At 68.4% G+C, this 54861-nt stretch carries 57 protein-coding genes and 2 tRNA genes (1 of these 59 only partly in view); 31 read left to right on the top strand and 28 right to left on the bottom strand.

Going from position 1 to position 54861, the window contains the following annotated elements; all coding sequences use genetic code 11:
* Positions 1–869: the 3' portion of a DUF5927 domain-containing protein gene (locus BYZ73_RS17430; protein WP_112316950.1), read on the top strand. The gene continues 832 nt to the left of window position 1, outside the view; the window shows 869 of its 1701 coding nt (coding positions 833–1701); its start codon lies off the left edge, out of view; its stop codon occupies positions 867–869.
* Positions 870–2300, top strand: coding sequence for a nodulation protein NodH (locus tag BYZ73_RS17425; RefSeq protein ID WP_112316949.1), 1431 nt, complete (start codon positions 870–872; stop codon positions 2298–2300).
* Between the two features lies 1 nt (position 2301).
* Here the strand turns inward: BYZ73_RS17425 and BYZ73_RS17420 are convergent, their stop codons facing one another.
* The 8 genes from BYZ73_RS17420 to BYZ73_RS17385 form a co-directional block, all read right to left on the bottom strand.
* On the bottom strand, positions 2302–2766 hold the full coding sequence (locus tag BYZ73_RS17420) for a PTS sugar transporter subunit IIA (protein ID WP_108028694.1): 465 nt from the start codon (positions 2764–2766) through the stop codon (positions 2302–2304).
* A gap of 60 nt (positions 2767–2826) precedes the next feature.
* Positions 2827–3384: a ribosome hibernation-promoting factor, HPF/YfiA family gene (gene hpf / locus BYZ73_RS17415; protein ID WP_108028693.1), complete on the bottom strand. Its 558-nt coding sequence runs from the start codon at positions 3382–3384 to the stop codon at positions 2827–2829.
* 350 nt (positions 3385–3734) lie between these two features.
* Positions 3735–4499, bottom strand: a complete 765-nt coding sequence (gene lptB, locus BYZ73_RS17410; protein ID WP_112316947.1) for an LPS export ABC transporter ATP-binding protein — start codon at positions 4497–4499, stop codon at positions 3735–3737.
* Positions 4499–5038, bottom strand: a complete 540-nt coding sequence (locus tag BYZ73_RS17405) for an LptA/OstA family protein (RefSeq protein WP_112316945.1) — start codon at positions 5036–5038, stop codon at positions 4499–4501. The genes lptB and BYZ73_RS17405 overlap by 1 nt, the downstream gene beginning before the upstream one ends.
* Complete coding sequence (gene lptC, locus BYZ73_RS17400) at positions 5022–5639, bottom strand: LPS export ABC transporter periplasmic protein LptC (protein WP_112316943.1); 618 nt, start codon at positions 5637–5639, stop codon at positions 5022–5024. The genes BYZ73_RS17405 and lptC overlap by 17 nt, the downstream gene beginning before the upstream one ends.
* Before the next feature lie 3 nt (positions 5640–5642).
* The gene (locus BYZ73_RS17395; protein ID WP_108028690.1) at positions 5643–6599 is read right to left on the bottom strand and encodes a KpsF/GutQ family sugar-phosphate isomerase; all 957 of its coding nucleotides are present in this window, start codon (positions 6597–6599) and stop codon (positions 5643–5645) included.
* 4 nt (positions 6600–6603) lie between these two features.
* The gene (locus tag BYZ73_RS17390) at positions 6604–7215 is read right to left on the bottom strand and encodes a ribonuclease D (protein WP_112316941.1); all 612 of its coding nucleotides are present in this window, start codon (positions 7213–7215) and stop codon (positions 6604–6606) included.
* A 43-nt stretch (positions 7216–7258) separates the two neighbouring features.
* Positions 7259–7345, bottom strand: a tRNA-Leu gene (locus BYZ73_RS17385).
* A 140-nt stretch (positions 7346–7485) separates the two neighbouring features.
* Here BYZ73_RS17385 and BYZ73_RS17380 point away from each other — a divergent pair.
* Positions 7486–8472, top strand: coding sequence for a complex I NDUFA9 subunit family protein (locus tag BYZ73_RS17380; RefSeq protein ID WP_112316939.1), 987 nt, complete (start codon positions 7486–7488; stop codon positions 8470–8472).
* Here the strand turns inward: BYZ73_RS17380 and BYZ73_RS17375 are convergent, their stop codons facing one another.
* A complete protein-coding gene (locus BYZ73_RS17375; RefSeq protein WP_112316937.1) occupies positions 8473–9276 on the bottom strand; it encodes an undecaprenyl-diphosphate phosphatase in 804 nt (267 codons plus the stop codon).
* Positions 9277–9504: 228 nt separating this feature from the next.
* On the opposite strand from BYZ73_RS17375, the gene BYZ73_RS17370 reads away from it, so the two are divergent.
* From BYZ73_RS17370 to BYZ73_RS17335, 8 genes are all read left to right on the top strand, one after another.
* The gene (locus tag BYZ73_RS17370; RefSeq protein WP_112316935.1) at positions 9505–10938 is read left to right on the top strand and encodes an NAD(P)-dependent oxidoreductase; all 1434 of its coding nucleotides are present in this window, start codon (positions 9505–9507) and stop codon (positions 10936–10938) included.
* An 11-nt stretch (positions 10939–10949) separates the two neighbouring features.
* Positions 10950–11414, top strand: coding sequence for a GFA family protein (locus tag BYZ73_RS17365; RefSeq protein WP_181498095.1), 465 nt, complete (start codon positions 10950–10952; stop codon positions 11412–11414).
* Complete coding sequence (gene gltB, locus BYZ73_RS17360; protein ID WP_108028684.1) at positions 11411–15949, top strand: glutamate synthase large subunit; 4539 nt, start codon at positions 11411–11413, stop codon at positions 15947–15949. The genes BYZ73_RS17365 and gltB overlap by 4 nt, the downstream gene beginning before the upstream one ends.
* A gap of 141 nt (positions 15950–16090) precedes the next feature.
* Complete coding sequence (locus BYZ73_RS17355) at positions 16091–16597, top strand: DUF1269 domain-containing protein (protein WP_108028683.1); 507 nt, start codon at positions 16091–16093, stop codon at positions 16595–16597.
* A gap of 88 nt (positions 16598–16685) precedes the next feature.
* Positions 16686–17429: a monofunctional biosynthetic peptidoglycan transglycosylase gene (gene mtgA / locus BYZ73_RS17350; RefSeq protein ID WP_112316961.1), complete on the top strand. Its 744-nt coding sequence runs from the start codon at positions 16686–16688 to the stop codon at positions 17427–17429.
* 55 nt (positions 17430–17484) lie between these two features.
* On the top strand, positions 17485–18150 hold the full coding sequence (gene fzlA / locus BYZ73_RS17345) for an FtsZ-binding protein FzlA (protein ID WP_112316933.1): 666 nt from the start codon (positions 17485–17487) through the stop codon (positions 18148–18150).
* The gene (gene queG, locus BYZ73_RS17340; RefSeq protein ID WP_281269496.1) at positions 18147–19187 is read left to right on the top strand and encodes a tRNA epoxyqueuosine(34) reductase QueG; all 1041 of its coding nucleotides are present in this window, start codon (positions 18147–18149) and stop codon (positions 19185–19187) included. Before fzlA ends, queG begins: the two co-directional genes overlap by 4 nt.
* Before the next feature lie 111 nt (positions 19188–19298).
* Positions 19299–20225 carry a DMT family transporter gene (locus BYZ73_RS17335; protein ID WP_108028681.1) on the top strand — a complete coding sequence of 309 codons (927 nt, stop codon included), beginning with the start codon at positions 19299–19301 and terminating at the stop codon, positions 20223–20225.
* A gap of 22 nt (positions 20226–20247) precedes the next feature.
* Here BYZ73_RS17335 and BYZ73_RS17330 read toward each other — a convergent pair whose 3' ends face one another.
* Positions 20248–21114 carry a branched-chain amino acid aminotransferase gene (locus BYZ73_RS17330; RefSeq protein WP_108028680.1) on the bottom strand — a complete coding sequence of 289 codons (867 nt, stop codon included), beginning with the start codon at positions 21112–21114 and terminating at the stop codon, positions 20248–20250.
* Between the two features lie 182 nt (positions 21115–21296).
* Here BYZ73_RS17330 and BYZ73_RS17325 point away from each other — a divergent pair, with 182 nt between their 5' ends.
* The 6 genes from BYZ73_RS17325 to dxs are packed head-to-tail and all read left to right on the top strand — an operon-like array spanning position 21297 to position 26580.
* Positions 21297–21812 carry a MarR family winged helix-turn-helix transcriptional regulator gene (locus tag BYZ73_RS17325; protein ID WP_108028679.1) on the top strand — a complete coding sequence of 172 codons (516 nt, stop codon included), beginning with the start codon at positions 21297–21299 and terminating at the stop codon, positions 21810–21812.
* Complete coding sequence (locus tag BYZ73_RS17320) at positions 21812–22513, top strand: response regulator (protein WP_108028703.1); 702 nt, start codon at positions 21812–21814, stop codon at positions 22511–22513. Before BYZ73_RS17325 ends, BYZ73_RS17320 begins: the two co-directional genes overlap by 1 nt.
* A 54-nt stretch (positions 22514–22567) precedes the next feature.
* A complete protein-coding gene (locus BYZ73_RS17315; protein ID WP_112316931.1) occupies positions 22568–23503 on the top strand; it encodes a histone deacetylase family protein in 936 nt (311 codons plus the stop codon).
* Entirely contained in the window at positions 23500–23742 is a 243-nt protein-coding gene (locus BYZ73_RS17310) for an exodeoxyribonuclease VII small subunit (RefSeq protein ID WP_108028677.1), read from the top strand. The genes BYZ73_RS17315 and BYZ73_RS17310 overlap by 4 nt, the downstream gene beginning before the upstream one ends.
* A 4-nt stretch (positions 23743–23746) precedes the next feature.
* Positions 23747–24616: a polyprenyl synthetase family protein gene (locus BYZ73_RS17305; protein ID WP_112316930.1), complete on the top strand. Its 870-nt coding sequence runs from the start codon at positions 23747–23749 to the stop codon at positions 24614–24616.
* Between the two features lie 32 nt (positions 24617–24648).
* A complete protein-coding gene (gene dxs, locus BYZ73_RS17300) occupies positions 24649–26580 on the top strand; it encodes a 1-deoxy-D-xylulose-5-phosphate synthase (RefSeq protein WP_112316928.1) in 1932 nt (643 codons plus the stop codon).
* Positions 26581–26597: 17 nt separating this feature from the next.
* Here dxs and BYZ73_RS17295 read toward each other — a convergent pair whose 3' ends face one another.
* On the bottom strand, positions 26598–27458 hold the full coding sequence (locus tag BYZ73_RS17295) for an SDR family oxidoreductase (protein ID WP_112316926.1): 861 nt from the start codon (positions 27456–27458) through the stop codon (positions 26598–26600).
* 171 nt (positions 27459–27629) lie between these two features.
* On the opposite strand from BYZ73_RS17295, the gene BYZ73_RS17290 reads away from it, so the two are divergent.
* The 3 genes from BYZ73_RS17290 (at position 27630) to BYZ73_RS17280 (ending at position 30773) form a co-directional block, all read left to right on the top strand.
* The gene (locus BYZ73_RS17290; RefSeq protein WP_112316924.1) at positions 27630–29108 is read left to right on the top strand and encodes an AMP nucleosidase; all 1479 of its coding nucleotides are present in this window, start codon (positions 27630–27632) and stop codon (positions 29106–29108) included.
* Positions 29109–29477: 369 nt separating this feature from the next.
* Positions 29478–29765, top strand: a complete 288-nt coding sequence (locus BYZ73_RS17285; protein WP_075783917.1) for an HU family DNA-binding protein — start codon at positions 29478–29480, stop codon at positions 29763–29765.
* An 87-nt stretch (positions 29766–29852) separates the two neighbouring features.
* Positions 29853–30773, top strand: coding sequence for a DMT family transporter (locus tag BYZ73_RS17280; protein WP_112316922.1), 921 nt, complete (start codon positions 29853–29855; stop codon positions 30771–30773).
* Positions 30774–30782: 9 nt separating this feature from the next.
* Here the strand turns inward: BYZ73_RS17280 and BYZ73_RS17275 are convergent, their stop codons facing one another.
* Together BYZ73_RS17275 and BYZ73_RS17270 are read right to left on the bottom strand one after the other, a co-directional pair.
* Complete coding sequence (locus BYZ73_RS17275; RefSeq protein WP_112316920.1) at positions 30783–31409, bottom strand: enoyl-CoA hydratase/isomerase family protein; 627 nt, start codon at positions 31407–31409, stop codon at positions 30783–30785.
* A complete protein-coding gene (locus tag BYZ73_RS17270) occupies positions 31406–32170 on the bottom strand; it encodes an SDR family oxidoreductase (protein WP_112316918.1) in 765 nt (254 codons plus the stop codon). The genes BYZ73_RS17275 and BYZ73_RS17270 overlap by 4 nt, the downstream gene beginning before the upstream one ends.
* Positions 32171–32303: 133 nt before the next feature.
* Between BYZ73_RS17270 and BYZ73_RS17265 the strand changes: the two genes are divergently transcribed.
* The 6 genes from BYZ73_RS17265 to lpxK all read left to right on the top strand — a co-directional run bounded on the left by BYZ73_RS17265 (position 32304) and on the right by lpxK (position 38671).
* The gene (locus tag BYZ73_RS17265; protein ID WP_181498094.1) at positions 32304–33806 is read left to right on the top strand and encodes a DUF2125 domain-containing protein; all 1503 of its coding nucleotides are present in this window, start codon (positions 32304–32306) and stop codon (positions 33804–33806) included.
* Positions 33807–33912: 106 nt separating this feature from the next.
* Complete coding sequence (locus BYZ73_RS17260; RefSeq protein WP_112316915.1) at positions 33913–35259, top strand: TldD/PmbA family protein; 1347 nt, start codon at positions 33913–33915, stop codon at positions 35257–35259.
* The gene (locus BYZ73_RS17255; protein WP_108028667.1) at positions 35246–36019 is read left to right on the top strand and encodes an inositol monophosphatase family protein; all 774 of its coding nucleotides are present in this window, start codon (positions 35246–35248) and stop codon (positions 36017–36019) included. The genes BYZ73_RS17260 and BYZ73_RS17255 overlap by 14 nt, the downstream gene beginning before the upstream one ends.
* A 106-nt stretch (positions 36020–36125) precedes the next feature.
* The gene (locus BYZ73_RS17250) at positions 36126–36371 is read left to right on the top strand and encodes a DUF4170 domain-containing protein (RefSeq protein ID WP_108028666.1); all 246 of its coding nucleotides are present in this window, start codon (positions 36126–36128) and stop codon (positions 36369–36371) included.
* Between the two features lie 15 nt (positions 36372–36386).
* Complete coding sequence (locus BYZ73_RS17245) at positions 36387–37673, top strand: 3-deoxy-D-manno-octulosonic acid transferase (RefSeq protein ID WP_112316913.1); 1287 nt, start codon at positions 36387–36389, stop codon at positions 37671–37673.
* Positions 37673–38671 carry a tetraacyldisaccharide 4'-kinase gene (lpxK, locus tag BYZ73_RS17240; protein ID WP_112316911.1) on the top strand — a complete coding sequence of 333 codons (999 nt, stop codon included), beginning with the start codon at positions 37673–37675 and terminating at the stop codon, positions 38669–38671. Before BYZ73_RS17245 ends, lpxK begins: the two co-directional genes overlap by 1 nt.
* Here lpxK and BYZ73_RS17235 read toward each other — a convergent pair.
* The 3 genes from BYZ73_RS17235 to BYZ73_RS17225 are packed head-to-tail and all read right to left on the bottom strand — an operon-like array spanning position 38631 to position 40981.
* Positions 38631–39803 carry a CaiB/BaiF CoA transferase family protein gene (locus BYZ73_RS17235; protein ID WP_112316910.1) on the bottom strand — a complete coding sequence of 391 codons (1173 nt, stop codon included), beginning with the start codon at positions 39801–39803 and terminating at the stop codon, positions 38631–38633. The two genes, lpxK and BYZ73_RS17235, sit on opposite strands and share 41 nt — an antisense overlap.
* Before the next feature lie 4 nt (positions 39804–39807).
* Positions 39808–40449, bottom strand: a complete 642-nt coding sequence (locus tag BYZ73_RS17230; protein WP_112316908.1) for a DsbA family protein — start codon at positions 40447–40449, stop codon at positions 39808–39810.
* A 13-nt stretch (positions 40450–40462) separates the two neighbouring features.
* A complete protein-coding gene (locus BYZ73_RS17225) occupies positions 40463–40981 on the bottom strand; it encodes a DUF721 domain-containing protein (RefSeq protein ID WP_108028661.1) in 519 nt (172 codons plus the stop codon).
* Positions 40982–41066: 85 nt separating this feature from the next.
* Between BYZ73_RS17225 and BYZ73_RS17220 the strand changes: the two genes are divergently transcribed.
* A complete protein-coding gene (locus tag BYZ73_RS17220) occupies positions 41067–42143 on the top strand; it encodes an A/G-specific adenine glycosylase (protein WP_112316906.1) in 1077 nt (358 codons plus the stop codon).
* A 3-nt stretch (positions 42144–42146) separates the two neighbouring features.
* On the opposite strand, the gene BYZ73_RS17215 is transcribed toward BYZ73_RS17220, so the two are convergent.
* From BYZ73_RS17215 to BYZ73_RS17200, 4 genes are all read right to left on the bottom strand, one after another.
* Positions 42147–42785, bottom strand: a complete 639-nt coding sequence (locus BYZ73_RS17215; protein WP_112316904.1) for an NAD(P)-dependent oxidoreductase — start codon at positions 42783–42785, stop codon at positions 42147–42149.
* Between the two features lie 188 nt (positions 42786–42973).
* On the bottom strand, positions 42974–44068 hold the full coding sequence (locus BYZ73_RS17210) for a site-specific DNA-methyltransferase (RefSeq protein ID WP_108028702.1): 1095 nt from the start codon (positions 44066–44068) through the stop codon (positions 42974–42976).
* 96 nt (positions 44069–44164) lie between these two features.
* Entirely contained in the window at positions 44165–44803 is a 639-nt protein-coding gene (locus BYZ73_RS17205; RefSeq protein ID WP_112316957.1) for a ribonuclease HII, read from the bottom strand.
* Between the two features lie 185 nt (positions 44804–44988).
* Positions 44989–45438, bottom strand: coding sequence for a hypothetical protein (locus BYZ73_RS17200; RefSeq protein ID WP_112316902.1), 450 nt, complete (start codon positions 45436–45438; stop codon positions 44989–44991).
* 181 nt (positions 45439–45619) lie between these two features.
* Here BYZ73_RS17200 and BYZ73_RS17195 point away from each other — a divergent pair, with 181 nt between their 5' ends.
* The 3 genes from BYZ73_RS17195 (at position 45620) to BYZ73_RS17185 (ending at position 48304) form a co-directional block, all read left to right on the top strand.
* Positions 45620–45910 carry a hypothetical protein gene (locus BYZ73_RS17195; protein ID WP_108028700.1) on the top strand — a complete coding sequence of 97 codons (291 nt, stop codon included), beginning with the start codon at positions 45620–45622 and terminating at the stop codon, positions 45908–45910.
* A gap of 31 nt (positions 45911–45941) precedes the next feature.
* The gene (locus BYZ73_RS17190; RefSeq protein WP_112316900.1) at positions 45942–46637 is read left to right on the top strand and encodes a winged helix-turn-helix domain-containing protein; all 696 of its coding nucleotides are present in this window, start codon (positions 45942–45944) and stop codon (positions 46635–46637) included.
* A gap of 122 nt (positions 46638–46759) precedes the next feature.
* The gene (locus BYZ73_RS17185) at positions 46760–48304 is read left to right on the top strand and encodes a hypothetical protein (RefSeq protein ID WP_112316898.1); all 1545 of its coding nucleotides are present in this window, start codon (positions 46760–46762) and stop codon (positions 48302–48304) included.
* A gap of 7 nt (positions 48305–48311) precedes the next feature.
* On the opposite strand, the gene BYZ73_RS17180 is transcribed toward BYZ73_RS17185, so the two are convergent.
* The 4 genes from BYZ73_RS17180 to BYZ73_RS17165 are packed head-to-tail and all read right to left on the bottom strand — an operon-like array spanning position 48312 to position 51885.
* Positions 48312–49763, bottom strand: a complete 1452-nt coding sequence (locus tag BYZ73_RS17180; RefSeq protein WP_112316897.1) for an ArnT family glycosyltransferase — start codon at positions 49761–49763, stop codon at positions 48312–48314.
* The gene (locus BYZ73_RS17175) at positions 49738–50049 is read right to left on the bottom strand and encodes a lipid-A-disaccharide synthase N-terminal domain-containing protein (protein WP_112316895.1); all 312 of its coding nucleotides are present in this window, start codon (positions 50047–50049) and stop codon (positions 49738–49740) included. The genes BYZ73_RS17180 and BYZ73_RS17175 overlap by 26 nt, the downstream gene beginning before the upstream one ends.
* Positions 50039–50773 carry a glycosyltransferase family 2 protein gene (locus BYZ73_RS17170; protein ID WP_112316893.1) on the bottom strand — a complete coding sequence of 245 codons (735 nt, stop codon included), beginning with the start codon at positions 50771–50773 and terminating at the stop codon, positions 50039–50041. Before BYZ73_RS17170 ends, BYZ73_RS17175 begins: the two co-directional genes overlap by 11 nt.
* A gap of 38 nt (positions 50774–50811) precedes the next feature.
* Entirely contained in the window at positions 50812–51885 is a 1074-nt protein-coding gene (locus tag BYZ73_RS17165) for a LacI family DNA-binding transcriptional regulator (protein WP_245943208.1), read from the bottom strand.
* 114 nt (positions 51886–51999) lie between these two features.
* On the opposite strand from BYZ73_RS17165, the gene BYZ73_RS17160 reads away from it, so the two are divergent.
* A tRNA-Arg gene (locus BYZ73_RS17160) sits at positions 52000–52076 on the top strand.
* Positions 52077–52103: 27 nt separating this feature from the next.
* Here the strand turns inward: BYZ73_RS17160 and BYZ73_RS17155 are convergent.
* The 4 genes from BYZ73_RS17155 to BYZ73_RS17135 all read right to left on the bottom strand — a co-directional run.
* Positions 52104–53213: a tyrosine-type recombinase/integrase gene (locus tag BYZ73_RS17155; RefSeq protein WP_112316891.1), complete on the bottom strand. Its 1110-nt coding sequence runs from the start codon at positions 53211–53213 to the stop codon at positions 52104–52106.
* Positions 53214–53518: 305 nt separating this feature from the next.
* Positions 53519–53917, bottom strand: coding sequence for a hypothetical protein (locus tag BYZ73_RS17145; RefSeq protein ID WP_112316890.1), 399 nt, complete (start codon positions 53915–53917; stop codon positions 53519–53521).
* The gene (locus tag BYZ73_RS17140) at positions 53910–54344 is read right to left on the bottom strand and encodes a hypothetical protein (RefSeq protein WP_112316888.1); all 435 of its coding nucleotides are present in this window, start codon (positions 54342–54344) and stop codon (positions 53910–53912) included. Before BYZ73_RS17140 ends, BYZ73_RS17145 begins: the two co-directional genes overlap by 8 nt.
* On the bottom strand, positions 54344–54861 hold a 518-nt coding region (locus BYZ73_RS17135; protein WP_112316886.1), incomplete at its 5' end, for a hypothetical protein. The genes BYZ73_RS17135 and BYZ73_RS17140, both read right to left, overlap by 1 nt.

Raw genomic sequence — 54861 nt, 5'->3', positions numbered from 1 at the left:
CCTTCCTCGATCCGGGTCTGCCATCGCGCGGGGCGGCCGAGCCCGATCCGGCGCGGCTCGACCGGCTGCTGACGGCGGCGGACGACCGGCGCGTGCGGGGGCGGCCCGGGCTGGTCATGCAAAGCCGCCTGCCCAGTCCCGACTGGGCCCATGCCACGACCTGCGCGCCGTTTTCCGTCCTGCAAGGCTTTGACGCGCTTTTCGAGGATTTCGCACCCTGGTTCGAACGGCATGTCGGGGCCCGTGTGCATGGGCACCTGTTCGCGCCGGACCGGGCCGAATTCGCTGGCGGCGGGGCGTCTTTTTCGGGCGGGATTTCGGACGCGGCGGCGCTGCGCGACTACGATCCGGGCGGCTTTCTGCGCAACCTGATCTGGGCCGGGCGCGGCGAACGCCAGTGCTTCATGTTCGGACCGGCCGACCGGCAAGAGATCTCCTGGCCGCTGGCCATCGACCGCAATGCCCATATCGCGGTGGCGACCGGGGCCTGGGCGGTGCCGCTTTTTCGGTCGGGGCAGGATTTTGCCGTGCTGCGCAAGCGAGCAGCCGAGCTGCAGAGGATCGAGGCCGCCTTTCTCGATATCCTCCGCGCGCCCCAGGTGCGGGCGCGGGTGCGAATCTGGTCGATGGCGGATGCGGTGCGCACCCCGATGGAGGTGCTGCTGGGCCTGGTCGAGGACATCGCGCCCGAAGCCCGTTCGCGGCTGCCGTTGGCGGCGGCCCCCCGGCTGGTGCCGCTGCCCGGCTTTGGCGCCTTCCTGCAACGGTTGAAAAACGAGGGCATGCTGCCCCATCTGGTGGGCGACTTCCCGGTCGACGAAAGCCGCCTTCGGCCGCCGCCTTTGCGCCGCCCCTATCTGGTGATGTAGATGGACCGCCCCTTCGACAGCTTCGTGCTGTTCGCCGAGATGCGGACCGGGTCCAACTACCTCGAAGACGCGCTGAACGGCGTGCCGGGGCTCTGCTGTCATGGCGAGGCGTTTAACCCGCATTTCATCGGCCACAAGGACCGGACCGAACATCTGGGCGTGACGCTGGCCGAGCGCGAGCGCGATCCGGGGCGGCTTCTGGCGGCAATGCGTGCCGCGGCCCAAGGCGGGCTTTGGGGGTTTCGCTTCTTTCACGATCACGATGCCCGGGTGCTGGCGCCGGTTCTGGCCGACCGGCGCTGCGCCAAGATCCTGTTGGTCCGCAATCCGGTCGAAAGCCATGTGTCGCGACTGATCGCGGACCGGACCGGCCAGTGGCGGCTGACCGATCTGCTCAAGGCGCGCCGGGCGCAGGTGCGGTTCGACCCTGCGGACTTCGCCGACCGGTTGGACCGGCTGGGCGCCTTCCGGGCGCAGCTGACGCGCAGGCTTCAGGTTGCGGGCCAGACCCCGTTCCGGATCGGCTATGACCAGATCGCCGATGTCGAGGTGCTGAACGGCCTGCTGGCCTTCCTTGGCACGGATGCCCGGCTGGACGCCGCGCCGACCCGGCTGAAAAAGCAGAACCCCGGGCCGCTTTCGGCGCGGGTACAGAATTTCGACGAGATGACGCGCGCGCTGGCCGATCTCGACCCTTGCGCGCTGTTCAATGAAAATCTCTTCGAGCCGCGGCGCGGACCTGCCCTGCGGCGCCATGTGGCTGCGCCCCGAAGCCCGCTTCTGTTCCTTCCGGTCCCCGGCGGCCCGGTGGCGGAGGTCGAGGCCTGGCTGGCCGCGCTGGACGGGCTTGGCCCCGAGGCGCTGCGGCGGGGCTTTACCCGCAAGACGCTGGACGACTGGCTGCGGCGCCATCCGGGCCATCGCAGCTTTACCGTCATCAGCCATCCGCTGGAGCGGGCGCATCGCGCCTTCTGTCGCCATGTCCTGCCGGTCGGTCCGGACAGCTTTCCCCGGCTGCGCCGGGCGCTGCGCGAGCTTTACGGGGTGCCGCTGCCCGAGGACGGACCCGGGCCGGGCTATGATGCGGCCGCGCACCGGGCGGCGTTTCTGGGGTTTCTGACCTTCCTCAAGGGCCAGCTGGGCGGCCAGAGCGCGCTGCGCGTCGATCCGTCCTGGGCGTCGCAATCGGTCCTGCTGGAGGGCATGGCGCAATCGCTGCTGCCCGACCGGATCGTCCGCGCCGAGACGCTGGGCCGCGATCTGGCCGAGCTTGCCGCAAGTCTCGGGCGTGCGGCCCCGGCACTGCCCGATCCGGCGCCGGTCGGGCCGGTTCCGCTGGCCGCGATCCATGACGCGGACCTGGACGCGGCGGCGGCCGAAGCCTACCGCCGCGATTTCCTGAGGTTCGGCTACGGGGGCTGGCGCGGCTAGGTCAGGCCGCCTGCGACGCCGCCGCCTCGGTCAGCACCGCATGCAGCGTGGCCGGGTCGGTATTGGCGCGCAGCTTGGCGCAGACGGTGCCGTCGCGCAGGGTGCGCGAAACCAGCGCCAGCGCCTTCAGGTGATCGACGCCGGAATCGAGCGGTGCGAACAGGGCGAAGATCAGATCGACCGGCTGGCGGTCGACCGCCCCGAAATCGATCGCCTTTTCCAGCCGGATGAAGGCGCCCCGGACCCGGTCGATGCCGGACAGCCGGGCATGGGGCAGGGCCACGCCCTGTCCCACCCCGGTCGGTCCGAGGCTTTCGCGTTCCTGCAGGGCGTCGACGGCGTTGCCCGAGGGCAGCGCATAGGCGGCGTGGGCGACCTCGCCAAGCTCCTGGAACAGGCGTTTCTTGCTGGACATGGTGCCGAAGACGCGAACGGCTTCCGGCGTGATGAGCGTGGATAGCTGCATAGGCCTCTCGCTTCGGACGCGCCGCGCCCGGTGAACGGACGCGGCAGTGTCAGCTGCGGGTCAGGGTTCGATCCAGCCCACGTTCCCGTCTTCGCGGGCGTACACGACGTTGATGTTGCCGGTCTTCTCGTTCCGGAACACCAGGAGGGCCGCGCCCTTCAGCTCCATCTGCATCACCGCCTCGCCGACCGAGATCGACGGAATCTGGGTTTCCATCTCGGCGATGATCATCGGCTGCAGGTCGTCGGACTCGTCATTCTCGTCCGTCGCTGCGAGGATATACGCCGAACCGCCGGAAAGTTCCACAGGTTCCGAACGATCGCGGTGATGGTCCTTCAGCCGGCGCTTGTGGCGGCGCAGCTGTTTTTCCATCTTGTCGCAGCAGCTGTCGAAGGCGGCGTAGATCTCGGTGGCATGGGCGCTCGCCTGAGCGGTCAGGCCGGTCGACAGGTGCACCGTCGCCTCGCAGACATATTGATGCGCGTTCCGCGAGAACACCACGTTGGCATCGGTCGGCCGGTCGGCATACTTCGAGACGGCAGCGCTCAGCTCGTCCTTGACATGGGTCTGCAGAGCCTCGCCGATGTCGATCTGTTTGCCGCTGATCTGGTACAGCATTGTTCCTCCTGAGATTGCCTGCAGGCGCAGGGTTGCACTCCGTTAAGGCCGGGGCGCGGCGGGGTCAACGGCAACAAGGAAGCGTATCCCTGTCTGCGGCCCTTTTGGCGCGGGCGTCGGATGGATGGCGGACGGGGCAGGCATCGCGCGTATTTGGCGACAGGTCCCCCCGCCATGTCAACGCCCTCGCCGTGCTGCGCCGCAGCGCCACCGATCCGCGCGACCGGCCCGAATTCCGGCGCGACGGGCGGCCGTGGCAGCGATTCGGTTGCGGTCTTGCCGGTCGGTTCGGCAAAACCCGGCCAAGGTCGCGGAAAAGACGGGAAGAAGACGGCCTGCATGCCCGGGCCTCAGGTGATCCGGAAGCTCTGGCCAAGGTAGACCCGGCGCACGTTCTCGTCGCGGATCACCTCCTGGGTCGTGCCGCTCATCAGCACCTTGCCGTCATGCAGGATATAGGCGCGATCAACGATCTCGAGCGTTTCGCGGACATTGTGATCGGTGATGAGCACCCCGATTCCCCGGGTCTTGAGGTCGGCGACAAGGCTCCGAATCTCGCCCACGGCAATGGGATCGACGCCGGCGAAGGGTTCGTCGAGCAAGAGATACCGGGGATTGGCCGCGAGGCAGCGCGCGATCTCGACCCGGCGCCGTTCGCCGCCCGACAGCGACAGGGCAGGCGCGCGGCGCAGATGTTCGATGGAGAATTCCGACAGCAGTTCTTCGAGCCGCTCGCGGCGCTTGTGGCGGTCGGGCTCGACGATTTCGAGCACTGCCTTGATGTTGTCCTCGACATCGAGCCCGCGGAAGATCGAGACTTCCTGCGGCAGATAGCCGATGCCCAGCCGCGCGCGGCGATACATCGGCAGCGTGGTCACGTCGCGGCCGTCGAGCAGAACCTTGCCGCCCTCGGGGGTCAGCAGACCGGCGACGGCATAAAAGCAGGTGGTCTTGCCCGACCCGTTCGGGCCGAGCAGCGCGACCACCTCACCCCGGTCGAGGCTGAGGCTGACATCGCGGATCACCGGGCGGCGGCGATAGCTCTTGCGCAGGTCGACGACCCGCAGCCCGCCGCCGGGCTCTGCGAAACCAAAGGCTGCGGCACCGTCCGCCATCACGGCTTGTCCGAGGCCGGGGTCAGCACGGTCCGCACGCGACCCTCCATCGCGCCGGTGCCGCGGTTCAGATCGACCGTCAGCCGCTGTCCCTCGACGGCATTGTCGCCCTGGGTCAGCAGCACGTCGCCGGTCATGACGATGGTGGCGGTGTCGATGCTGTAGACGGCCCCCTGCGCCTGGGCCGCGTCCTCGCCCAGCACCAGCACCACCGAGCCCGAGGCTTCGAGCCGCGAGATCTTGCCGCTGCTGGCGCCGCCCGAGCCATAGACCACCAGCACCCGCGCGGCCGACAGGCGCAGCGTGCCCTGCCCGACGACGACATCGCCGCTGAAGACGGCGGTGCCGTCGCCCTGATCGACGCTGAGGCTTTCGGCCGTGACCTCGACGGGCAGCGACGCATCGTGATCGAGCGACCCGAAGGCGATCTGGGCGCCCTGCGCCCAGGCGGCGGCCGGAACCGCCAGAACCAGCGCAAACGCCAACAGACGACCGCGTATCGACACGACCGGACCCTTTCCCCTATTGCTCGGGCTCATATATCAGCCTCACGCCGTCCTTGAAAACCAGAAGATACCTGCCCTTGTCCGAGGGGTCGGCGCTGAGCGTCATGCTGCCTGCCTCGATCCGGCCGGGCGGTCCGTTGGCGGTGACCGGGCCGTCCGCCTCGACATTGGTGTCCGCAAAGGCCGACCGCAGGCGGTCGGTCTCGATGGTGTAGCCGGTCGAGGTAGAGATCTTCGCGTCGCCCTCCAGCACCGCCACCCGGTCCGAGGTGTCGATCGACCCGGTATTGGCTTGGATCTCGGCCGAGCTGCCATCGGGCAGGGTCAGCCGCGCCTGCATCGCCTGCGCCTCGCCGCGGCCGGGCCGGTCGGGATCGGACCGGGCCGAGTCGGCCCGCATCGAGATCGCGGTGCCGTCGCGGGTCACGCCGGCATAGTTGGGCGCGCCCAGCCGCTGCTGGCGCAGCAGGTCGTCGATCTCGACCTTGGCATAGGGCAGGCCGTCGCCGTTGCCGGCGCTGCCATGGTCGCGCGAAATCATGAACAGGGTCGACAACAGCCCCAGCGCGGCCAGCGGAAACACGATCTTGGCCGCTGCGATGAACCGGGAATAGGCGTTGTCATAGGACCGCATATGTCATGCGACCCCGGCGCGCAGGCAGTCGTGGATATGCAGGATGCCGACGGGGCGGCCGTCCTCGACCGCGAAAAGGCAGGTGATCTTGCGGTCGTTCATCACCGCGACCGCCTTTTCGGCCAGAACGTCGGGGGCGATGGTCAGCGGGTTCGCGGTCATCACCTCCTCGACGCTGCGCTCCAGCAGGCCGTCCATATGGCGGCGCAGGTCGCCATCGGTCACGATCCCGGCCAGCCGCCCGTCGGGACCGGTCACGCCAACGACGCCAAAGCTCTTGCGGCTCATCACGATCAGCGCCTCGGGCATCGCGGTGCCCGTCGGTACCAGCGGGATGTCCTCGCCCGAATGCATCAGGTCCGCGACGGTCGAGAGCCGCGCCCCCAGCTTGCCGCCGGGATGGAACTGGCGGAAATGTTCGGGCGTGAACTGGCGGTGCTCCATCAGCGCCACGGCCAGCGCGTCGCCCAGCGCCAGCGTCATCGTGGTCGAGGTGGTGGGCGCCAGTCCCATCGGGCAGGCCTCGTCCGCGGGCGGCAGCACCAGCGCCACGTCGGCCTGGCGCAAAAGCGTGCTGCCGGGCTTGCCCGCGACGCCGATCAGCGGGATTCCATAGCGGCGGGTATAGGCGACGATATCAGCCAGTTCGGGCGTCTCGCCGGAATTCGACAGCACGAGGCAGACATCGCCCCGCGCCACCATCCCCAGATCGCCATGGCTGGCCTCGGCGGGGTGGACGAAATGCGCGGGCGTGCCGGTCGAGGCGAAGGTCGCCGCGATCTTGCGTGCCACATGGCCCGACTTGCCCATGCCCGAGACGATGACCCGGCCGGTCGCGCCAAGGATGGTCTCGACCGCGCGGGTGAAGTCCTGGTCGAGGCTCTCGGCCAGGCGATGGACGGCGTCGGCCTCGATCCGCAGAACGCGGCGGCCGATGGACAGGCAGGTTTCGGGCGTCATGGTCTCAGTGTGCGAAGATGTCGGTCTCGGGCCAACCGGAAAGATCGAGCCGGGCCCGGGTCGGCAGGAAATCGAAGCAGGCCTGGGCCATCTCGGTCCGGCCCTCGCGGGCCAGCATCCGGTCCAGGGTCTCTTTCAGCCGGTGCAGATACAGCACGTCCGAAGCGGCATAGTCGAGCTGCGCCGGGCTCAGCGAGGGCGCGCCCCAGTCCGAGCTTTGCTGCTGTTTCGAGATGTCGATCTCCAGCAATTCCTGCAGCAGGTATTTCAGCCCATGCCGGTCGGTATAGGTGCGCACCAGCTTCGAGGCGATCTTGGTGCAGTAGACCGGCGCGGTGGTCACGCCGAAGCTGTGCAGCAGGATCGCGATATCGAATCGGCCGAAATGGAAAAGTTTCAGCGTTTTCGGGTCGGCCAGCATCCGGTTCAGGTTCGGCGCCTCGGTCTGGCCTTGCGCGATCTGCACCATATGCGCGTCGCCGTCGCCCGACGACATCTGCACCAGGCACAGCCGGTCGCGATGCGGGTTCAGCCCCATCGTCTCGCAGTCGATGGCCACCACGGGCCCGAGATCGAGACCATCGGGCAAGTCTTTGGAATGTAGGTAATTCGCCACGTCTTCCCCTGACTTTAGGGGATGATTCCCCGGCTTTTGGGGTTGGTGCCCAGGAGAGGACTCGAACCTCCACGTCCTTGCGAACACTAGCACCTGAAGCTAGCGCGTCTACCAATTCCGCCACCTGGGCAGGTGTCGTGAGGCGGTGATCTATAGGGGGTCGCAGACGGTGTCAACGGCGATTTTTGCCTCGCGATACGATCTCTTGCTTGGGGCGCCCGGCCCCTATATTCGGTTGCATACCATCATATGCCAAGGAGGCGTCTCTCCATGTCCAAGCTGGTCACCATCTTCGGCGGGTCGGGATTTGTCGGCCGCTACGTTGCGCGGCGCATGGCGCGCGCCGGCTGGCGGGTACGTGTGGCGGTGCGGCGCCCGAACGAGGCGCTGTTCGTGCGCACCTATGGCGCGGTGGGGCAGGTCGAGCCGGTGCTGTGCAATGTCCGCGACCGCGAGTCGGTCCGGCTGGCGCTGCAAGGGGCCGAGGCTGCGGTGAACTGCGTCGGCATCCTCGCCGAATCGGGGCGCAACACCTTCGGGCTGGTGCAGCATTACGGCGCGCTTCACATCGCCGAAGAGGCGCGCGCGGCCGGAGTGGCGCGGCTGGTGCAGATCTCGGCCATCGGCGCCGACATCGACTCGGACAGCGCCTATTCCGAAACCAAGGGCCGGGGCGAGGCTGCGGTGCGCGAGAGCTTCCCCGATGCGGTGATCCTGCGGCCCTCGCTGGTGTTCGGTCCCGAGGATCAGTTCTTCAACCGCTTCGCGCAGATGGCGCGGTTCTCTCCGGTTCTGCCGGTGGTCGGCTATTTCACCCGGTTCCAGCCGGTCTATGTCGACGACGTGGCCGCCGCCGCGGCCAAGGCCGCTATGGGCGAAGCCGCGCCGGGCATCTACGAACTGGGCGGCCCCGAGGTGCGGAGCTTCGGCGAGCTGATGGAAGAAATGCTCGAGGTGATCGGCCGCCCGAACCGGATCGTGCTGCCCCTGCCGCTGGCCTTGGGCGCCGCGATGGGCACGGTCTTCGATCTGGTGCAGTCGCTGTCGCTGGGGCTGATCGACAACAAGGTCGTGACACGCGACCAGGTGCGCAATCTCGGGCGCGACAATGTCGTGGGCGAGGGCATGCCGGGGCTGGCCGAACTGGGCATCCAGCCCACCGCCATGGAGGCGGTGCTACCGGAATATCTGTGGCGCTACCGCCCCGCGGGTCAGTTCTACGAAATCCGCGAGGCGGCCAAGCGGCTGCGTCCCTGATCAGGTATAGGCGATCCAGAGCAGCACGAGGCCGAGGATCACCCGGTAGACCACATAGGGCGTGAAGCTGATCGACCGGGCAAGCCGCATCATCACCGCCAGCGCGATCAGCGCCGAGACGAAGGTGAAGCCGGCGGCGATGGCGCCGTCGCGCAGCACCGCCATGTCGGCCTCGGCTGCGGCCTTGCCGCCGACCAGCACCGCCGAGGCGAGGATCGTCGGGATCGACATCAGCATCGACAACCGCGCGGCGCCGACCCGGTCATAGCCCAGCATCCGCGCGCCGGTGATGGTGATGCCCGACCGCGAGGTGCCGGGGATCAGTGCGACCACCTGCCACAGGCCCATGATGATGGCGTGTTTCAGCGTCCAGGTATTGGCCTTGCGGGTTTCTGGAAAGCGGGTGTCGGCGACCCACAGAACGATGCCGAAGATCAGCATGGTCCAGCCGATCACCGCGATGCTGCGCATCATGTCCTCGAGCCCGGTCAGTTCCAGCACCAGCCCGACCGCCATGACCGGAATGGTCGCCACGATCAGACAGAGCGCAAGAAAGGCGCCGGGCGTGTCGATCTTGCCGCGCGCGACCCGGGTCAGGCCGCCCAGCGCCAGCATCGAGTCCTTCCAGAAGTATAGAACGACCGCCGCCAGCGTGCCCACATGCACCGCGACGTCGATGATATGGCCCTGATCGGCCATGCCGGTCAGGCCCGGCAGCAGAATCAGGTGGCCCGAAGAGGAAATCGGAAGAAACTCGGTGATGCCCTGGATCACCGCGATCAGAAACAGGTGGAAAAGCGTCATGGGATGGCCCGGAGGTTCAGGATGGCGCCAGCATAGGGGCGTGATTCGGAAAGGGAAGACTCCACCACAGGGAATACATGCTGACCTAAAAATGCAGTTTGTCGCGGCTCGAAGGGTGCCGAGGGCGAATTTTCCGTCAAGTAGGACAGTATTGCTGACTTTTAATGATCTGGCTTCCTCCGTATAGAAGCTTTCCGAAGGTCCCGACCCATCCTGGAAGGAAAGGCAATGGCGCAGCAAAAGATGCTTCAGTTCGTCCGCGTGGCGAAAGAGACGCCGGAGAAACGAGAGGCCGGTGACCGCGCGAAGGATTTCGACGAAATCTATGCCGAGTTCGCCGCGGAAAAGGCTGCCGAGCAGGCCTCGCGCTGCAGCCAGTGCGGCGTGCCGTTCTGCCAGACGCACTGCCCGCTGCACAACAACATCCCCGACTGGCTGCGGCTGACCGCCGAGGGCCGTCTGGAAGAGGCCTACGCCATGAGCCAGGCCACCAACACCTTCCCCGAGATCTGCGGCCGGATCTGTCCGCAGGACCGGTTGTGCGAAGGCAATTGCGTGATCGAGCAGTCGGGCCATGGCACCGTGACCATCGGCGCGGTCGAGAAATACATCACCGACACCGCCTGGGACGAAGGCTGGGTGCCGCCGATCGCGCCGACCCAGGAGCGCAGCGAAAGCGTGGGCATCATCGGCGCGGGTCCGGGCGGACTGGCGGCGGCCGACCGGCTGCGGCGCGCGGGGCTGCAGGTGACCGTCTATGACCGGCACGACCGGGCGGGCGGGCTGCTGACCTACGGCATTCCCGGCTTCAAGCTGGAAAAGGACATCGTCATGCGCCGGGTGGCGCAGCTCGAACAGGGCGGCGTCGAATTCGTGCTGAACTGCGATGTCGGCACCGATATCAGCTTCGACGCGATCCGCGGCAAGCATGACGCGGTCCTTATCGCGACCGGCGTCTACAAGGGGCGCGACCTGACCGGCCCGGGTGCGGGCGCGCAGGGCATTGTCGCCGCGCTGGACTACCTGACCGCCTCGAACCGGGTCAGCTTCGGCGACGAGGTGCCGGAATACCTGTCGGGCGAGCTCAATGCCGAGGGCAAGCGGGTGGTCGTGGTCGGCGGCGGCGATACCGCCATGGACTGCGTGCGCACCGCGATCCGCCAGGGTGCGGTCAGCGTGAAATGCCTTTACCGCCGCGACCGGGCCAACATGCCGGGCTCGCAGCGCGAGGTGCAGAATGCCGAGGAAGAGGGCGTGGACTTCGTCTGGCTCTCGGCGCCGAAGGGCTTTGCCGGAGATCCGGTCAGCTCGGTCATGGTGCAGAAGATGCGGCTTGGCCCGCCGGATGCCACGGGGCGGCAATCGCCCGAGGTGATCGAGGGCGCCGATTATGCCGAGCCCGCCGATCTGGTGATCAAGGCGCTGGGCTTCGAGCCCGAGGACCTGCCCGCGATGTGGGGCGAGGACGCGCTGGAAGTGACCCGCTGGGGCACCGTGAAGGCCGATTTCCGCAGCCACGAGACCTCGCTGCCGGGCGTCTTCGCGGTCGGCGACATCGTGCGCGGCGCAAGCCTTGTCGTCTGGGCGATCCGCGACGGGCGCGAGGCGGCCGACAGCATCCTCGACTTCCTGGCGCAGCCCGCCCAGGTCGCGGCGGAATAGGAGGCCAGGCGATGTCCGACACCACCCTGAAGGGGCAATGTCTCTGCGGCGCCGTCACGGTCGAGATCGAGCCGGCGCAGCAGGTGCTTGGCGCCTGCCATTGCGCGATGTGCCGCAAATGGACCTCGGGCCCGCTGATGGCGGTCCATACCACGCAGCCGATCCGGGCCGAGGGCCCGGTCAAGACCTATGCCTCGTCGCAATGGGCCGAGCGCGCCTTCTGTCCGGAATGCGGCTCGTCGCTCTGGTACGCCTTCACCGCCGAAGGCGCGCATAAGGGGCATTGCTTCGTCTCGGCGGGGCTCTTCGAGGGCACCCGCGACCTGCCGCTGAGCTCGGAGGTCTATATCGACAGCAAACCCGGCGGCTATGCCTTCGCCGGCGATCACGTGCGGTTGACCGAGGCCCAGATGATGGCCGCCGCCGCAGACGGAATGAGCATGGGCTCGACGGGCTCCGAAGGAGAACAGCAATGACCAAATACGATGCCGCCTGGGTTGCCCGGGAAGAAGCCAAGCGGGCTTTCGTGGCCGAGAACGGTCTTTACAGCCCCGAAGACGAACATTCGTCCTGTGGCGTGGGTCTGGTCGTCGCCATCGACGGCAAGCCCTCGCGCAAGGTGGTCGAGAACGGGATCGACGCGCTGAAGGCGGTCTGGCACCGCGGCGCGGTCGATGCCGACGGCAAGACCGGCGACGGCGCGGGCATCCATGTGCAGATCCCGGTACCGTTCTTCTACGACCAGATCCGCCGCACCGGCCACGAGCCCCATGCCGACCGGCTGATCGCGGTGGGCCAGGTCTTCCTGCCGCGCACCGATTTCAGCGCGCAGGAGGTCTGCCGGACCATCGTCGAGACCGAAGTCCTGCGCATGGGCTACTATATCTACGGCTGGCGCCACGTGCCGGTGAATACCGACGTTCTGGGCGAGAAGGCCAATGCGACCCGGCCCGAGATCGAACAGATCCTGATCTCGAATGCCAAGGACGTGGACGAGGAAACCTTCGAGCGCGAGCTTTACGTCATCCGCCGCCGGATCGAGAAGGCCGCCGCCGCCGCCCAGGTGCCCTCGCTTTACATCTGTTCGCTGAGCTGCCGGTCGCTGATCTACAAAGGGATGATGCTGGCCGAGCAGGTGGCCGAATTCTATCCCGACCTCAAGGACGACCGGTTCGAGTCGGCCTTCGCGATCTATCACCAGCGCTATTCGACCAACACCTTCCCGCAATGGTGGCTGGCCCAGCCGTTCCGCATGCTGGCCCATAACGGCGAGATCAACACCCTCAAGGGCAACCTCAACTGGCTGAAAAGCCACGAGATCCGGATGGCGTCGTCGGCCTTCGGCGAACTGGCCGAGGACATCAAGCCGATCGTGGCGCAGGGGTCCTCGGACTCGGCCGCGCTCGATTCGGTGTTCGAGGTGCTGGTCCGTGCGGGTCGCAACGCGCCGATGGCCAAGACCATGCTGGTGCCCGAGGCCTGGTCGCAGCAGGCGGTCGAGCTGAAACAGTCCTGGCGCGACATGTATGCCTATGTGAACTCGGTGATGGAGCCCTGGGACGGTCCGGCCGCCCTGGCCATGACCGACGGCCGCTGGGTCTGTGCCGGGCTCGACCGGAACGGCCTGCGCCCGATGCGCTATGTCGTCACCGGCGACGGGCTGCTGATCGCCGGGTCCGAAAGCGGCATGGTCCCGACCGAGGAATCCAGCGTCCGCGAGAAGGGCGCGCTTGGCCCGGGGCAGATGATCGCGGTCGACATGACCGAGGGCAAGCTGCTGCGCGACAGCGAGATCAAGGACATGATGGCGGCCACCCAACCGTTTGGCGAGTGGCTCGACAAGGTGACCGAGATCGACGAGGTGCTGACCGCGGTGTCCGAAAAGCCGCTGTTCGACGGGGCGGACCTGCGTCGGCGGCAGATCTCGGCAGGCTATACCATCGAGGAAATCGAATCGATCCTGATGCCGATGGCCGAGGACGGCAAGGAGGCGCTGGCCTCGATGGGCGACGACACGCCCTCGGCCGTGCTGTCCGACAAGTACCGTCCGCTCAGCCATTTCTTCCGGCAGAACTTCAGCCAGGTCACCAACCCGCCGATCGACAGTCTGCGCGAATACCGGGTGATGAGCCTCAAGACCCGCTTCGGCAACCTGCGCAACGTGCTGGACGAGGATGGCAGCCAGACCCGGATCGTGATTCTGGAAAGCCCCTTCCTCGGCAACGCGCAGTTCGACGAGCTGGTGAAGCATTTCTCGGTGCCGATGGCCGAGATCGACTGCACCTTCCCGCCGGGCGCGGGCCCCGAGGCGCTGCGCCTCGGGCTGCAGCGGATCCGCAACGAGGCCGAGGACGCGGTGCGGTCGGGCGCGGGCCATATCGTGCTGACCGACCACCATCAGGGCGAGGACAAGGTCGCGATGCCGATGATCCTCGCGACCTCGGCGGTGCACAGCTGGCTGACCCGCAAGGGGCTCCGGACCTTCTGCTCGCTGAACGTGCGCTCGGCCGAATGCGTCGACCCGCATTACTTCGCGGTGCTGATCGGCTGCGGCGCCACCACGGTGAACGCCTATCTGGCCGAGGACACGCTGGCCGACCGCATCAAGCGCGGCCTTCTGGATTGCAGCCTGACCGAGGCCGTCGGCCATTACCGCAAGGCCATCGACCTGGGCCTTTTGAAGATCATGTCCAAGATGGGCATCTCGGTGATCTCGTCCTATCGCGGCGGGCTCAATTTCGAGGCCGTGGGGCTGTCGCGCGCGATGTGCGCCGAATACTTCCCCGGCATGCATAGCCGCATCTCGGGCATCGGCGTCACCGGCATCCAGCGCAAGCTGGAAGAGGTGCACCGGCTGGGCTGGATGGGCGGCCAGGACGTGCTGCCGATCGGCGGCTTCTACAAGGCGCGCCGCACCGGCGAACGTCACGCCTGGGAAGCCACCACGATGCACATGCTGCAACAGGCCTGCAACACCGCGTCCTTCGAGGTGTGGAAGCAGTATTCTGCCGCGATGCGGTCGAACCCGCCGATCCACCTGCGCGACCTTCTGGACATCAAGTCGCTGGGCAAGCCGGTGCCGCTGGACGAGGTCGAATCGATCACCTCGATCCGCAAGCGCTTCGTGACGCCCGGCATGTCGCTGGGGGCGCTCAGCCCCGAGGCGCACAAGACGCTGAATGTCGCGATGAACCGGATCGGCGCCAAGTCCGACTCGGGCGAGGGCGGCGAGGACCCGGCGCATTTCTATCCGGAACCCAACGGCGACAACCCCTCGGCCAAGATCAAGCAGGTGGCCTCGGGCCGGTTCGGCGTCACCGCCGAATACCTGAACCACTGCGAAGAGCTTGAAATCAAGGTGGCCCAGGGCGCCAAGCCCGGCGAGGGCGGCCAGCTTCCGGGGATGAAGGTCACCGACCTGATCGCGCGCCTGCGGCACTCGACCAAGGGCGTGACCCTGATCTCGCCGCCGCCGCATCACGACATCTACTCGATCGAGGACCTGGCGCAGCTGATCTACGACCTCAAGCAGATCAACCCGCGCTGCAAGGTGACGGTCAAGCTGGTGGCCTCGTCGGGCGTCGGCACCATCGCCGCCGGCGTGGCCAAGGCCAAGGCCGACGTGATCCTGATCTCGGGCCATAACGGCGGCACCGGGGCCTCGCCCGCGACCTCGATCAAGTATGCCGGTCTGCCCTGGGAGATGGGCCTGACCGAGGCGCATCAGGTGCTGTCGATGAACAACCTGCGCGAGCGGGTGACGCTTCGGACCGATGGCGGGCTGCGCACCGGGCGCGACATCGTCATGGCCGCGATGATGGGGGCCGAGGAATATGGCATCGGCACCGCCGCGCTGATCGCCATGGGCTGCATCATGGTCCGCCAGTGCCAGTCGAACACCTGCCCGGTGGGCGTCTGCACCCAGGATGAAAAGCTGCGTGCCAAGTTCACCGGCAATGCCGACAAGGTGGTGAACCTCATCACCTTCTATGCCCAGGAAGTGCGCGAGCTGCTCAGCCAGATCGGCGCCCGGTCCATGGACGAGATCATCGGCAGGTCGGACCTGCTGACCCAGATCAGCCGCGGCTCGGCCCATCTCGACGACCTCGACCTGAACCCGCTGCTGATCCAGGTCGATGCCAACGACCGCCCGACCCTCGACCGCAGCCGGTCGCGGACCGAGGTGCCGGATGCGCTTGACGCCGAGATCCTGCGAGACGCCGCCCCGTTCTTCGAGGATGGCGAGAAGATGCAGGTCAGCTACGCGGTGCGGAACACCCACCGGACCATCGGCACCCGGGTGTCCAGCCACATCGTCCAGCGCTTTGGCATGCGCAACAAGCTGCAGCCCGACCATCTGACCGTGAAACTCGCGGGCAGTGCCGGGCAGTCGCTGGGGGCGTTCGGGGCGCCGGGGCTGAAGATCATCGTCGCGGGCGATGCCAACGACTATGTCGGCAAGGGTCTCTCGGGCGCGATCATCGTGGTCCGTCCGCCGCTCAGCTCGCCGCTGGTGGCCTCCGAGAACACGATCATCGGCAACACCGTGCTGTACGGGGCGACCGACGGGTATCTCTTCGCGCTGGGCCGGGCGGGCGAACGCTTCGCCGTGCGGAACTCGGGCGCCAGGGTGGTGGTCGAGGGCTGCGGCTCGAACGGCTGCGAATACATGACCGGCGGGATCGCGGTGATCCTCGGCACGATCGGCGCCAACTTCGGCGCGGGCATGACCGGCGGGATGGCCTATCTCTACGATCCCGAAGGCGAGGCGTCGCTGAAGATCAACCCCGAGACGCTGATCACCTGCAAGGTGGCGGTCCAGCATTGGGAGGCAGAGCTGAAAGGCCTGATCACCCGCCATGCCGAAGAAACCGGCAGCCCGAAGGCGCGCGACATCCTCGCCCATTGGGAACTGGAAAAGGGCAACTTCCTTCAGGTCTGCCCGCGCGAGATGCTGCCGCACCTGACCCATCCGCTGGGCAACGAAGAACGCGCGGTTCCGGCGGAATAGAGCCTGTTTCGGCCTGAAAATGACGACCCCCGCCGCCGAAAGGCGCGCGGGGGTCACTCGTTTTTGATCCTGCGACGGGTTTCTCGGCGGGCCTCGCGGCCCCACCTCCTTGGGTAATGGAAATTGCAAAAGGAGGTTGAAATGGCCGATCTGATTGCCGTGGCCTTCGACGATGAAAGCAAGGCCTTCGACATGCGGGGCGAACTGGTCCGGATGCAGAAGGACTATCTGCTCGACATGGAAGACGTGGTCGTCGTGACCCGCAACGACGAGGGCAAGGTCAAGCTGCACCAGGCGGTGAACCTGACCGCGGCGGGCGCCGTGGGCGGGTCGTTCTGGGGGCTTCTGATCGGGCTTCTGTTCCTCAACCCGCTCCTGGGGCTCGCGGTGGGCGCGGGCGCGGGCGCCATCGGCGGCGCGCTCAGCGACATCGGAATCGACGACGACTTCATGAAGGAGCTGGGCGAGAAACTGACCCCCGGCAGTTCGGCGCTGTTCGTTCTGGTGCGCAAGGCCACCGGCGACCGCGTGATCGAGCGGCTGCGCGAGGTCGATGCCGAGGGCCGCATCCTGCGCACCTCGCTGTCGAAGGAAGACGAGGCGACCCTGCGCGAGGTGCTCGAGCGGACCCGCGACAAGGTGGCCTGACCCGGGGGCTCTCGTCGCGGCGGCGCCCCGGCAAGACGGACCTTGCGGGGCGGTGGCCAAGCGACGCGCGCTCGGCTATCACGCGGGCATGGCAAAGGCGACGAAGAGCACCGGAAAGAAGACTGCGCGGCGCGCGCCGAAGGTTGCGGCCTCCCCCCTGCCGCTGGCCCGGCGCCTGCGCCGCACGGCCCGGCGCGGGGCCCTTGCGGGTCTCGCGCTCGTGGCCCTCGGGCTGGTCGCGCCCAGCCTGATCAACCCGCCGACCACCCCCACCATGATGTCCGAACGCATGCGTCTGGGCGAGATCGACCAGCAATGGGCACGGATGCGCGACATCGCGCCGGTCATGCAGCGCGCGGCGGTGGCCGCCGAAGACGCGAATTTCTGCCTGCATTGGGGCTTTGACATGGGCGCGATCCGCGGCGCGCTTGAGGCCGGTGGCAGCTATGGCGCCTCGACCATCAGCCAGCAGACCGTCAAGAACGTCTATCTCTGGCAGGGCCGCAGCTGGCCGCGCAAGGCGCTCGAGGCGGTGCTGACGCCGCTGGTCGAACTGACCTGGTCCAAGCGGCGCATCCTCGAGGTCTATCTGAACGTGGCCGAATTCGGCGAGGGCGTCTTTGGCATCGACGCCGCTGCCTGGCATTATTACGGCATCCCGCCCGCCAGGCTGACCTCGGGTCAGGCCGCGCGGCTGGCGGTTCTGTTGCCCAACCCGAAAGAGCGCGATCCCGCGCATCTGTCGCCGACGCTTCGGCGCCGGGCCGCGCAGGTCGAGGAGGGCGCCGCCACGATCCGGGCCGATGGCCGGTCGAAATGTTTCGAGAGTTGAAAATCGGGGGCCGAGGGGCCATGAAGGCCGTCAGGTCAACCGTCAGGACGTCCGAATGAACCGTCTCTACCACATGCCGTTGTCGCCCTTCTGCCGCAAGGTCCGCCTGGTGCTGGCCGAGAAACGGATCGAGGTCGAACTGGTGGAGGAACGCTACTGGGAGCGCGATGCCGATTTCATGCGGCGCAACCCGGCCGGAAAGGTGCCGGTCTTGCGGATGGACGGCCGCACCATGGCCGAAAGCCAGGCGATCTGCGAATTTCTCGACGAGGTCTATCCCGACCCGAAACTGCTGCCCGGCGGCCCGGTCGAGCGCTGCGAGGCGCGGCGGCTGGTCTGCTGGTTCGACGACAAGTTCCACCACGAGGTGACCTCGAAGCTTCTGTATGAACGAGTGAACAAGAAGGTCACCAAGTCGGGCTATCCCGACAGCCGCAACGTCAAGGCCGGGGCTGTGGCGATCAAGTTTCACATCGACTACATGGGCTGGCTGCTGGACCAGCGCCGCTGGCTGGCGGGCGATGTGATGACGCTGGCCGATTTCGCGGCGGCGGCGCATCTGTCCTGCCTCGATTACATCTCGGACGTGGACTGGAACCGCAACGCGGCGGTCAAGGACTGGTACGCCAAGATCAAGTCGCGCCCCGCCTTCCGCAACATCCTGGCCGACCAGGTGCCGGGCTTCCCGCCGCCCAGACATTACGCGAATCTCGACTTTTGAGCGCGGCGCTGAAAGACCGCCTTGGCGCCCGGGCCCGCGACGAGGGGCTGGCCGCGATGGGGGTCTGCCGGCCCGATGCGATCCCCGAGGCGGCCGGGCGGCTGGCCGAATTCGTGGCCAGGGGCCGTCATGGCCAGATGGGCTGGATGGCCGAACGGATGGGCTGGCGCGGCGATCCGGCGGCGCTCTGGCCCGAGGCGCGGTCCGTGGTGATGGTCGCCGAACCCTATACCCAGACCCATGACCCGTTGGCCGCCCTGGACCGGCCCGACCGCGCGGCGATTTCGGTCTATGCCCAGAACCGCGACTATCACGACGTGCTGAAAAAGCGGCTGAAACGGCTCGGGCGCTGGCTGCTGGACGAGGCGCCGGGCCACCAGATCAAGGTCTTCGTCGATACCGCCCCGGTGATGGAAAAGCCGCTGGCCCAGGCGGCGGGGCTGGGCTGGCAGGGCAAGCATACCAACCTGCTGGGCCGCAGCCTTGGCAACTGGTTCTTCCTGGGCGCGATCTTCACCACGATCGAGCTGCCGCCCGACGAGCCCGAGACCCAGCATTGCGGCCAATGCACCGCCTGTCTTGACGCCTGCCCCACGGGGGCCTTTCCCGCGCCCTTCCAGCTTGATGCGCGGCGCTGCATTTCCTACCTGACGATCGAGCACAAGGGGCCGGTCGACCCGGCGCTGCGGCCGCTTCTGGGCAACCGGATCTATGGCTGCGACGACTGCCTTGGCGTCTGTCCCTGGAACAAGTTCGCCGTCGCCGCGACCGAGGCGAAATACGCCGCGCGCCCCGATCTGGTCGAACCGCCGCTGGCGGACCTCGCGGCGCTTGACGACGCGGCCTTTCGCGACCGGTTTTCCGGCTCGCCGATCAAGCGGATCGGGCGCGACCGCTTCGTGCGGAACGTCTGCTATGCCATCGGCAATTCCGGCGATCCGGCTCTGGCTGCGGCGGTCCGGCGGTTGACGGACGACCCGGATGCCACGGTGGCCGAGGCCGCGCGCTGGGCGCTGGCCCGGCTGAAAGACGCCTGACCGGAGGCAGCGGGGCGGTCCGGTAAGTCCTTACATAAAAAGGCTTCTAAAAGCCGTTCTTCGGGTCTATGGACAAAATGCCGCCCCCCCCTCCGGACCCGAGCCAAGCCCATGAATCCTGCCCGCGCCATCGGCCTGAAACTGATTTCCGTCACGCTGTTCGTGGTGATGTCGGCGCTGATCAAGGCCGCGGCCGAACATGGAGTGCCGCCGGGCGAGACGGTGTTCTTTCGTTCGCTCTTCGCGCTGCCGGTGATCCTCGTCTGGCTGGGCGCGACCGGGCAGCTTGGCGCGGGGCTGCGCACCGGCGACCCGCTGGGGCATCTGTGGCGCGGGCTGGTGGGCGGCACCGCGATGGGGCTGAACTTCGCTGCGCTGGGCATCCTGCCGCTGCCCGAGGCCACCGCCATCGGCTTTGCCGCGCCGCTGCTTGTCGTGATCTTCGCGGCGATGTTCCTGGGCGAGAAGGTGCGGCTGTTCCGGCTGTCGGCGGTGGCGCTGGGGCTTGTCGGCGTGGTGGTCGTGCTCAGCCCGCGGCTGTCGACCTTCGCCGGCGACCAGATGGACGCGGCCGAGTCGCTTGGCGCCATCGTCGCGCTGGCCGGGGCAGCCGCCGCGGCGCTGGCTCAGGTCTTCGTGCGCAAGCTGGTGCAGACCGAACGGACCTCGGCCATCGTGTTCTGGTTCTCGGTGACCTCGACCGTGCTGTCGCTGTTCACGATCCCGCTGGGCTGGGTGGTCCCGTCTGTCTGGGATGCGGCGATGCTGGTGGCGGCGGGGCTGGTCGGCGGCGTGGCGCAGATCTGCCTGACCTCGGCCTACCGCTTTGCCGAGGCCGGGCTGGTGGCGCCCTTCGACTATGCCTCGATGTTGCTGGCGCTGGTCATCGGCTATTTCGTCTTCGCCGAGGCGCCGACGCCGGTGGTGCTGATCGGCGCCGGGCTGATCATCGCGGCCGGCGTCTTCATCATCTGGCGCGAACGCCAGCTTGGGCTGGAGAGGGGCCGCGCGCGCAAGGGGGTCACCCCCCAGGGCTGACGCGCGCGGCCCGGTTCGCGCCTCAGGCGCGGACGTGCTTTTCGTAGGTCTCGGCGATGTCGTGGGTCAGCGCGCCGACCTCGAAATTATAGTCGCCGATCTCGGCCACCGGGGTCACCTCGGCCGCGGTGCCGGTCAGCCAGCATTGTTCGAAGCCTTCCAGTTCCGAGGCCTCGATATGCCGCTCATGCACCTTGATCTGCTTGTCGCGCAGCAGCTCGATCACGGTCTGGCGGGTCAGCCCGTTGAGGAAGCAGTCGGCCTTGGGCGTATGCACCTCGCCATCCTTGACGAAGAAGATGTTCGCGCCGGTCGCCTCGGCCACATAGCCGCGATAGTCGAACATCATCGCGTCGGTGCAGCCCTTGGCATGGGCGGCGTGCTTGGACATGGTGCAGATCATGTAAAGCCCCGAGGCCTTGGCCTGGCTCGGCACGGTTTCGGGGCTCGGGCGCTTCCATTTGGAAATGTCGAGCTTGGCGCCCTTCATCTTGGCCGCGCCGTAATAGGCGCCCCATTCCCAGACGGCGACCGCCATCCGGACCGGGTTCTGTTCCGAGGCCACCCCCATGTCCGGGCCCGACCCGCGCCACGCCAGCGGACGCACATAGCAGTCGGTCATCCCGTTCGCCTTCATCACCTCGGCCTTGGCGTCCTCGATCTGGTCGACCGTATAGGGGATCTCGAAGTCGAGCATGTTGGCCGACCGTTTCAGACGTTCGGAATGCTCGCGCGACTTGAAGATCTTTCCGCCATAGGCCCGCTCGCCTTCGAATACCGCCGAGGCGTAATGCAGGGCATGGGTGAGGATGTGCACATTGGCGTCGCGCCACGGCACCAGTTTCCCATCCATCCAGATAACGCCGTCGCGGTCGTCGTAGCCAGTCATGGCCTTTGTCCTTTTCTTTTCCCCTCTGGGGTTACGATTTGCGAAAATTGCGCGGTTTAAGTCCGTTTCGGACATAATCTTGCGTAAAATTCACCGCTCGCTATCAGTTGAGTCTTGGAAAGTCAACAAGGCTGACATAAGATTGCTGAAAATTCGATCACGATGCGAAGAGGGAGGGAGCCATGGCCCAGGTCGCACCAGCGGTTGCGCAGAAGAGCGGCGAAAGCCTGCTGTTCCTGACGGACGAGCAGCTTCGCAAGGGAATCGAGGCGATGTTCTTCGCCTATCGCGGCTTCACCGCCGATCCCGACCGGATTCTCGAGGAAAAGGGCTATGGGCGGGCCCATCACCGGGCGATCCACTTCATCCATCGCGCGCCCGGCACCACGGTCAACAACCTGCTGTCGATCCTGGGCGTGACCAAGCAGTCGCTGAACCGGGTGCTGCGTTCGCTGATCGAGGACGGGCTGGTCGAAAGCCGGGTCGGCCATCGCGACAAGCGCGAGCGCCATCTGTATCTGACCGAGGCCGGGCTGGAGCTGGAACATCAGCTGTCCGACGCCCAGCGGGCGCGGATGCGCGACGCCTATCGCGCCGCGGGCCCCGCCGCCGTCGCCGGATTCCGGCAGGTGCTCGAGGCGATGATGGACCCCGAGATGCGCCGGCATTTCCACCGGATCACCGAGCGCGGGGCATGATGGCAGAGGCCGACATTCACCTGCTGATCGTCGATGACGACGAGCGGATCCGCGAGCTGTTGCGCAAGTTCCTGATGCGCAACGGCTTCTGGGTCAGTATCGCGCGCGATGCCGATCACGCGCGCAAGCTGCTGCAGGGGCTCGACTTCGACCTGATCGTGCTGGACGTGATGATGCCGGGCGAGGATGGCATCGCGCTGACCCGGGCCCTGCGCCAGCGGATCGCGACGCCGATCCTGCTGTTGACCGCGCGGGGCGAGACCTCGGACCGGATCCGGGGGCTCGAGGCCGGGGCCGACGACTACCTGCCGAAGCCCTTCGAGCCGAAGGAGCTGCTTTTGAGGATCAACGCGATCCTGCGCCGGGTGCCGCAGATCCGCTCCGAGATCGACCTGCCCAAGATCCTGCATCTGGGGCCGGTGCGCTACGATGTCGGGCGGGGCGAGCTTTGGCAGGGCGACGAGAGGGTGCGCCTGACCGCGACCGAGGCCCAGCTGATGCGGATCTTCTCGGCCAATCCCGGCGAGGCGGTCAGCCGTTCGCGTCTGGTCGAGGAACTGGCGCGCGATGGCGGGCAGGCGCAGGAACGCGCGGTCGATGTGCAGATCACCCGGCTCAGGCGCAAGATCGAGAGCGATCCGAAACAGCCCCGCTATCTGCAGACGGTGCGGGGCGAAGGCTACATGCTGGCGCCGGACTGACCCGGCCGCCATTCGGGCTTGCCCCGTCATGGATCGCCCGCGTAGCCTCGGCCCATGACCACGGCGCTTCTGACCCATTCCGACTGTCTGGACCATGTCACCCCGCCGGGCCATGCCGAGAGGGTGGACCGGCTGCGCGCCGTGGCCGAGGCGCTGACGACCGAAGGCTTCGCCGGTCTCTTGCGCGAGGACGCCCCGCTGGCCGACGAGGCCGAGCTGCTGCGCGCCCATCCGCAGGGCTATGTCGACAAGATCAAGGCAGCCCGCCCGGCCGAGGGCACGGTGGCGCTCGATGCCGATACCCACATGTCGCCGGGGTCGTTCCGGGCGGCGCTGCGGGCGGTGGGCGGCGCGCTGCGGGCGGTCGACATGGTGATGGCGGGCGAGGCCGCCAATGCCTTCGTCGCGGTGCGCCCGCCCGGCCATCATGCCGAAACCGCCCGCGCCATGGGCTTTTGCCTGTTCTCGACCGTCGCCATCGCCGCCCGCTATGCGCTGGACCGGCACGGGCTGTCGCGTGTCGCGGTGGTCGATTTCGACGTGCATCACGGCAACGGAACCCAGGACGTGCTGTGGGACGATCCGCGCGTGCTGTTCGTCTCGACCCACCAGATGCCGCTTTACCCGGGCACCGGCGCGGCCATCGAGACCGGTGCCGCGGGCAACATCCTGAACCTGCCGCTGCCGCCGATGAGCGACGGCCGCCGGTTCCGGGCCGAGTTCGAGGCCCATGCGCTGCCCCGGCTCGACGCCTTCGCGCCCGAGCTGGTGCTGGTCTCGGCCGGGTTCGACTCCCATGCCGCCGACCCGCTGGCGCAGCTGGTCTGGGGCGTGCCCGATTTCGCCTGGATCACCCGGCGTCTCTGCGACATCGCGGAGGCCCATTCGGGCGGTCGGCTGGTCTCGACACTGGAGGGCGGATATGATCTTGAAGCCCTGGCGGCCTCTGTGGCGGCCCATGTGGCGGTGCTGATGGAGCGGGGGGCATGACGGAAAAGCCGGTTGGGGAAATGACCTTCGAAGAGGCGATGCGGGCTCTGGAAGAGGCCGTGGCCGCCCTTGAACGCGGCGACGTGCCCCTTGAGGACTCGATCGCGCTGTCCGAACAGGCGATGAAGCTGCGCAAGCACTGCGAAACCAAGCTCCGGGATGCCGAGGCCAAGATCGAGGCGATGACGCTTGACGCCTCGGGCAATCCCACCGGGACGAAACCGGCCGAAGGTCTTTGACACCATGTTCCAGTCCAGTCTGACATCCGCCGCCGCGCGGATCGAGGCGCGTTTGAGCGCGGCCCTTGAGGGCGCCGCGGACCAGCCCGTGACCCATGCGATGCGCTATGCCGTTTCGGGCGGCAAGCGGCTGCGCGGCTTTCTGGTGATCGAGTCGGCGGGTCTTTACGGCATCGCGCCCGAGGCGGCCGTCGATGCCGCTGCCGCGGTCGAGGCGCTGCATGCCTACAGTCTTGTGCATGACGACATGCCCTGCATGGACAATGACGACCTGCGCCGGGGCCAGCCCACGGTGCATGTCAAATGGGACGACGGCACCGCGCTTTTGACTGGCGATGCGCTGCAGACGCTGGCTTTCGATCTGCTGGCCGCGCCGTCCTGCCATGCCGACCCTGCGGTCCGGATCGACCTGGTGGCCTCGCTGGCCAAGGCCTCGGGCATCGATGGCATGGTGCTGGGTCAGGCCCAGGACATCGCCGCCGAAACCGCCGGGCGGCCGCTGAGCCTTGAGGAAATCACCGAGCTTCAGGCCAACAAGACCGGCGCGCTGATCCGCTGGTCGGCCGAGGCGGGCGCGCGTCTGGCCCGCGCCGACATCGCGCCGCTGACCGCCTATTCGACCGCGCTGGGGCTCGCCTTCCAGATCGCCGATGACATTCTCGATGTCGAGGGCGATGCCGCCAAGACCGGCAAGCGGGTCCACAAGGACGCCGATGCGGGCAAGGCGACCTTCGTGTCGCTGCTGGGGCTCGACGGCGCCAAGGCCCGCGCGAAGGCTCTGGTCGAAGAGGCCGAGGACGCCTTGTCGCCCTTCGGCGAGGGGGCGGAAACCTTGAAGCAGGCGGCGCGCTTCGTTATCGCTCGGGAGTCATGAACGCGTAACCGCGCCCCAGGAGGGCTGTCCCAGTGAGCAACCGGCCGATCACTCCGCTTCTCGACAAGGTCTGCTGTCCGGCCGATCTGAAGGGCCTGTCCGACGACCAGCTGAAGCAGGTCGCCCACGAATTGCGGCAAGAGGTGGTTTCGGCCGTGTCCGAAACCGGCGGGCATCTGGGCGCGGGTCTGGGCGTGGTCGAACTGACCGTCGCGCTGCACGCGGTCTTCGACACGCCCCGCGACAAGCTGATCTGGGATGTCAGCCATCAATGCTATCCGCACAAGATCCTCACCGGGCGCCGTGATCGCATCCGCACGCTGCGGCAGGAAGGCGGGCTGTCGGGCTTCTGCAAGCGGTCGGAAAGCGAATACGACGCCTTCGGCGCGGGGCACAGCTCGACCTCGATCTCGGCGGCGCTGGGCTATGCCGTCGCCCGCGATCTGGGCACCGCGCCCGAGGCGGGCGTGGGCGATGCCATCGCGGTGATCGGCGACGGGTCGCTTTCGGCCGGCATGGCCTACGAGGCGCTGAACCACGCGGGCCATCTGGGCAAGCGGCTGATCGTGATCCTGAACGACAACGAGATGTCGATCGCGCCCCCCGTCGGCGCCATGTCGCGCTATCTGAACCGGCTTTACGCGGGCGCGCCGTTCCAGGAATTCAAGTCCATCGCCAAGGGCGCGATCCGCCACCTGCCCGAGCCGTTCCAGGAAGGCGCCAAGCGCGCCAAGGACCTGGTCAAGCAGGTCACCGTCGGCGGCACGCTGTTCGAGGAACTGGGCTTTTCCTATGTCGGCCCGGTCGACGGTCATGATCTCGACCAGCTGCTGGCGATCCTGCGCACGGTCAAGACCCGCGCCACCGGGCCGATGCTGATCCATGCGATCACCAAGAAGGGCAAGGGCTATGCGCCCGCCGAGACCGCACCCGATTGCGGCCATGGAGTCTCGAAATTCGACATCGAGACCGGGGTCCAGAAGAAGACCCCCGCCAATGCGCCAAGCTATACCAAGGTCTTCGCCGAGGCGCTGATCCGCGAGGCCCGCGCCGACCGCAAGGTGGTGGCCGTCACCGCGGCGATGCCCGACGGCACCGGTCTGAACCTCTTTGCCGAGCGCTTCCCCGAACGCATCTTCGATGTCGGCATCGCCGAGCAGCATGCCGTCACCTTCTCGGCCGGGCTGGCGGCGGGCGGGCAGAAGCCCTTCTGCGCGATCTATTCGACCTTCCTGCAGCGCGGCTATGACCAGATCGTCCATGACGTGGCGATCCAGCGGCTGCCGGTGCGTTTTGCCATCGACCGTGCGGGTCTGGTCGGCGCCGACGGGGCGACCCATGCGGGCGCCTTCGATACCGCCTTCCTCGCAAACCTGCCGGGCATGGTGGTGATGGCCGCCGCCGACGAGGCCGAGCTGGTGCATATGGTCGCGACCGCCGTCGCCCATGACGAGGGCCCCATCGCCTTCCGCTATCCGCGCGGCGAGGGTGTCGGCGTCGAGCTGCCCGAAAAGGGCGTGCCGCTGGAAATCGGCAAGGGCCGGATCATCCAGGAGGGCAAGCGCGTCGCACTCCTGAGCTTCGGGACCCGGCTGAAGGAAGTCCGCGAGGCCGCGCAGGCGCTGTCCGCCGAAGGGATCGAGCCGACCATCGCCGATGCCCGTTTCGCCAAGCCGCTGGATGAGGACCTGATCCTGGGGCTGGCCCGCGAGCATGAGGCGCTGATCACCATCGAGGAGGGCGCCATCGGCGGCTTCGGCAGCCATGTCGCCCAGCTTCTGGCCGAGAGGGGCGTCTTCGACCACGGGCTCCGGTTCCGGTCGATGGTGCTGCCCGATACCTTTATCGACCATGCCAGCGCCGAGGCGATGTATGCCGAGGCCCGGCTGAACGCGGCCGATATCGAGGCCAAGGTGCGCGACGTGCTTTCGGGGGCCACGGCACAGGCGGCGCGCCGGGCCTGACCGGCCGCGCCCCGGCGTCACCTTATCGTCGCGGCGCGTTCCGTTTCCAGCAGCGCGGCCAGCCCGGCCCGGTAGTCGGGGTGGCGCAGATGGACCCCGAGCCCGGTCTTGATCCGGTCGTTCCGCACCCGCTTTGATTCGGCATAGAAGCTGCGGGCCATCGGGCTCAGATCGGCCTCTTCGAAGGGAATGGCGGGCGGCACCGGCAGGCCCAGCATCTCGGCTGCGAAGGCGATCACGTCTTCGGGCGGCGCCGGTTCGTCATCGGCCAGATTGTAGACAGACCCCGGATCGGGCGCGGCTATCGAGGCGGCCAGAACCTGAGCGATATCCGCGACATGAATGCGCGAGAACACCTGGCCTTCCTTGACGATGCGCTGGGCGCGGCCCTCGCGCACCCGGTCGAGCGGCGAACGCCCCGGCCCGTAGATGCCCGCCAGCCGGAAGATGTGCAAAGGCAGGCCCAAGGCGGCCCAGCCCGCCTCGGCCGCGACCCGGGCCGCGCCGCGCGATGTGGCCGGCGTCAGCGGTGTCGTCTCGTCGACCCAGCCGCCGGCATGATCGCCATAGACCCCGGTGGTCGACAGATAGCCGACCCAGCGCAGATGGCGTGCCTCGCGCAGGGTCTCGCCAAGTGCTGTCAGCACCGGATCGCCCGAGGCCCCGGGCGGTACCGAGGTCAGCAGGTGGGTCGCCTCGGCCAGATCGGGGCCAAGATCCTCGCCCGGCCAGACCCGGGCCTCGATGCCCGTCCGGCGCAGCGCCTCGGCGCCTTCGGGGCTACGGCTGGTACCGATCACGCGCCAGCCCGGTCCGAGGCTCTGCGCAAGTTCGCGGGCGGAATATCCATGCCCGATGGAAAGAAGCGTCTCTGTCATGTCCCATAGATCGGGCCGGGGGCGGCGTCTGGCAAGGGGGCTGTCGGCCCGCTCCGTTTGCGGACCGGGCTCGGGCCCGAGGGACCGGCCGGGCAGGGCTTGCGCCCCGGGCGCGAAGCGTGACACTTGATCCGACCCCGTCCCCCGACCCAGCCGACCGGAGACCCGCCCATGCCGGACTACAGCGACCCGCCCCTCTCAAGCCCCGACCTGCCCGCACCCGAGGCCTTCACCGATGCCGCCGCCGCGGTCGAGCGTCTGGTCGCGCTTTACGAGGCCTCGACAGGTTTCCTGAGGGCGCGCTTTGCCGAGGTCCTGTCCGGTGAGGCCCCCCATGCGCGGTTTCGCGCGGTCTATCCCGAAATCCGCGTGTCCACCGTCAGCTATGCCCAGGTCGACAGCCGCTTGTCGTTCGGGCATGTCGCCGAACCCGGCACCTATGCCACCACCGTCACCCGGCCCGATCTTTTCGCCAACTACCTGCGCCAGCAGATCGGGCTTTTGCTGGAAAACCACGGCCAGCCGGTGGTGATCGGCCCCTCGGCCACGCCGATCCCGATTCATTTCGCGATGGGCAGCGCCGGGGTCACGGTCCCGCAGGACGGCGCGCTGGAGGTGCCGCTGCGCGATCTATTCGACGTGCCGGACCTGACCACCACCAATGACGACATCGTCAACGGCACGCTGGCCCAGCCCGACGGCGTCGCGCGTCCGCTGGCGCCCTTCACCGCGCAGCGGGTGGATTACTCGCTGGCCCGGCTCGAACATTACACCGCGACCGCGCCCGAGCATTTCCAGAACCACGTTCTGTTCACCAACTACCAGTTCTATGTCGAGGAATTCGAGGCGCTGGCCCGGCAGGCGCTGGCCGATCCGGCCAGCGGCTATACCGCGCTCGTCGGTCCCGGCAATACCGAGATCACGGCCCCCGACGCGCCGCTGCCGGTGCCCGCCAAGCTGCCGCAGATGCCGTCCTATCACCTGAAACGCGCCGACGGGCAGGGGATCACGCTGGTCAATATCGGCGTCGGCCCCTCGAACGCGAAGACCGCGACAGACCATATCGCGGTGCTGCGTCCGCATGCCTGGCTGATGGTGGGCCATTGCGCGGGCCTGCGCAATTCGCAGCGTCTGGGCGATTTCGTGCTGGCCCATGGCTATCTGCGCGAGGATCATGTGCTGGACAACGACCTGCCGCTCTGGGTGCCGATCCCGGCCCTGGCCGAGATCCAGGTCGCGCTGGAAGATGCGGTCGAGGAAATTACCCGGCTGGAAGGCTACGAGCTGAAGCGGATCATGCGCACCGGCACCGTCGCAACCATCGACAACCGCAACTGGGAACTGTCCGACCAGACCGGCCCGGTGCAGCGGCTGTCGCAATCCCGCGCCATCGCGCTCGACATGGAAAGCGCGACCATTGCCGCCAACGGCTTTCGCTTCCGGGTGCCCTACGGCACGCTGCTTTGCGTGTCGGACCGGCCCCTGCATGGCGAGCTGAAGCTGCCCGGCATGGCCTCGGCCTTCTATAAGACCCAGGTCGCGCGCCATCTGGCGATCGGGGTCCGGGCGATGGAGCTTCTGCGCGACATGCCGCTCGAGCGCATCCACAGCCGGAAACTGCGCAGCTTCGAGGAAACCGCGTTTCTCTGATCCGGGCGGTGCGCGGTCCTGCGACCCGGGGCGACGTTGCGTCAATCCGGTCGTGGCGCGGTGCGGGATGCGGTCGTATTCAGGGGAAATCGCCGGGGTCCGCCCCCTTGGCCGCGCAATGCCGGACGGGCGGCCGTGGCGCCGGCCGCTGCGATGCCCGCCGCTTTGGCCCGTTTCCGGTGGCTCGCGACGCGGAAAAGCGCCGCCGCGATGCGCTTCGACTTGCGCATCCCCGCCGATGCGGGGAAAACGGTCGCAGAGCGCTATGAAATACGGCTGTGCCCCCCACAAATGGTTGTGTGGGACCGCAATAGCGAGTTAAATGCGCCCGATTAGCCCCAATAGAGGGCAGGAACGAGGAGACCATACATGGCCAAACCCATGACCAAGACCCAGCTGGTTGCGGCCCTCGCCGAGGAGATGGAGGCCGACAAGAAAACCGCCTCTGCCGCCCTCGATGCGATGACGGCAATCATCACCCGCGAGGTGGCGGCTGGCGGCTCGGTGACCCTGCCCGGAGTGGGCAAGATCTACTGCCGCGAACGCCCCGAACGCATGGTGCGCAACCCGGCCACCGGCGAGCAGTTCAAGAAGGACTCCGACAAGGTGGTGAAAGTCACCATCGCCAAGGCCCTGAAGGACAGCGTGAACGGCTGACCCGCCGTACGGCTTCACGGCCGAAGGGATCGAGGGTCGCCCCGTGGGGCGGCCCTTTTGTTTGGGGGGGACATCCCGGGAGGGGGAATGGACATCCGCGCACTGGCGATGGGACTGGCCTTCGCCTTCATCTGGGCTTCGGCCTTCAGTTCGGGGCGGATCATCGTCGGGGCGGCGCCGCCGCTGACGGCGCTGTGCCTGCGCTTTCTGGTCTCGGGACTGATCGGCATTGGCATCGCGCTGGCGCTGGGGCAAAGCTGGCGGCTGACCCGGCCGCAATGGCGGGGCACGCTGGTCTTCGGGCTCAGCCAGAACGCGCTGTATCTGGGGCTCAACTACGTTGCCATGCAGACGCTCGAGGCCTCGATGGCGGCGATCGTCGCCTCGACCATGCCGCTGCTGGTGGCGCTGTTCGGCTGGATGGCGCTGGGCCAGAGGCTGCGGCCGCTCGGGGCGCTGGGCCTTGCGGTGGGCTTTGCGGGCGTCGCCGTCATCATGGGCAGCCGGATCTCGGGCGGGGTCGACCCGCTGGGGCTGGGGCTGACCCTGGCCGCGGTGCTGGCCCTGACCGTGGCCACACTGGCCGTACGTACGGCCGCGTCGGGCGGTAATCTGCTGATGATCGTGGGGCTGCAGATGCTGGTGGGGCTGCAGATGCTGGTGGGCGCGGCGGCGCTGGCGCTGGCCGCGGTCCTGACCGGCGAGCGCTGGGAGATCGACTGGAGCTGGCCGCTGATCCTGGCGTTTGCCTACACGGTGGTGTTCCCGAGCCTCGTGGCCACCTGGGTCTGGTTCTTGCTGGTGCGCCGGGTGGGCGCGGTCCGCGCGGCGACCTTCCATTTCCTCAGCCCGTTCTTCGGCGTCGGCATCGCGGCGTTTCTGCTGGGCGAACGGCTGGGCCCTGCCGATATCGCCGGGGTGGCCATCGTGATGGCCGGGATCCTGGCGGTGCAGCTGTCGAAACAGGGACCGGCGGTGGCCCCGGCCAAAGGCCGGGACGGGTCCTGACCGCCGGACCTAGCCCCGCCGCCCGCCGCAAAGCGCCTTGATCGCGGCGCGATGCTCGGCCCGGGCGGCCAGCGCGTCGGCGGTCAGCTCGGTCACCGCCGCCATCAGGTCCTCGCGCGGGACCAGCCGGTCGACCAGACCGAAGGCCAGCGCCTCGTCGGCCGACAGCTTCGCGCCGCCCATCAGCACCAGCTTGGCCCGGGCCGGACCGATCAGCGCCGTCAGCCGCCCGGGGTCCGAGGGCTGGGGCAGGAAGCCAAGCTTCATCACCGGATAGAAGAATTTCGCCTCGGGCACCGCGATCCGGAGATCGCAGGCCAGCGCCATCCCGAAGGCGCCCCCCGCCAGCGTGCCATTCAGCGCCGCGACGGTCAGCGCGTCGAGCCCGGCAATGGCGGCCGAGACCCGTTCCCAGACCCCGTCGGTCGCGAGCCCCGCCCGCGCCTCGTCCAGATCGGCGCCCGCCGAGAACACCTTGCCCTCGCCGGTCAGCACCAGCACGGCCACGCCCTCGGCCTGGGCCTCAAGCGCGATTTCCTCAAGCCGGACCAGCATGTCGCGGGTCAGCGAATTGGCTTTTTCGGGCCGGGTCAGGGTCACGGTCCACAGACCGCCCTCGCGCCGGAGCCCGATCATGTCGGCAGCCCCACGCGGCGCCGGATCGCCCGTTCGCGCAGCGATACCTGCTGGCCCAGGAACTCGTCGGCATCGGCCCCGCACATCCAGATCAGCGCCTTGGCGGGCCAGGCCGGCGGGATGTGTTCGGACCAGTCGAGCCGGCTGACCGGGTTCACCCCGCTGTCGCGGATGGTCTTCTGCATGTCGGTCGCCACCGTGCCGGGCGACAGCGCCAGCGCGCGCACCCCCTGGCCGCGGCCCTCGTGATCGGCGCATTTGGTCAGCATTGCGACCGCCGCCTTCGAGGTGCAATAGGCGCTCCAGCCCTCCTGCGGGCTGGTCGCGGCGCCCGACCCGATGCTGAGGATGGTGCCGCCGCCCATCGCCGCCATCACCGGCAGCGCGGCGCGGATGCCGTGGAAGACGCCCTTGACGTTGATGTCGATGGCCGTCGACCAATCCTCGGGATCGACCGCGTCGAGCCGCCCGATGGGCTCGATCACGGCGGCATTGTTCACCAGAACGTCGATTTTCCCGAAAGCTTGAACGGTCGCGCGCACCGCGTCGGCGACCCGTCCGAATTCGGCCACGTCGCAGCCGATGGCGATGGCGCGCGGGCCGGTTTCGGCGATTTCCTGCGCAATGGTAGCGATGGCCTGCTCGCTGCGCGCGGCCAGCGCCACATGCGCCCCGGCCTCGGCAAAGGCCCGGGCGGCGGCGGCCCCGATCCCCCGGCTTGCCCCGGTGATCAGGACGCTCTTGCCTGTCATGTCGGTCATGGTGCCCTCCCTCGACGGTCTGCGACCCCAAGATCTATCCCGCCCGGCCGCGGCGCGCCAGCACAACGTGCCGTTGACTTGCCCCGAGCCAGCACCGATGTTTGCGCCAAATCCTCAGGATGAAAGGTTTGCCATGACGTCCCTGAAAACGGCCTCTGCCCTGGCCATCGCCGCCGCATTCGGCCTGGCCCTGCCCGCGTCGGCCGATGTGACCGCCGATCAGGTCTGGACGGCCTGGAAGGCCATCGCCCAGGGCTCGGGTCAAAGCATGACCGGCCGCGAAAGCCGCAGCGGCACCACGCTGACGGTCGAGGACCTGCAGGTCGCAAGCAAAGACGGGCAGGGCGGGTCGGTCCGGGTGGGGCTTGGTCAGGTCGCCTTCGCCGAACGCGGCGATGGCAGCGTCGAGATCCGGATGCCCGAGACCCATCCGCTGACGGTCGAGATCCGCAATGCCGAAGGCGAGGTGACCGGGCTCGATTTCACCGTGCGCCAGCCCGGTTTCGAAATGGTGGCCAGCGGTACGCCCGAGGCGCTGAAACAGGACGTCACCGCGCCCGAGGTGACGCTGACGCTGGACCGTGTCAGCGGGACCAAGCCGGTCGATGTCGAGGCCCGGATGACGGTGTCCGGCATGTCAGGTCACTATGCCCAGAGCCAGGGCGAGATGCGGAGCTTCGAAAGCGGCTTCGAGGCCGACCGGGTCAAGCTTGATTTTGCCGCGACCGATCCCGACGACGGGACTCATGTGAGCCTTGTCGGCAGCGTCCATGACGTCGCCTCGAGCTCGGACAGCCGGATGCCGGTCGGAGGCGATCCGACCCAGCTTGCCCAGATGCTGCGGGCCGGCTTCACCTCGCAGGGCGAACTGACCCATGGCGCCATGGGCTACACGCTCGATGTGACCGAGACGGACGATCCGACCCATGTCGAGGTCTCGGCCAATTCCGGCCGGATCGGCTTCGATCTGGGCGGCACGGGCATGACCTATGACCTCACCGGCAAGAACACCCGCGTCGCCCTGTCGACGCCGAAACTGCCGATGCCGCAGGTCGAGTTGCAGATGGCCGAGACCGGCGCGCATTTCGAGATGCCGCTGATGCAGACCGAGACCCCGGCCGATTTCGGGCTTGGGCTGCGGCTTGCCGGGGTGACGGTCAGCAAGGAGGTCTGGGCGCTGTTCGATCCGACCGGCCAGCTGCCGCGCGATCCGGCGACGCTGATCGTCGATCTGGCGGGCAAGGCGCGCTGGCTGGCCGATCTTACCGACCCGGCGATCGCGTCCAGCGACGACGTCCCGGCCGAGCTGCATGCCCTTAACGTCAAGGATCTGCGGCTGCAGGTCGCTGGCGCCGACCTGACCGGATCGGGCGATTTCACCTTCGACAACGCCGACAAGGTGACCTTCAGCGGCATCGCGCGGCCCGAAGGCACGCTGTCGCTCCGGCTGGCGGGCGGTAACGGGCTGATGGACAAGCTGGTCGCGATGGGGCTCATCCCGCAGGATCAGGCGATGGGCCTGCGCATGATGATGGGCATGTTCGCGCGGCCCGGCGACGGCCCCGACACGATGGTCTCGGAGATCACCGTCAACGGACAGGGCCAGGTCCTGGCGAACGGCCAGCGGCTGCGCTGAGCCGGCCGGCGCCACCCGTCTGACAGCCTTCCGACCTGCCCGCGCCGTCTTGCGCGGGCAGGTCGTCCCCATTAGCAGACCCCAAGATCCACGATCCGGAGGCCCCATGTCCGATCCCATCCCGTCGCTGACCGAGGCCCTGCTCGATGCCGCCCGCAAGGCCGGTGCCGAGGCCGCCGATGCGCTGGTGACCGAGGGCACCTCGCTGTCGATCGACGTGCGCGACGGACGGCTGGAACAGGCGGAACGCTCGGAAGGGATCGAACTGGGGCTCAGGGTGCTGATCGGACGGCGGCAGGCTTGCGTCTCGTCCTCGGACAGCCGCCCGGAAACCCTGGCCGAGATGGCCGCCCGCGCCGTGGCGATGGCGCGCGAGGCCCCCGAGGACGCGACCGTGGGGCTTGCCGACCCGGCCCAGCTGGCGGCGCGGCGCGATGCCGAGGCGCTCGATCTGGCCGATCCGTCCCCCGAACCCGACCCGGCGGCGCTGGAAGACGATGCCCGCCGGGCCGAGGCCGCGGCCCGTGCCGTGCCGGGCGTGGCCCAGGTGCAGTCGGCTAGCGCCGGTTACGGTCACCGCCGGATGCTGATGGCGGCCAGCAACGGGTTTTCCGGCGGCTATGCCCGCACCAGCCGCTCGGTCTCCTGCATCGCGATCAGCGGCGAGGGCAGCGGGATGGAGCGCGACTGGCATTCCGAGATGCGGACCTTTCAGGCCGAACTGCCCGCGCCCGACGACATCGGCCGGATCGCGGGCGAACGCGCCGCGGCGCTGGCGGGCGCGCGGCGGCCCCGGACCGGTGCCTATCCGGTGCTGTTCGACGAACGCATCTCGGCCTCGCTGATCGGTCATCTGCTGTCGGCGATCAATGGCGGCGCCATCGTGCGCGGCGGGTCCTGGGCGCGCGAGCTGCTGGGCCGCGAGGTGTTGCCGACCGCCCTGTCGCTGATCGAGGACCCGCACCGGCCGCGGATCGCCGGGTCGCGCCCGTTCGACGCCGAGGGCCTGCCCACGATGCGCCGCGCGCTGGTCGAGAACGGCGTGCTGACCGGCTGGGTGCTGGACCTCGGGTCGGCCCGCAAGCTGGGGTTGGAGAGCACCGGCAATGCGGTGCGGTCGGTCTCGGCGCCGCCCTCTCCGGCGGCGGGCAACGTGACCCTGACCCCGGGCGAGGTCGGTCGCGAGGCGCTGATCGCCGAGATGGGCACCGGGCTTCTGGTGACCTCGCTGATCGGCAGCACGATCAACCCGACCACGGGCGATTATTCGCGCGGTGCCTCGGGCTTCTGGGTCGAGAACGGCCAGATCGCCTATCCGGTCAACGAATGCACCATCGCCGGAAAGCTGCCCGAGATGCTGCGCCGCCTGCGGCCCGCGAATGACGCCCGGGATCACCTGTCGCGCCGCGTCCCCAGCCTTCTGGTCGAGGGGATGACGCTTGCCGGCGCTTGATCTCGCGCTGCTGACCACGGCAGCCCTCGAGGCCGGACAGATTGCCCGCCGTTACTGGCGCACCTCCCCCGAAACCTGGGAAAAGCCGGGCCATCAGGGCCCCGTTTCGGAAGCCGACATCGCCATCGACCGTCGGCTCCGGCAGATGCTGACCGCGGCCCGGCCGGGCTATGGCTGGCTGTCGGAAGAGACCGAGGACGACCCGGCCCGGCTTGGGGCCGAACGGGTCTTCATCGTCGACCCGATCGACGGCACCCGCGCCTTTCTGGAGGGTGATCGCAGCTTTTCCCACGCGCTCGCGGTGGCCGAGGCCGGTCGGGTGGTCGCGGCGGTGGTTTTCCTGCCCATGCGCGACAAGCTTTACTCGGCGATCCGGGGTGGCGGCGCCTATCTCAACGGCGCCTCGATCCGCCCCAGCGCGCGGACCGCGCTTGACGGCGCCTCGGTGCTGGCCACGCGCCCGGCGTTCGATCCCGAGCATTGGGCCGGGCCGGTGCCGCATGTCCATCGCGCCCTGCGCGCCTCGCTGGCCTACCGGCTGTGCCTGGTGGCCGAGGGGCGCTACGACGCGATGCTGACGATCCGCGACAGCTGGCACTGGGACACCGCGGCCGGCAGCCTGATCCTGACCGAGGCCGGGGCGGCCGTCACCGATCTTGGCGGCTGTCCGCTGATCTACAACACCGCGCCGCCGTTGTCGCGCGGGATCGTCGCCGCGCCGCCCGCGCTGCATGCCGAGATCCTGTCGAGGCTGGCCTGACCGGGGCGGCCCGTGCCGGGTCTGCGGCCGGCGATGTGGCCTTCCGCCGCGCCCGGGCTTGGTCTAGGGTGCGCGCGGACGGAAGGGAACAATCCGGAGGCTCAAGATGACCCAGCGCCTGCACCTCGTCTTCGGCGGGGAACTTGTCGATCCGACGCATACCGTATTCAAGAACGTCAACGACATTCATATCGTCGGGATGTATCCGAACTACGAGTCCGCCTACAACGCCTGGAAGGCCGAGGCGCACCGGACCGTGGACAATGCCCATATGCGCTACTTCATCGCCCATATTCACCGCCTGCGCGACGAGGAGGTCGAAGCCGGCCCGACCGAAGAGCTGGGCGCCTGATCCAGACCCGAACCGATGACGGCGACCGCGCCCGAGATCATGCCCATGGATGGCCCCGACCCCGGCCCGGAAAGGGCGCTGACCCCCGACCCGGGACCGGAGCCCGGATCGGGCGCAACGACCGCAAGGCAGGGCGCGGCCGGGGCGGACCCCGGGACCGCCGCCGCGGGGCCGCTTCTGTGGCTGCACAACCCGCCGCCCGACGAACAGGCCGCGGCGGTGGAACTGATCCGCGAACTGGCGCGTGAAAAGCCCGCGCTGAGGGTGCTGGTGACCGGCATCGACGCGCCGCCCACCTGGGTGGAAACGGTGCGCGGCCTGCCGCAGGCCATTACCGCCGTCGCCCCCGCCGACGGGCACCGGGCCGTGACGGCCTTTCTCGATCTGTGGCGGCCCGATCTCGCCGTCTTCTATCCCGATCACCTGCCCTCGACGCTGATCTCGCTGACCCATGCCCGGGGCACCGCGCTTTTCCTGATCACGCGCGATCTGCCGCGCGCCTGGCACAGCCGCTGGCGGGTCGGGATCGGCGGCACCCGGCGCCTGTTGCGCCGCTTCGACCGGATCTTTGCCCAGAGTCCCGGCACCGCCGGAGAACTGCGCGCGCTGGGCCTGCCGCGCTGGCAGATCAGCCCCTGCGGGCCGCTGTCCGAAGGCAGCGCGGTTCTGGGCTGCAGCGAGGCCGAACGCGACGTGCTGGCCGGGCTGATGGGCGGGCGTCCGGCCTGGCTTGCGGCCGGCGTTCCCTTCGTCGAGGAACCGGTGGTGATCGCGGCGCATGCCGGGGCCACGCGCTTTGCGCATCGCCTGCTGATGATCCTGAGCCCCGAGGACCCGGCGCGCGGCCCGGCGCTGGCCGCCGATCTGCGCGAGGATGGCTGGGACGTGGCGCTGAGGTCCGACGACGAGGAACCCTCGGCCGAAACCCAGATCTATGTTGCCGATACGGAGGGCGAGCTGGGGCTCTGGCTCCGGCTGGCACCGGTGACCTTTCTGGGCGGAACGCTCGGGGCGAATGCCGGACCCGATCCCTACCGGGCGGCGGCGTTGGGCTCGGCGATCCTGCACGGGCCCGCGACCGGGGCCTATCCCGACCATTACCGGCGGCTGTCGAACGCGCTGGCGACCCGCACGGTGCAGGACGCAAGATCGATGGCCGAGGTCTTGGTCGATGTGCTGGCGCCCGACCGTGCCGCCGCCATGGCCCGCGCCGCCTGGGAGGTCTCGACCCAGGGCACGATGGCAACCGAGCGCGTCGTGCGGCGGATGATCGAGGCGCTCGACATGGCCGAGGCGGTCTGATGCAGGCCCCGGCCTTCTGGTACGCCTCCCCCGACCGGCCCGGCCTTGCCGCCCGCGCGCTGGGCCCGCTGGGGCGGCTTTATGCCCGGGCCACGGCCCGGCGGCTGGCGAAGGGGCCGCGCACGCGGGTGGGCGTGCCGGTGATCTGCGTCGGCAACATCAATGCGGGCGGCACCGGCAAGACGCCCACGGTGATCGCGCTGGCGATGCGGCTGATCGCGCGCGGGGTGGCGGTGCATGTGGTCAGCCGGGGTCATGGCGGTCGGCTGACCGGGCCGGTCCGGGTCGAGGAACGGACCCATGACGCCGCCGATGTCGGCGACGAGCCGTTGCTGATCGCGGCCTTCGCGCCGGTCTGGGTGGCCCGCGACCGGGCCGAGGGTGCGCTGGCGGCGGTCGCGGCCGGGGCCGAGGCGATCCTGCTCGATGACGGGTTCCAGAACCCCGCGCTGGCCCCCGATCTGTCGCTGGTGGTGGTCGATGCCGCCAAGGGCTTCGGCAATGGCCGTACCATCCCGGCCGGGCCGCTGGGGGAGCCGGTCGCGGCGGGGATGCGCCGGGCCGATCTGCTTTTGTCGATCGGCACCGGGACCGCGCAACGCCAGTTCACCGACACCTGGGGCCGCGAGATCCATGTGCCGCGCCTCGCGGGAGCCCTGCGTCCATTGCCCACGGGCATGGACTGGCAGGGGCTTCGCGCGCTGGCCTTCGCCGGGATCGGCCATCCCGAGAAGTTCTTCGCGACGCTCAGAGGCCTCGGCGCCGATCTGTTGCGGGCCGAGGCGCTGGACGATCACCAGCCGCTGACCTCCGCGCTGATGGCCCGGCTCGAGACCGAGGCAAAGCTGTTGGGCGCGCAGCTTGTGACCACCGAGAAGGATGCGGTCCGGCTGCCCGCGAGCTTTCGTCAGAAGGTGCTGACCCTGCCGGTGCGGCTGGAGCTGGAGGACTGGGGCGCTATCGACGCGGCCTTCGACCGGCTGAAGCTGGGGCGCTGAGCACCTCGCGGATATCGGCGCCATCCTGATCGAGTCGGGGGGCGGGCCGGTCCAGCGTCAACTCGGCCTCGGAAAACCGGATTGGGGTACGCACGCCCGGCAGGCCGTCATTCTCGACCACCAGACCGCGATGGCGGATCTGCGGATCGGCGAAAACCTCGTCCATGCGGTTGATCGGCCCGGCGGGCACGCCCCGGGCCTCGCAGGCGGCCAGCAGATCGGCCTTGGTTCGTGCCCGTGTCGCCTCGGTCAGGGCAGCGGTCAGCGCCTCGCGATGGGCGACCCGGTCGGCATTGCTGGCGAAACGCGGGTCTTCGGCCAGTTCGGGTAGGCCCAGAAGGTCGCAGAGCCTGCCGAATTGTGCGTCATTGCCCACCGCGACGATGGTATGGCCGTCGGCGCAGTCGAAGACCTGATAGGGGGCGAGATTGGGATGGGTATTGCCCATCCGGCCGGGCGGGGTGCCGGTGGTGAGGTAATTCATCGCCTGATTGGCGGTGATCGCCGTCGCCACGTCGAACAGCGCCATGTCGACCTGCTGACCCCGGCCGGTTTCGGCCCGCTGATGCACGGCCGCAAGGATCGCGGTCGCGGCATAGATGCCGGTGAAGACATCGGCGACCGCGACGCCGACCCGCTGCGGCTGGCCGTCGGCCTCGCCGGTGATCGACATCAGCCCCGACATCCCCTGGATGATGTAGTCATAGCCCGCGCGATGGGCATAGGGCCCGTCCTGCCCGAAGCCGGTGATCGAACAATAGATCAGCCGCGGATTGACCGCCGACAGCCCGGCATGGTCGAGCCCGTATTTGGCAAGGCCCCCGACCTTGAAATTCTCGATGACGATATCGGCTTCGGCGACCAGCGCGCGGACCAGCGCCTGGCCCTCGGGGGTGCGGAAATCGGCCGCGACGGACCGCTTGCCGCGATTGCAGGCATGGAAATAGGCGGCCTCGCGGGCGCCGTCCTCACGGGTCACGAAGGGCGGACCCCAGCGGCGGGTATCGTCGCCCTCGGGGGCCTCGACCTTGATCACCTCGGCGCCCAGATCGGCCAGGATCTGGCCCGCCCAGGGGCCGGCCAGAATCCGCGCCAGTTCGACGACCTTCAGACCCGAAAGCGGGGATGCCATCGCGTCAGCCGGCCAGCTTCTCGTCGAGGATCTTCTTGAGATCGCGATAGCTCATGTTCTTGTAAAGCTGCCCGTCGATCACCAGCGAGGGCGTGCCGGTGACCCCGGCCGCATCGACCGTCTTGTCCGAATTCTCGCTCAGCGCCTTGGCCAGCGCGGCATCGGTGAGGCACTGGTTCATCGCATCCTCGCTCAGCCCCGCGGTCTGGCCGATCCGGCGCAGGTTTTCCGAAGTCTTCTGCGGGTCCTTCGGGTCGATCCAGTCCTTCTGCTTTTCGTACAGCATCGAGACGATGCCAAAGAACCGCATCTCGCCGCCGCAGCGCGCCAGAAGACCGGCCCAGACCGCGTAGGGGTCCCAGTAGACCTCGTGATAGGTGAAATGGACCTTGCCGGTGTCGATGTAATCGGCCTTCAGGCGCTTGAAGACGTCCTCATGGAAATGCGCGCAGTGGCCGCAGGTGAAAGAGGCGAACTCCTCCAGCTCGATCGGCGCGTTCGGGTCGCCCATGGTGAAGGGGGTCACATCGGGCGTCTCCTCGGCCCAGGCGGCAGAGGACAGCAGCGGCGCCGAGGCCGGGGCAACGCCCAGACCCAGAGTGGTCAGCGCGGCCAGCCCGAAGGACAGCGTCAGTTTGCGGATCATCGAAGCGGTCTCCTTAGCGTTTCGAACGGGACAGAACCCTGGTCCCGAGGTCTTGCAGGGCGGCGCGCAACCCCTCGTCCCGAACCTCGACCGCCAGATCCGACGCGGCGGCGGCGGTCCGGGGATCGGGGGCAGGCGCGGGCGGCTTCGGGGCAGGGGCGAAGGCCGCCTGGCCCTCGGCAAAGCCCGTCGGAGCGGTCTGGGTCAGGCGGATGCGGGCAATGGCGGCATAGCCGTAGCAGGCGTTCACCTTTTCGCGGAGGGCGTCCTTCTGCATGTCCAGCATCGGCGCATGGGCGCCGGTGGTCAGCAGGGTCAGCGTGGCGCCGAAGCCGTCGCGGCCATAGCGCACCTCGACCGGGCGGCAGATCCGGGCGGTCTCGTCGCCGACCACCTCGGGCCAGTGGGTCAGAAGCCGCGCGACCGCAAAGCCGCGTTTTTCGCCCACGCGCCGGATGCGTCCCTCAAGCAGCGCCGAGGCCCTTTCGAACCCGCGTCTGCGCCGGCTGTTCTGGTCGGTTTGTCCCTGCATCCCTGTCAATTTCCCGATCCCTGACCTACCTTATGCGGCGGCAGGGCGGCCAGCCAGACAAATGACCCGGGCGGGAGCATAAAGATTGCGTGACGACGAGTTGAGCGCCGAGCTTCTGGCCTGGTACGACATCCATGCGCGCGATCTGCCCTGGCGGGTCGGCCCGGCGGCGCGCCAGGCGGGCGAGCGCCCAGACCCCTACCGGGTGTGGCTGTCCGAGGTGATGCTGCAGCAGACCACCGTCGCGGCGGTGAAGGACTATTTCCACCGCTTCACGACGCTCTGGCCCGATGTGGGCGCGCTGGCCGCGGCCGAGGATGCCCGGGTGATGGGCGAATGGGCGGGGCTTGGCTATTACGCCCGGGCGCGGAACCTTCTGAAATGCGCCCGCGCCGTCGCTGCCGACCATGGCGGGCGGTTTCCCGACAGCCGCGCGGCACTGCTGGCATTGCCGGGGATCGGCCCCTATACGGCGGCGGCCATCTCGGCCATCGCCTTCGACCGGCCCGAAACCGTGGTCGACGGCAATGTCGAACGGGTGATGTCCCGGCTCTTCGCGGTCGAGACGCCGCTGCCCACCGCCAAGCCCGACCTGACGGCGCTGGCCGCCCGGCTGACGCCACCCGAAAGGCCCGGAGATCATGCCCAGGCGGTGATGGATCTGGGGGCCACGATCTGCACGCCCCGGAACCCCGCCTGCGGGATCTGCCCCTGGCGCGCGCCTTGCGTCGCCCGCGCCGAGGGCATCGCCGCCGCGCTGCCCCGCAAGCTGCCGAAGACGCCCAAGCCGACCCGGCTGGGGCGGGCCTATCTGGGGCGGCGGACCGATGGCGCCTGGCTTCTGGAGCGCCGCCCCGAGACCGGGCTTCTGGGCGGCATGCTGGGCTGGCCCGGCAGCGATTGGGCCGAAACAGAGCCTTTTCCCGCTCCGCCCGCCGAGGCCGACTGGCGCCCGCTGGGGGCGGAGGTGCGGCACACATTCACCCATTTTCACCTGAGGCTCGATCTCTGGGTGGTCGATCTTCCCGGGGACTGCATCCCGGAGCGCGGGCAGTTTCTCGCGCCCGGCGCGTTCCGGCCGTCGGACCTGCCGACGGTGATGCGCAAGGCCTTCGACCTTGCGCGTCCGGCTTTCGATCCGCCCCGGAACGCCCAAGGCTGAGGGTCAGCGGATCAGCACCGGCGCTTCGCCGATATGGCTGGCATCCTCGGCGGCATGCACCAGGAAATGTGCGACATCCCCGCGCGAGATCAGCCCGTTATGCCAGGTGTCGGGCTCGACCAGCACATCATAGGCATGGCTGGGGGCGGTCGAGGTCAGGATGCCGGGCCGCGCGATGGTCCAGTCAAGCCCGGACTCGCGGATCAGCCGCTCCTGCGCGGTCTTGTCGGCATAGGCCCGTTCCAGCAGGGCCTTGAAGCCCAGCCTTTCGACCGTGCTCATCTTCGCCTTGCTGTCGCCCGCGCCAAAGCCCGTAACGGCCAGCAGCCGCCGCACTCCGGACGATTTCATTGCCGGTAACAGCACCCGCGTCGCGTCCGAGAAAAGCGTGGTCTTCTGTACCATCGCGGGCAGCGTCTTCGGCAGGCCCAGCGTCACGATCACCGCGTCGACGCCCTGAACCGCCGCCTTGACCGCGGCCGCGTCGCACGCGTCGCCGGTCACTTTTTCCAGCTTCGGATCGTCGATCGCGATGCCTTCGGCGCTCCGCGCGAAGGCGCGGACGTCATGGCCGCGGCCGAGCGCATAGCGCACCGTCTCGAGCCCGATCCCCTTGCTTGCTCCGATCACCAACAGTTTCATGCGTCACCTCCTCTGCTACCAGATAGGCGCGCCGGACCGGTTCTGACAGGAAACGGAGGAAAGACAGCGGCATTCCGCCTGCCGCGACCACTGGCCGGGGCCCGTCGGCCCAATGAACGACGCTCGGCCAGATCAGTGCAAGGCCGCGCCCCGCGCCCCTGACGGGCACGGGGGCGACTGTCCCTGCCTCAGTCGTGAAGCTGGGCGCGGATCTGCTGGCGCAGCACGTCGATCGGGACCGTCTGCCCCTCGCGCCGGTAGTGCCAGTAGGTCCAGCCGTTGCAGCTTGGCGCGCCTTCAAGAGCCGCGCCCACCTGATGGATCGAGCCGGTCACCGCCTCGCCGACCAGCGTGCCGTCGGCCCGCACTTTGGCGGTCTTGCCGCGCGGCGAGATCAGCACCTCGCCCGGACGCAACAGCCCGCGTTCGACCAGCTGGCCGAAGGGAATGCGCGGCTCGGCGCGTTTCGAGGCCGAGACGACCAGCGCCTCGCGGTCGAACTTGCGCACCTTGGCCAGCCGCCGCTCGGCCACCTTGCGATAGGCCTCTTCGCGTTCGATGCCGATGAAGTCGCGGCCCAGCATCTTGGCGACCGCGCCGGTGGTGCCGGTGCCGAAGAACGGGTCAAGCACCACGTCGCCCGGATTGGTCGTGGCCAGCAGCACCCGGTGCAGAAGCGATTCAGGCTTTTGCGTCGGATGCGCCTTGTCGCCGTTCTCGTCCTTCAGTCGTTCATGCCCGGTGCAGATCGGCAGCACCCAGTCCGAGCGCATCTGCACGCCCTCGTTCAGCGATTTCAACGCCTCGTAATTGAAGGTATATTTCGCGCCTTCCGATTTCGAGGCCCAGATCAGCGTCTCATGGGCGTTGGTCAGCCGCTTGCCGCGGAAATTCGGCATCGGGTTCGACTTGCGCCAGACCACGTCGTTGAGGATCCAGAAGCCCTGGTTCTGCAACTCGGCGCCCATGCGGAAGACGTTGTGATAGCTGCCGATCACCCAGATCGCGCCCGTCGGTTTCAGCACCCGGCGCGCGGCGGCCAGCCAGTCATGGGTAAAGCGGTCATAGGCCGCAAAGCTGTCGAACTGGTCCCAATGGTCGTCGACCGCATCGACCTTGGAATTGTCGGGGCGATGCAGATCGCCCTTGAGCTGCAGGTTATAAGGCGGGTCCGCAAAGACCAGATCGACCGATGCCTCAGGCAGGCCGTTCATCGCCTCGATGCAGTCGCCGGGCAAAATGGTATTTAGCGGGAGCGTGAGCGCCCCCTTCGTTCTGGTCATCGTCGTCACACTGCCTCGCTTCGCGCCGTTCTTCGGCGTCCTTTGTGTAAGGACAATGTGAGTCATACCCGATTCGCCGTCAATTTCTTTTTTGAATCAGGGACTTACGGATTTATCTTGCCACAAGATATTGTATACAGGCTTGAACGAACGCCTATGGTGTGGGCTGACCCCCATATCTCGGAGAGCGCGCAGGTGTTCTTTCGTGGGATAGCCCGCGTTATGATCCCAGCCGTAGCCCGGATACTGTTGCGCAAGCTCCACCATGACGGCATCGCGCGCGACCTTGGCCACGATCGAGGCGGCGGCGATCGACAGGCAGCGCGCATCGCCCTTGACGACGCGGATGCCCCGGCAGGGCAGCGCCCTCGGCAGGCTGTTGCCGTCGATCAGCGCCAGATCGGGCGGTGCGGGCAGCGCGGCCAGGGCGCGGCACATCGCCAGATGGCTGGCCTGCAGGATGTTCAGCTCTTCGATCTCGCGGGCGCTGGCCTCGCCAAGGCCGACGGCGGCGCGGGCGCGGATCTCGGCGGCCAGTACCTCGCGGCGATGCGCGGTCAGGGTCTTTGAATCGCGCAAACCGTCGGGAATGTCGTCGGGGGTCAGGCAGACGGCTGCGGCCATCACCGGGCCTGCCAGCGGACCGCGGCCGACCTCGTCGACGCCCGCGACCAGCCGGGCGCCGCCGGCAAGGGCCTCGGCTTCGAGGGTGAAATCGGGAAGGGGCTTCGTCATGGGCAAACAGAACCGCCAAATGCCCGGCCCGGCAAGGCCCATTCCCGGGAACCGTGGCCGCAAGCGACCGAAACGGCACAACGTTGGGGCGGAGGGTGCCTCGTCGCCCTCCGCCCCCCGGCACGGGCCTTACCCCCGGCCCGCGCCCTGCCCGCCGGTGCCCCGACGCGCCCCCTTCCGGGCGGTCAGCGGCGCCGGGAGCCGATCCGGTAGCCGGTGTCGGCGAGGCAGCTCATGGCATAGACATCGCGCTTGCCCCGTCCGGGCAGCGCGCAGTGCCTGGGCAGGTCCCGCAGCCCGGCCTGCCGCAGGCAGCGATCCGAGGCGACCTGACGGGACCCGTGCCGGGTCTCGACCCTGCTGATGCAGCGGGCGGGAACCGAGCGGGCGGCAGGGCGGCGGTCGCGCCAGAACCGGTCGGCACGGGGCGGCGGCGCCGGCGCGACATGGTGCCGGTCGTGCCTGTCCGCCTTGCCAGTGTGGCGGTCGATCCCGTTCACGATGACGAACAGCGCGGTCGCCCCCAGCAGGGCCTTGGCGACATCCGATCCGTCGGCGGCGCGGGCAGGGGCGGCCCCGACCGTGCCAAATACCAGTGCGGCGGCAAGAAGCGGGGCGATGATCCGGTGTCTCATGAGGTGGTCCTTTGCGTCCGGTCGCGGCGGGACGTCCGCCGCCTGTCGATGCGCGCAGGCTGGGTCGCCGGCCCGTTGCCGCGCAATAACGCGGGCCTGCTATCGAATAACCGCGAGTCTTTCCGCAGGGGGCCGACGGTTGTCATTGAATAGCGCCGCCGCCTGGACCATGCTCCGGGCCATGATCCTGCGCCCGATCCTCGCCTGCCTTCTGCTTGCCGCGCTCAGCGGGCCCGCCGCGGCCGCCTGCTATGCCGATTACAAGGCCAAGCAGGACAATCCGCTGAAGCTGCATTACGGCGTGATCGAGCTGCCCGACGCTGTCTGCGGCAGCCGCGACGCCGCCGCGCGCGAGATCGACCGGCGGATCCGGCGGGGCGGCTGGCAGCTTCTGAACGTCATGTCGATCTTCGGGGCCGAGGGCCTGGGCGACCGCAAGGCTAGCGCCGGCGGCTTCTTCCTGAAATACTGACGATGGACGGCGGGCCGAAAAGGACCAGTCGGTGAGCGCGCCGCCGAAGCACCGCCCGCTGCAGGCCGGGCGGGTCGTGGTGGTGGGGCTTCTGGCCATCGTCGCGATCCTTCTGGTCGCGGCGGTCCTGCTGTTTCTGAACCTGCCCGACGCCAATGCCTTCAACGCCCGGGTCGAGCGGATCTTCGTCGAGAACGACGCGCTGCGCTCGGGCGCCGAGGTGAAGCTTCTGGAAATCCTCGCCCAGTCCGGTACGGCGTTTTCCGACGTGCTGGCCTCTTACCGGATGGTGATCTTCGTGCTGCTGGTCTTCTCGACCGCGCTTCTGGTCGCGGCGCTGGTGTTTCTGTTCACCATCGTCACGCTGAACCGCCGCATGTCGGAAATCGAGCGCGCGGGCATCCGGGTCTCGTCGCTGGTGATCAGCCGGGCCGAGAATACGGTGATGCTGAACGACATGGCGTTCCGGCTGACAGAGGCCGCCATCGAGACCCTGTCGGTGCTGGCCGAGGCGCGGATGGACGACGACATCCTGTCGGGCGCCGAGATCGAGGCCACGGTCTCGGGCCGCCGCCCCGAGGAGTGCGACGAGGCCGCGGGCGCGACCCGTATCAAGCGGCTGCGCGATTCGCTGGGCAATCAGATCGTCAGCGAGCTTCTGGTGCGCAACGTGGCCCGGCGCGGCTATGTTCTGGCCATCGACAAGGACGTGATCCGGATGACCTGACGGCCCGTGCGGCTCGTGTGACCCGTCTGGTCGGTACTGGCGGTCGGCCCGTGGGGCGGTCCATGCGCTCGGTTCGTGGGTTGGCACTGGACCCGGACGCCCGGCTTGGGCAGGATCGGCCCATGCGTTTCGGTTTCGTTGCCCTGTGCCTGATGGTCTGCCTTCTGCCGCTGCGGCTCGCTGCCGAAGAGGTCGTTCTGGCTCGCTCGGCCTTGGTCGAAGGGGCGTTCGGCACCTATCTGGCGATGGGGCTGAAGTTGCCGCCGCAGGACGAGACCCTGCCGCTGGTCGGCAATCGGGGGCTGCGCTCGGGCGGGCAGGTACTGCGCCATCTGGCCGGACAGCAGGCGGTGAACGGCTTCGAGGGGGTGCTGTACGACAATCGCGACCGGGGCCATTCCACCCTGCCCAAGGACCTGTTCCCGCGGCTGACCCGGCTGAGCTACAGCGATCAACTGCGCAAGGCCGGGGCGGATTACGGGCTGGCGGGCAAGATCCTGCTGCCGGCCGTCGTCTTCGGCAATTCCTCGACCTCGGTCACCTCGGGCCCGGCCCAGCGCAGCCTGCCCCGGCTGGCGATGACCTCGGCAGACGGACCCGCGCAAAGCGCGCGGCTCTACGAGAACAACCACCTTTACGTCTATCCAGAACACCGCGACCATGACGAGGCCGACCGCTATCCCGCGAACTGGCCCTACATGCTGATCAGCCAGGGCTCGTCGGGGTCCGACCAGCCCTTCCTGGCCGCGCTGGCGATGACGCTGGCGGCCTTCCCGCCCGACACCTTCGCGGCGCTGCGCGACAACAGGCTGATGGCGCCGACGCTGCAGATGATCCTGCGCCGCAGCTATGCCCCGGTGCGCAGCCGCGAGGCCTATCTCAGCGGCATCGCCCATCCGGTCGTCTTCGAGGGCGACGCGCTGCGCCCCGGGCGGATGATGGCCGAGGCGGCGGCGATGCGGCCCGATGCGATCCCGCCGATGGTGCGGCTGCGGGTCGAGGAGGACGGCTTTGGCGAGGCCGAAGGCTTGGCGCGGCTGTCCGAGCGGCTGTTCGACACCGATGGCGCCATCGCCCGGATCTGGCGCAATTTCGGCTGGTCGCGCGAGATGACCGTCAGTGCCGCCGGGACCCGCGATCCGAACGGCCGCAAGCTGACCTTCACCTGGGCGCTGCTGCAGGGCGATCCGGCCCGGGTCTGGATCGAGCCGCTCGACCCCGACGGCAGCCGCGCGCGTATCCGGTTCGCCTGGCACGACCCGAAGACGGTGATTACCCGCGACCGCACCGGCTATCACAACCGCCGCCAGTCGCGGGTCGAGATCGGGGTCTTTGCCTCGAACGGGGTCAATGACAGCGCCCCCGCTTTCGTGACGGTGTTCTTTCCCGATCACCAGAACCGGACCTATGCGACCTCGGGGGCGGGCGGCATGCGGCTGGTGTCGATCGACTATGACGCGATGGGGCGGGGCGTCTATTACGACCCGCTGCTGTTCTGGTCGGCCCCCTGGACCGACCGCGCAGACTATGACGGGGCCGGGGCGCTGACAGGCTGGACCCGGATCGGCCATGACGGCAACACCCGCACGCTGCCGCCCGAGGTGGGCGAGGGCGTCTACCAGATCGAACGGCTGCAGCCCGACCGGCCCTATCTGATCATGCCCTGAGCCGCGCTCAGCCGTTCCAGCAGCTGGCCGGAAGCTTGAAAATCAGGAACCGCTTGCCGCGATAGGCCCCGGTCTCGGGGGTCAGCTCAGTCAGCGGGTCGGTCCCGTCCGCGCAGGCGGGGGGCGTTCCGGCCGCGACATACAGCACCGTGCCGGACAGCCCGCGCGGCAGCGCATGGCGCAGCGCGTAGTGGTTCGAGGCGCGGCCCTCGGGCGGCGGCGCATGGATCGACACGTCGCGGTCGCGCCCAGTATAGAAGAGATCGGCCAGCAGGTCGCGATTGTCGGCGACGATGACCCGCTGCTCCTCGGCCGCGGCGATGTCGAGGATCCTGTCGCTGAGATCCGTACGCCCCAGATATCGTTCCAGCACCGGATGCCCGCCCAAACTGGCCGAAGGCGCGTAGACCCCAAGCACCGGCAGCGCCAGCGCCACCGTGCCGTTGATGGCGAAGGACGCGATCCTCAGCCCCCGGCCGAGCCGCGGCAGAACAGCCAGCGTCCCGGCCAGATAGGCCGCCGCCGCCCAGTTGGCATAGGCGCCCGACAGAACCGCCTCGACCGAGACGATGGCCACGACCGGCAGCGCGAAGACCAGCATCAGCCGCGTCGGCGCGTCGCGGTCGGACCAGCGCAGCGCGCCCCAGATCAGCGCCGCGAACAGCACCGGGCCGAAGACGGCGAACTGGCTGCCCAGAAACTCGACAAGCCCGGCGATATTGAACCCGGCCCGGGCCGAGGGGTCGCGCACCCAGTCCGCATTGTCGAGCGTATGTTCAAGCGTGGTCAGACCGTTTTGCAGGTTCCAGACCACGTTGGGCGAGATCGTCACCGCGAAGGCCAGGAGCGCGAGGCCCGCGTCGCGCAGCCGCGGCCGGGCAGGGGCGATCAGAACTGCCGCCAGTGCCGCACAAAGCGGATAGTAGATTGCCGCGTATTTCGACAGGAAGGCCAGCCCCAGCGCCACGCCCGCCGCCAGCGCCCAGCCCGGCCCGGGCCGCGCCAGCATCCTCAGCCAGAACCCGAGCGCCAGCGCCAGAAACGGGAACATGATGGTGTCGGTCGAGATCAGGATCGAGCCCGCCGCGACCATCGGCAGGGTGATGAAGCCCAGAGCCACCCAGATCGCCGCTTGCCGCCCCCAGAGCCCGGCCGCGACCCGCCCGAGGATCAGCGCCGTTGCGGCATGGAACAGCGGCGCGGGCAGCCGCACCCAGAACGGCGCGTCGTTGCCTGCGAGCCCGGTCACCGCGCGGATCACCCAGCCGATCATCGGTGGCTTCGAATAATAGCCGAAGGCCAGCTCGCGGCCCCAGAGCCAGTACTGGGCCTCGTCGACGAAGAGGTCCATCCGGTTCAGCCAGAGCAGCCAGACCCGGATCGCCGTCACCGCGAGGACGGCGGCCGCGGCCGGGATCAGCCAGCCGTGGCGGTCAGGCGCTGCGGCGCCGGTGCGCATGAATCAGCCACAGGTTCCGGGTGTAGATGAAGACGCCGGTGACCTGCCCCAGGATGAAGACCGGGTCCTTGCGGTAGATCGCATAGGCCAGAAGGATCACGCCGCCCGCCATCGAGAAATACCAGAAGGCCACCGGCACCACAGAATTGCGCGCCCGTTCCGAGGCGATCCACTGCACCAGGAAGCGGGCGGTGAACATCAGCTGGCCGCCCAGCCCGACGACGACCCACCAGAATTCGACCCAGCTGTCGACATGCAGCCAGCCGAAGACGGTCTCAATGGCCATGCGGAACCTCCTCGGTGGCGCGGGCCTTCTTGCGGCGCAGGATCAGCCAGGACACGCCGATCAGGTCGTGGATGCCGACCAGCGCGCGCTGGAGGTTGTTGTAGTTCGACTGTCCGGCATGGCGTTCGCGGTGACTGACATCGACCAGCGCGATCTCCCAGCCGTCGCGCTTGAAAAGCGCGGGCAGATAGCGGTGCATGTGATCGAAATAGGGCAGGGTCAGGAACAGGTCGCGCCGGAAGCCCTTGAGCCCGCAGCCGGTGTCGCGGGTGCCGTCCTTCAGCAACCGCGCCCGGATCGCATTGGCCGCGCGCGAGGCCCATTTCTTCGAGGCGGTGTCCTGCCGCCCGACCCGCTGCCCGGCGACCAGCGCCAGCCGACCGGTCTCGTCGGCCAGGAGCGGCGCCCAGAGCTTCGGCAGTTCGGCGGGCGGGTTCTGACCGTCGCCGTCAAGCGTGCAAACCACCGGCGCGCGCGCCGCCAGCACACCGCTATGCACGGCCGCGCTCTGCCCGCCCGAATTCGGGTGGCGCAGCAGCCGCAAGGCAGGGTCGGATTTCATCCGCTCGGCGACGATGGCCGCCGTCCGGTCGGTCGAGCCGTCGTCGACGACGATCACCTCGTGGCTGTCGAGACCTGCGCAGGCCTCGGCGATTTCGCCCAGAAGAAAGGCGACATTCTCGGCCTCGTTCTTCATGGGAATGACGATGGAAACGGCTGGCATTGAGGCCTCGTTGGGGCGCCGGAGCGATTTGGCCGCGGTTAAACCTGATCGCGGACGGCTTGTCCACATCTGGCAAGGGCGGCACGCAGGGTATGGCCCGGGTCGATCCGCGGCGTCAGCGCCACCCGCTCGCCCTTGCCGGGCAGACCCTTGGCGACGCAATCCGCGATGATCTGCGCCGCGCGGCGGCCGATCTCGCGGCGCTGGATGTCCATCGTGGCCGGGCGCAGCGGCAGCCCGCTCAGCAGCTCGATGCCGTTGAAGCCCGCCAGCCCCAGCTTGCCCGGCACGTCGAAGCCGCGCTCCAGACAGTAAAGCAGCCCGCCCGCCGCGATCATGTCGTTGGAGAAGTAAAGGAAATCCAGATCGGGATGACGGTCCAGCAGCGCCCGCGTCATCTCGCGGCCCTTCTCGAGCCCCGATCCGCCCGAATAGAATTCCTGATCGACGATCTCGAGACCCGCCCGGGCAAGCGCCCCGGTGAACCCCTCGAACCGCTTCCGCGCCCGGTGGTCCATCGGCATCTTGGTGCCGAGGAAACCGATCCGGCGATAGCCCGCCCCCGCGATGGCCCGCGCCATCTCGGCCCCGGCCCGGCGATGCGAGATGCCGACGACCGAGTCGATGGGCTCGCCGTCCAGATCGAGGATCTCGACCACAGGAATCCCCGCGGCCCGCAGCATCGCCCGGCTGGCCTCGGAATGTTCGAGCCCGGTCACGATCAGCCCCGAGGGCCGCCAGGACAGCATCTCGAACAGCACCTTCTCCTCATGCGGCGGGTCGTAGCGGGACAGCCCGAAAACGGGCTGCAGCGGGGTGTCTTCCAGCACCTCGTTGATGCCCGCCAGCACTTCGGGGAAGACCATGTTCGACAGCGACGGAATGATCACGCCCACAAGGTTCACGCGCTGGCTGGCCAGCCCGCCCGCGATGCGGTTGGGCACGTAACCCAGCCGCTTGGCGGCCTCCAGTACCTTGGCGCGGGTCTTCTCCGAGACATCGCCGCTGTGCCGCAGCACGCGGCTGACCGTCATCTCGCTGACGCCCGAGGCTTCGGACACGTCGCGCAGCGTCAGCGGTCGGCTCGGTCTGTCGGGACGGTCTGCGGTCACGGGGCGACAAGTCCTTCAGAGGGGTGGTCGCACCAGTTAAGCGGGAATGGCCCGGATGTCCAAGGTGAAGCGGTCTTGCAACTGCGGCGTTTTCCGAGGAAAAAGACCGCGCGTGGTCCCGTGGCTCAACTGGATAGAGCAATCCCCTCCTAAGGGATAGGTTGCAGGTTCGAGTCCTGCCGGGATCACCACGTTAAAAAATAGTCTCGTGAAAAGAGCTACTTGCGGACAATAGTTGGAACTTGGTTCGGCGAGTTGGAACTTTTCGGTTCCGGCTCCGTTCCCGCGAGCATCCTTCGGCGATCCGCGCGGCGGCTGTAGTGCTGCACTTCGGAGAGGGACTCGTGCCCCAGCCATGCGGCGCGCTGGTCAGGTGTGGCGCCGCGCTCGGCCATGATCTGGGCACGCGTCTTTCGAAGCCCGTGGGCCGACCGGCCGCCATCAATACCGGCGGCGCGGGCCGCCTCGGCAAACCATTGGCTGGCAGCCTTGATCGACCTGGGGCGACCGTGGGTGGTGACCATCCAGACCGCATGCCGATCAGTCTGCGCCTTGAGTGCGGAAAAGAGATGGGTGCGGTCGGACGGCTCGGCCCAGGCCGGTGCGCTTGCGGTAAAGGGAACGTCGACCCTCCCGCCGGTCTTTGACTGCCGATAGCTCAACCAGCCATCAGCGTCGACCATGCCTGGCCCGAGGCGCACCGCATCCGACATGCGGGCCCCGGTCCAGAACAGCAGCTCGAAAGCCAAGCGCTGCGGAGTGGTTTCTGGCCAGCGGTCGCGGAACTTCGCCAGATCGTCGCGCGTCCATGGCAGATGGCCGTCAGTGGGCGGGGCCCGGCGGGTGCGGACCGGCCCGGCGGCGTCGTCTTCGGCCAGCCCTGCGTCTTGCCACCAGCGGCAGAGGCCGCGCCAGCATTTCAGGCGGTTGTTGGCGGGGTGCGGTGGCCGACCTTCGAGATCCGCGCGAATGTGATGCGGCCGAAGATCGCGCGTCAGTCCCGTGCCATAGCGCCGCCGGATGTCGTCCAGCATGATGCGTCGTCGCGTGCGCGTTCCGGCAGATAGGGACAGAAAGGCATCGGACTTCAGGTAGGCGGCGATCCCGGCTGCAATCGAGCCGGTGCGGGCTGACGGCAGCGGCGGTTCCGACAGGCCAGCGGCTTTGGCATAGGCAGCGAGGAAGTCGGGGTGTGACGGCGGCATGTCCGGCAGCGGCACGCCCTTCTGCCCTTTCGGGCGGTAGTAGTAGCGGACATTCCCGCTTGGCCACCGCCCTGAGGCGTTAAGGTGCTTCAGGATGCCCTTGCCGTGAACAGCGCGTCGCATGTGTTCCCCTGATCCGATTCCCCGTGTGTCGGCAAGTTGTCAGCATAGGCGTCGAGGTCGCGCAGGTCCCAAACTCGTTTGCCGTCCAGCTGCTTCGATGTGATCGGCAGTGTTCGCAGCTTTGAGACCGAAACGCCAAGATAGTGCGCTGCCTGCCCTGCTGGCATCAGTCTGGGTGCAAAGCAGAGGGTCAGGGGCATGGCTTTCGGGCCTGTTCAGTTTCCGAAACGGTTTTCGACCTTAGCGCGGCATGGTCCTTCGCGTTTGGCTCACACCAAAAGCTCCACTTCTCGATCAGGAGCATGTTAGCCATCGAGCGTCCCTCCCATGACGCTGTCGACCAGCTCGCCGACCGCCTTTCTGAACCCGAGCCGGGTCGGCTCATCGCCCAGCAGGATCGCGCTCGTCTGACCGGCGTGAACGTCCAGGCCAACGCTCAGGCGCCGCATGGTCTCGCATGCGGCCATCACACCGGCGCGGAAGCGGAGATCCTCGCCGAGCTCGGCCTCGATCCGTTGGAGGCCCCAGCGGAGGGCGCGCTGCATGTCGGGGCACCAGCTGCCGCCCAGAAGCGTGCTGCGAACCAGATCGCGGCCGAAGAGCCGGATCACGGTCGCACCGTCCCTGCTGATTGTCAGACGGGCTTCGGCCGGGACGGTTTCGGCCTCGAACCGGCCGAAGCTGGCGCGGAGGGTGTCAGCCATTGCTCCGGTCCTCGTGGTCGCGGGCGGCATCAATCGCCGCGTCGAGGTCTTCCAGGTTCAGGACGAGGTTTTCGGGCGTCTTGCCCGCGAAGACGCCCCCGGACTGGATCGTGTCGAGATCCCGGGCGCGCAGCCACCGATACCGTCCTGCGTCCTCCCGCAGCCGCCCGAGCTCGGCGCGGAGCCGGTCGCGTTCGGCCTCTGCGGCGTCGGCCCGGGCGCGCGCGGCGATCAGCATTTCGCGGTGGTAGCGATCCGCGCTGTCGACGATGTCGCCGTCGACACAGCGGTGGAACGCGCAATCGCGCTCGCTGTCTCCCTCGAAACGCGGGACGGTGGCGTGTTCTGAAAGGACGTGCCTGCGCTCTGCGTCGTCCGGGTCGGGTTGGGCGGCCCAGATCTCGCGGGGCCATTCGGTCTCAGGCATCACGCGGCCTCCTGCCTTGCGTCGCCGCCCCATTGGCTGGCCGCGGCGGCGGCGAGGCCCTCGAAGGTGCGGGATCTGATCTTCCAGCGGTCGGGGCCGGGCGGGGCCCGGTGGACCGCGCTCCAGCGCTTGTGCGCCTCGGTGCCGGGCGCGGGCGGGGTCAGGCGGTCGGTGGCGCTCAGGGGCGCGAGGCCGCGCAGGTAAAGGCCGGTCGCCTTGAAGAAGGGCTCGCCGAACCACCATGGCTGGACGATCTGCGGTTTCGGCAGATCGGCGGGCAGGCGGGCGCGGCCATGCGGGTGCATCACCGGGTTCTCGACCGCGACGCGCGGGATCGGAGCGCGCCAGCAGGCCGAGAACAGCGCGGCCCCCTCGTCGAGCAGCCGCCACATTATGGCGCGGCGGGCCTCTTCGGGAAGGTTGCGCCAGGCCGCGCGCTCGTCCGGGTGCGCCTCGGCCGGAGCGTTGGTCGGCGGCACATGCAGCCAGCGGACGCCCGAATTGCAGAGCCGGGTGC

Source organism: Rhodovulum viride (genome assembly GCF_003265965.1).
GTDB classification, from domain to species: Bacteria; Pseudomonadota; Alphaproteobacteria; order Rhodobacterales; family Rhodobacteraceae; genus Rhodovulum; species Rhodovulum kholense.
Note: the sequence above shows the minus strand (reverse complement) of the source record. Positions and strands in the feature narration are given on the sequence as shown.

Bases quoted from the DNA above. Each gene is read 5' to 3' on its own strand.
- BYZ73_RS17405 (WP_112316945.1), bottom strand. From the start codon at position 5,038: ATGAGCCCGAGCAATAGGGGAAAGGGTCCGGTCGTGTCGATACGCGGT.
- BYZ73_RS17180 (WP_112316897.1), bottom strand. From the start codon at position 49,763: ATGCGCACCGGCGCCGCAGCGCCTGACCGCCACGGCTGGCTGATCCCG.
- BYZ73_RS17375 (WP_112316937.1), bottom strand. From the start codon at position 9,276: ATGACGCTTTTCCACCTGTTTCTGATCGCGGTGATCCAGGGCATCACC.
- BYZ73_RS17250 (WP_108028666.1), top strand. From the start codon at position 36,126: ATGACCCAGCGCCTGCACCTCGTCTTCGGCGGGGAACTTGTCGATCCG.
- BYZ73_RS17395 (WP_108028690.1), bottom strand. From the start codon at position 6,599: ATGACGCCCGAAACCTGCCTGTCCATCGGCCGCCGCGTTCTGCGGATC.
- BYZ73_RS17265 (WP_181498094.1), top strand. From the start codon at position 32,304: ATGACGTCCCTGAAAACGGCCTCTGCCCTGGCCATCGCCGCCGCATTC.
- hpf (WP_108028693.1), bottom strand. From the start codon at position 3,384: ATGCTGTACCAGATCAGCGGCAAACAGATCGACATCGGCGAGGCTCTG.
- BYZ73_RS17230 (WP_112316908.1), bottom strand. From the start codon at position 40,449: ATGATCCGCAAACTGACGCTGTCCTTCGGGCTGGCCGCGCTGACCACT.
- BYZ73_RS17355 (WP_108028683.1), top strand. From the start codon at position 16,091: ATGGCCGATCTGATTGCCGTGGCCTTCGACGATGAAAGCAAGGCCTTC.
- BYZ73_RS17195 (WP_108028700.1), top strand. From the start codon at position 45,620: ATGATCCTGCGCCCGATCCTCGCCTGCCTTCTGCTTGCCGCGCTCAGC.
- BYZ73_RS17145 (WP_112316890.1), bottom strand. From the start codon at position 53,917: ATGGCTGACACCCTCCGCGCCAGCTTCGGCCGGTTCGAGGCCGAAACC.
- BYZ73_RS17140 (WP_112316888.1), bottom strand. From the start codon at position 54,344: ATGCCTGAGACCGAATGGCCCCGCGAGATCTGGGCCGCCCAACCCGAC.
- BYZ73_RS17245 (WP_112316913.1), top strand. From the start codon at position 36,387: ATGACGGCGACCGCGCCCGAGATCATGCCCATGGATGGCCCCGACCCC.
- BYZ73_RS17305 (WP_112316930.1), top strand. From the start codon at position 23,747: ATGTTCCAGTCCAGTCTGACATCCGCCGCCGCGCGGATCGAGGCGCGT.
- BYZ73_RS17380 (WP_112316939.1), top strand. From the start codon at position 7,486: ATGTCCAAGCTGGTCACCATCTTCGGCGGGTCGGGATTTGTCGGCCGC.
- lptB (WP_112316947.1), bottom strand. From the start codon at position 4,499: ATGGCGGACGGTGCCGCAGCCTTTGGTTTCGCAGAGCCCGGCGGCGGG.
- BYZ73_RS17325 (WP_108028679.1), top strand. From the start codon at position 21,297: ATGGCCCAGGTCGCACCAGCGGTTGCGCAGAAGAGCGGCGAAAGCCTG.
- BYZ73_RS17310 (WP_108028677.1), top strand. From the start codon at position 23,500: ATGACGGAAAAGCCGGTTGGGGAAATGACCTTCGAAGAGGCGATGCGG.
- BYZ73_RS17370 (WP_112316935.1), top strand. From the start codon at position 9,505: ATGGCGCAGCAAAAGATGCTTCAGTTCGTCCGCGTGGCGAAAGAGACG.
- BYZ73_RS17365 (WP_181498095.1), top strand. From the start codon at position 10,950: ATGTCCGACACCACCCTGAAGGGGCAATGTCTCTGCGGCGCCGTCACG.
- BYZ73_RS17285 (WP_075783917.1), top strand. From the start codon at position 29,478: ATGGCCAAACCCATGACCAAGACCCAGCTGGTTGCGGCCCTCGCCGAG.
- BYZ73_RS17215 (WP_112316904.1), bottom strand. From the start codon at position 42,785: ATGAAACTGTTGGTGATCGGAGCAAGCAAGGGGATCGGGCTCGAGACG.
- BYZ73_RS17175 (WP_112316895.1), bottom strand. From the start codon at position 50,049: ATGGCCATTGAGACCGTCTTCGGCTGGCTGCATGTCGACAGCTGGGTC.
- gltB (WP_108028684.1), top strand. From the start codon at position 11,411: ATGACCAAATACGATGCCGCCTGGGTTGCCCGGGAAGAAGCCAAGCGG.
- BYZ73_RS17315 (WP_112316931.1), top strand. From the start codon at position 22,568: ATGACCACGGCGCTTCTGACCCATTCCGACTGTCTGGACCATGTCACC.
- BYZ73_RS17185 (WP_112316898.1), top strand. From the start codon at position 46,760: ATGCGTTTCGGTTTCGTTGCCCTGTGCCTGATGGTCTGCCTTCTGCCG.
- BYZ73_RS17210 (WP_108028702.1), bottom strand. From the start codon at position 44,068: ATGACCAGAACGAAGGGGGCGCTCACGCTCCCGCTAAATACCATTTTG.
- lpxK (WP_112316911.1), top strand. From the start codon at position 37,673: ATGCAGGCCCCGGCCTTCTGGTACGCCTCCCCCGACCGGCCCGGCCTT.
- BYZ73_RS17290 (WP_112316924.1), top strand. From the start codon at position 27,630: ATGCCGGACTACAGCGACCCGCCCCTCTCAAGCCCCGACCTGCCCGCA.
- fzlA (WP_112316933.1), top strand. From the start codon at position 17,485: ATGAACCGTCTCTACCACATGCCGTTGTCGCCCTTCTGCCGCAAGGTC.
- BYZ73_RS17275 (WP_112316920.1), bottom strand. From the start codon at position 31,409: ATGATCGGGCTCCGGCGCGAGGGCGGTCTGTGGACCGTGACCCTGACC.
- BYZ73_RS17320 (WP_108028703.1), top strand. From the start codon at position 21,812: ATGGCAGAGGCCGACATTCACCTGCTGATCGTCGATGACGACGAGCGG.
- BYZ73_RS17425 (WP_112316949.1), top strand. From the start codon at position 870: ATGGACCGCCCCTTCGACAGCTTCGTGCTGTTCGCCGAGATGCGGACC.
- mtgA (WP_112316961.1), top strand. From the start codon at position 16,686: ATGGCAAAGGCGACGAAGAGCACCGGAAAGAAGACTGCGCGGCGCGCG.
- BYZ73_RS17295 (WP_112316926.1), bottom strand. From the start codon at position 27,458: ATGACAGAGACGCTTCTTTCCATCGGGCATGGATATTCCGCCCGCGAA.
- BYZ73_RS17155 (WP_112316891.1), bottom strand. From the start codon at position 53,213: ATGCGACGCGCTGTTCACGGCAAGGGCATCCTGAAGCACCTTAACGCC.
- BYZ73_RS17280 (WP_112316922.1), top strand. From the start codon at position 29,853: ATGGACATCCGCGCACTGGCGATGGGACTGGCCTTCGCCTTCATCTGG.
- BYZ73_RS17270 (WP_112316918.1), bottom strand. From the start codon at position 32,170: ATGACCGACATGACAGGCAAGAGCGTCCTGATCACCGGGGCAAGCCGG.
- BYZ73_RS17420 (WP_108028694.1), bottom strand. From the start codon at position 2,766: ATGCAGCTATCCACGCTCATCACGCCGGAAGCCGTTCGCGTCTTCGGC.
- BYZ73_RS17330 (WP_108028680.1), bottom strand. From the start codon at position 21,114: ATGACTGGCTACGACGACCGCGACGGCGTTATCTGGATGGATGGGAAA.
- lptC (WP_112316943.1), bottom strand. From the start codon at position 5,639: ATGCGGTCCTATGACAACGCCTATTCCCGGTTCATCGCAGCGGCCAAG.
- BYZ73_RS17225 (WP_108028661.1), bottom strand. From the start codon at position 40,981: ATGCAGGGACAAACCGACCAGAACAGCCGGCGCAGACGCGGGTTCGAA.
- BYZ73_RS17200 (WP_112316902.1), bottom strand. From the start codon at position 45,438: ATGAGACACCGGATCATCGCCCCGCTTCTTGCCGCCGCACTGGTATTT.
- BYZ73_RS17335 (WP_108028681.1), top strand. From the start codon at position 19,299: ATGAATCCTGCCCGCGCCATCGGCCTGAAACTGATTTCCGTCACGCTG.
- BYZ73_RS17260 (WP_112316915.1), top strand. From the start codon at position 33,913: ATGTCCGATCCCATCCCGTCGCTGACCGAGGCCCTGCTCGATGCCGCC.
- BYZ73_RS17205 (WP_112316957.1), bottom strand. From the start codon at position 44,803: ATGACGAAGCCCCTTCCCGATTTCACCCTCGAAGCCGAGGCCCTTGCC.
- BYZ73_RS17170 (WP_112316893.1), bottom strand. From the start codon at position 50,773: ATGCCAGCCGTTTCCATCGTCATTCCCATGAAGAACGAGGCCGAGAAT.
- BYZ73_RS17235 (WP_112316910.1), bottom strand. From the start codon at position 39,803: ATGGCATCCCCGCTTTCGGGTCTGAAGGTCGTCGAACTGGCGCGGATT.